Source organism: Sphingobium sufflavum, from assembly GCF_021403115.1.
Classification (GTDB): Bacteria; Pseudomonadota; Alphaproteobacteria; order Sphingomonadales; family Sphingomonadaceae; genus Sphingobium; species Sphingobium sufflavum.
Genome location: NZ_JAJSSH010000006.1, coordinates 1 through 57,013 on the forward strand (window position 1 = coordinate 1; position 57,013 = coordinate 57,013).

53 protein-coding genes and 1 tRNA gene are annotated in these 57,013 nt (G+C 64.8%); 13 read left to right on the top strand and 41 right to left on the bottom strand.

Annotation, left to right across the window (positions count from 1 at the left end; genetic code table 11):
- Positions 1–118: 118 nt before the first annotated feature.
- The 6 genes from LWE61_RS10255 to LWE61_RS10280 all read right to left on the bottom strand — a co-directional run bounded on the left by LWE61_RS10255 (position 119) and on the right by LWE61_RS10280 (position 6,619).
- Positions 119–901, bottom strand: coding sequence for a DUF817 domain-containing protein (locus LWE61_RS10255; RefSeq protein ID WP_234149969.1), 783 nt, complete (start codon positions 899–901; stop codon positions 119–121).
- Positions 894–1,736 (bottom strand): AAA family ATPase, encoded by an 843-nt coding sequence (locus LWE61_RS10260; RefSeq protein ID WP_234149970.1) that lies wholly within the window; start codon positions 1,734–1,736, stop codon positions 894–896. Before LWE61_RS10260 ends, LWE61_RS10255 begins: the two co-directional genes overlap by 8 nt.
- A gap of 176 nt (positions 1,737–1,912) precedes the next feature.
- A complete protein-coding gene (locus LWE61_RS10265) occupies positions 1,913–2,590 on the bottom strand; it encodes a DUF6975 family protein (RefSeq protein WP_234149971.1) in 678 nt (225 codons plus the stop codon).
- Between the two features lie 174 nt (positions 2,591–2,764).
- Positions 2,765–3,550, bottom strand: a complete 786-nt coding sequence (locus LWE61_RS10270) for a glycosyltransferase family 2 protein (RefSeq protein ID WP_234149972.1) — start codon at positions 3,548–3,550, stop codon at positions 2,765–2,767.
- 10 nt (positions 3,551–3,560) lie between these two features.
- Positions 3,561–4,190, bottom strand: a complete 630-nt coding sequence (locus tag LWE61_RS10275; protein WP_234149973.1) for a YceI family protein — start codon at positions 4,188–4,190, stop codon at positions 3,561–3,563.
- A gap of 152 nt (positions 4,191–4,342) precedes the next feature.
- Positions 4,343–6,619 carry a coiled-coil domain-containing protein gene (locus LWE61_RS10280; RefSeq protein WP_234149974.1) on the bottom strand — a complete coding sequence of 759 codons (2,277 nt, stop codon included), beginning with the start codon at positions 6,617–6,619 and terminating at the stop codon, positions 4,343–4,345.
- A gap of 628 nt (positions 6,620–7,247) precedes the next feature.
- On the opposite strand from LWE61_RS10280, the gene LWE61_RS10285 reads away from it, so the two are divergent.
- The 3 genes from LWE61_RS10285 (at position 7,248) to LWE61_RS10295 (ending at position 10,928) form a co-directional block, all read left to right on the top strand.
- Entirely contained in the window at positions 7,248–8,414 is a 1,167-nt protein-coding gene (locus LWE61_RS10285) for a hypothetical protein (RefSeq protein WP_234149975.1), read from the top strand.
- 61 nt (positions 8,415–8,475) lie between these two features.
- Complete coding sequence (locus tag LWE61_RS10290) at positions 8,476–9,537, top strand: hypothetical protein (protein WP_234149976.1); 1,062 nt, start codon at positions 8,476–8,478, stop codon at positions 9,535–9,537.
- Positions 9,534–10,928, top strand: coding sequence for a sensor histidine kinase (locus LWE61_RS10295; RefSeq protein ID WP_234149977.1), 1,395 nt, complete (start codon positions 9,534–9,536; stop codon positions 10,926–10,928). Before LWE61_RS10290 ends, LWE61_RS10295 begins: the two co-directional genes overlap by 4 nt.
- A 111-nt stretch (positions 10,929–11,039) precedes the next feature.
- Here LWE61_RS10295 and LWE61_RS10300 read toward each other — a convergent pair whose 3' ends face one another.
- From LWE61_RS10300 to efp, 21 genes are all read right to left on the bottom strand, one after another.
- On the bottom strand, positions 11,040–11,330 hold the full coding sequence (locus LWE61_RS10300) for a DUF1467 family protein (protein WP_234149978.1): 291 nt from the start codon (positions 11,328–11,330) through the stop codon (positions 11,040–11,042).
- 10 nt (positions 11,331–11,340) lie between these two features.
- Positions 11,341–12,981 (bottom strand): ribonuclease J, encoded by a 1,641-nt coding sequence (locus tag LWE61_RS10305; RefSeq protein ID WP_234149979.1) that lies wholly within the window; start codon positions 12,979–12,981, stop codon positions 11,341–11,343.
- Entirely contained in the window at positions 12,978–13,760 is a 783-nt protein-coding gene (locus LWE61_RS10310; protein ID WP_234150167.1) for a type III pantothenate kinase, read from the bottom strand. Before LWE61_RS10310 ends, LWE61_RS10305 begins: the two co-directional genes overlap by 4 nt.
- Positions 13,761–13,929: 169 nt before the next feature.
- On the bottom strand, positions 13,930–14,649 hold the full coding sequence (locus LWE61_RS10315) for a biotin--[acetyl-CoA-carboxylase] ligase (RefSeq protein WP_407696224.1): 720 nt from the start codon (positions 14,647–14,649) through the stop codon (positions 13,930–13,932).
- 8 nt (positions 14,650–14,657) lie between these two features.
- Positions 14,658–16,106, bottom strand: coding sequence for an NADH-quinone oxidoreductase subunit NuoN (gene nuoN, locus LWE61_RS10320; protein WP_234149981.1), 1,449 nt, complete (start codon positions 16,104–16,106; stop codon positions 14,658–14,660).
- Positions 16,106–17,701, bottom strand: coding sequence for an NADH-quinone oxidoreductase subunit M (locus LWE61_RS10325; protein ID WP_234149982.1), 1,596 nt, complete (start codon positions 17,699–17,701; stop codon positions 16,106–16,108). Before LWE61_RS10325 ends, nuoN begins: the two co-directional genes overlap by 1 nt.
- Positions 17,701–19,788, bottom strand: coding sequence for an NADH-quinone oxidoreductase subunit L (nuoL, locus tag LWE61_RS10330; protein ID WP_234149983.1), 2,088 nt, complete (start codon positions 19,786–19,788; stop codon positions 17,701–17,703). The genes LWE61_RS10325 and nuoL overlap by 1 nt, the downstream gene beginning before the upstream one ends.
- A 7-nt stretch (positions 19,789–19,795) precedes the next feature.
- The gene (gene nuoK, locus LWE61_RS10335) at positions 19,796–20,101 is read right to left on the bottom strand and encodes an NADH-quinone oxidoreductase subunit NuoK (RefSeq protein ID WP_234149984.1); all 306 of its coding nucleotides are present in this window, start codon (positions 20,099–20,101) and stop codon (positions 19,796–19,798) included.
- Positions 20,098–20,709, bottom strand: a complete 612-nt coding sequence (locus tag LWE61_RS10340) for an NADH-quinone oxidoreductase subunit J (RefSeq protein ID WP_234149985.1) — start codon at positions 20,707–20,709, stop codon at positions 20,098–20,100. The genes nuoK and LWE61_RS10340 overlap by 4 nt, the downstream gene beginning before the upstream one ends.
- Positions 20,710–20,777: 68 nt before the next feature.
- Positions 20,778–21,263 (bottom strand): NADH-quinone oxidoreductase subunit NuoI, encoded by a 486-nt coding sequence (nuoI, locus tag LWE61_RS10345; protein ID WP_234149986.1) that lies wholly within the window; start codon positions 21,261–21,263, stop codon positions 20,778–20,780.
- Positions 21,260–22,309 carry an NADH-quinone oxidoreductase subunit NuoH gene (gene nuoH, locus LWE61_RS10350; protein ID WP_234149987.1) on the bottom strand — a complete coding sequence of 350 codons (1,050 nt, stop codon included), beginning with the start codon at positions 22,307–22,309 and terminating at the stop codon, positions 21,260–21,262. The genes nuoI and nuoH overlap by 4 nt, the downstream gene beginning before the upstream one ends.
- The gene (gene nuoG / locus LWE61_RS10355; RefSeq protein WP_234149988.1) at positions 22,306–24,312 is read right to left on the bottom strand and encodes an NADH-quinone oxidoreductase subunit NuoG; all 2,007 of its coding nucleotides are present in this window, start codon (positions 24,310–24,312) and stop codon (positions 22,306–22,308) included. Before nuoG ends, nuoH begins: the two co-directional genes overlap by 4 nt.
- 1 nt (position 24,313) lies before the next feature.
- Positions 24,314–25,645 carry an NADH-quinone oxidoreductase subunit NuoF gene (gene nuoF, locus LWE61_RS10360; protein ID WP_234149989.1) on the bottom strand — a complete coding sequence of 444 codons (1,332 nt, stop codon included), beginning with the start codon at positions 25,643–25,645 and terminating at the stop codon, positions 24,314–24,316.
- Positions 25,642–26,325, bottom strand: coding sequence for a complex I 24 kDa subunit family protein (locus LWE61_RS10365; protein WP_234149990.1), 684 nt, complete (start codon positions 26,323–26,325; stop codon positions 25,642–25,644). The genes nuoF and LWE61_RS10365 overlap by 4 nt, the downstream gene beginning before the upstream one ends.
- On the bottom strand, positions 26,325–26,648 hold the full coding sequence (locus LWE61_RS10370) for a nuclear transport factor 2 family protein (protein ID WP_234150168.1): 324 nt from the start codon (positions 26,646–26,648) through the stop codon (positions 26,325–26,327). Before LWE61_RS10370 ends, LWE61_RS10365 begins: the two co-directional genes overlap by 1 nt.
- A gap of 41 nt (positions 26,649–26,689) precedes the next feature.
- On the bottom strand, positions 26,690–27,925 hold the full coding sequence (locus LWE61_RS10375) for an NADH-quinone oxidoreductase subunit D (protein WP_234149991.1): 1,236 nt from the start codon (positions 27,923–27,925) through the stop codon (positions 26,690–26,692).
- The gene (locus LWE61_RS10380; RefSeq protein WP_234149992.1) at positions 27,925–28,698 is read right to left on the bottom strand and encodes an NADH-quinone oxidoreductase subunit C; all 774 of its coding nucleotides are present in this window, start codon (positions 28,696–28,698) and stop codon (positions 27,925–27,927) included. The genes LWE61_RS10375 and LWE61_RS10380 overlap by 1 nt, the downstream gene beginning before the upstream one ends.
- On the bottom strand, positions 28,695–29,249 hold the full coding sequence (locus tag LWE61_RS10385) for a NuoB/complex I 20 kDa subunit family protein (RefSeq protein ID WP_326490631.1): 555 nt from the start codon (positions 29,247–29,249) through the stop codon (positions 28,695–28,697). Before LWE61_RS10385 ends, LWE61_RS10380 begins: the two co-directional genes overlap by 4 nt.
- On the bottom strand, positions 29,240–29,614 hold the full coding sequence (ndhC, locus tag LWE61_RS10390; RefSeq protein WP_234149993.1) for an NADH-quinone oxidoreductase subunit A: 375 nt from the start codon (positions 29,612–29,614) through the stop codon (positions 29,240–29,242). Before ndhC ends, LWE61_RS10385 begins: the two co-directional genes overlap by 10 nt.
- Positions 29,615–29,975: 361 nt before the next feature.
- Complete coding sequence (locus tag LWE61_RS10395) at positions 29,976–30,794, bottom strand: inositol monophosphatase family protein (protein ID WP_234149994.1); 819 nt, start codon at positions 30,792–30,794, stop codon at positions 29,976–29,978.
- Between the two features lie 138 nt (positions 30,795–30,932).
- Positions 30,933–31,496 carry an elongation factor P gene (gene efp, locus LWE61_RS10400; RefSeq protein ID WP_234149995.1) on the bottom strand — a complete coding sequence of 188 codons (564 nt, stop codon included), beginning with the start codon at positions 31,494–31,496 and terminating at the stop codon, positions 30,933–30,935.
- Positions 31,497–31,621: 125 nt separating this feature from the next.
- Between efp and LWE61_RS10405 the strand changes: the two genes are divergently transcribed.
- Positions 31,622–32,458, top strand: coding sequence for a L,D-transpeptidase family protein (locus LWE61_RS10405; protein ID WP_234149996.1), 837 nt, complete (start codon positions 31,622–31,624; stop codon positions 32,456–32,458).
- Positions 32,459–32,461: 3 nt separating this feature from the next.
- Here LWE61_RS10405 and thiE read toward each other — a convergent pair whose 3' ends face one another.
- Positions 32,462–33,166, bottom strand: coding sequence for a thiamine phosphate synthase (gene thiE / locus LWE61_RS10410; protein WP_234149997.1), 705 nt, complete (start codon positions 33,164–33,166; stop codon positions 32,462–32,464).
- Between the two features lie 82 nt (positions 33,167–33,248).
- Positions 33,249–33,791 carry a glutathione peroxidase gene (locus LWE61_RS10415; protein WP_234149998.1) on the bottom strand — a complete coding sequence of 181 codons (543 nt, stop codon included), beginning with the start codon at positions 33,789–33,791 and terminating at the stop codon, positions 33,249–33,251.
- 132 nt (positions 33,792–33,923) lie between these two features.
- Here LWE61_RS10415 and LWE61_RS10420 point away from each other — a divergent pair, with 132 nt between their 5' ends.
- Positions 33,924–34,316, top strand: a complete 393-nt coding sequence (locus LWE61_RS10420) for a hypothetical protein (protein ID WP_234149999.1) — start codon at positions 33,924–33,926, stop codon at positions 34,314–34,316.
- A gap of 85 nt (positions 34,317–34,401) precedes the next feature.
- Here LWE61_RS10420 and LWE61_RS10425 read toward each other — a convergent pair whose 3' ends face one another.
- The 4 genes from LWE61_RS10425 to tkt form a co-directional block, all read right to left on the bottom strand.
- Entirely contained in the window at positions 34,402–35,307 is a 906-nt protein-coding gene (locus LWE61_RS10425) for a fructose bisphosphate aldolase (RefSeq protein WP_234150000.1), read from the bottom strand.
- A gap of 226 nt (positions 35,308–35,533) precedes the next feature.
- Positions 35,534–36,736, bottom strand: coding sequence for a phosphoglycerate kinase (locus tag LWE61_RS10430; RefSeq protein ID WP_234150001.1), 1,203 nt, complete (start codon positions 36,734–36,736; stop codon positions 35,534–35,536).
- Between the two features lie 89 nt (positions 36,737–36,825).
- Complete coding sequence (gene gap, locus LWE61_RS10435) at positions 36,826–37,836, bottom strand: type I glyceraldehyde-3-phosphate dehydrogenase (protein WP_234150002.1); 1,011 nt, start codon at positions 37,834–37,836, stop codon at positions 36,826–36,828.
- Between the two features lie 14 nt (positions 37,837–37,850).
- Complete coding sequence (gene tkt / locus LWE61_RS10440; protein WP_234150003.1) at positions 37,851–39,818, bottom strand: transketolase; 1,968 nt, start codon at positions 39,816–39,818, stop codon at positions 37,851–37,853.
- 447 nt (positions 39,819–40,265) lie between these two features.
- Here tkt and LWE61_RS10445 point away from each other — a divergent pair, with 447 nt between their 5' ends.
- The 5 genes from LWE61_RS10445 to thyA all read left to right on the top strand — a co-directional run bounded on the left by LWE61_RS10445 (position 40,266) and on the right by thyA (position 43,400).
- The gene (locus tag LWE61_RS10445; protein WP_234150004.1) at positions 40,266–40,622 is read left to right on the top strand and encodes a hypothetical protein; all 357 of its coding nucleotides are present in this window, start codon (positions 40,266–40,268) and stop codon (positions 40,620–40,622) included.
- The gene (locus tag LWE61_RS10450) at positions 40,615–40,953 is read left to right on the top strand and encodes a cell division protein ZapA (protein WP_234150005.1); all 339 of its coding nucleotides are present in this window, start codon (positions 40,615–40,617) and stop codon (positions 40,951–40,953) included. The genes LWE61_RS10445 and LWE61_RS10450 overlap by 8 nt, the downstream gene beginning before the upstream one ends.
- Before the next feature lie 583 nt (positions 40,954–41,536).
- The gene (locus LWE61_RS10455) at positions 41,537–42,154 is read left to right on the top strand and encodes a 5-formyltetrahydrofolate cyclo-ligase (protein ID WP_234150006.1); all 618 of its coding nucleotides are present in this window, start codon (positions 41,537–41,539) and stop codon (positions 42,152–42,154) included.
- A complete protein-coding gene (locus LWE61_RS10460; protein WP_234150007.1) occupies positions 42,151–42,366 on the top strand; it encodes a DUF2842 domain-containing protein in 216 nt (71 codons plus the stop codon). Before LWE61_RS10455 ends, LWE61_RS10460 begins: the two co-directional genes overlap by 4 nt.
- Positions 42,367–42,467: 101 nt before the next feature.
- Entirely contained in the window at positions 42,468–43,400 is a 933-nt protein-coding gene (gene thyA / locus LWE61_RS10465; protein WP_234150008.1) for a thymidylate synthase, read from the top strand.
- Between the two features lie 18 nt (positions 43,401–43,418).
- On the opposite strand, the gene LWE61_RS10470 is transcribed toward thyA, so the two are convergent.
- Positions 43,419–43,952, bottom strand: a complete 534-nt coding sequence (locus tag LWE61_RS10470; protein ID WP_234150009.1) for a hypothetical protein — start codon at positions 43,950–43,952, stop codon at positions 43,419–43,421.
- A gap of 85 nt (positions 43,953–44,037) precedes the next feature.
- Here LWE61_RS10470 and LWE61_RS10475 point away from each other — a divergent pair, with 85 nt between their 5' ends.
- On the top strand, positions 44,038–45,252 hold the full coding sequence (locus LWE61_RS10475) for an AI-2E family transporter (RefSeq protein WP_234150010.1): 1,215 nt from the start codon (positions 44,038–44,040) through the stop codon (positions 45,250–45,252).
- Between the two features lie 41 nt (positions 45,253–45,293).
- Positions 45,294–45,370 (top strand) — tRNA-Asp (locus LWE61_RS10480).
- A 448-nt stretch (positions 45,371–45,818) separates the two neighbouring features.
- Here the strand turns inward: LWE61_RS10480 and LWE61_RS10485 are convergent.
- From LWE61_RS10485 to phaR, 3 genes are all read right to left on the bottom strand, one after another.
- Entirely contained in the window at positions 45,819–47,921 is a 2,103-nt protein-coding gene (locus LWE61_RS10485; RefSeq protein WP_234150011.1) for a malate synthase G, read from the bottom strand.
- Between the two features lie 138 nt (positions 47,922–48,059).
- Entirely contained in the window at positions 48,060–48,965 is a 906-nt protein-coding gene (locus tag LWE61_RS10490; protein ID WP_234150012.1) for a DMT family transporter, read from the bottom strand.
- Between the two features lie 479 nt (positions 48,966–49,444).
- Complete coding sequence (phaR, locus tag LWE61_RS10495) at positions 49,445–50,044, bottom strand: polyhydroxyalkanoate synthesis repressor PhaR (protein ID WP_234150013.1); 600 nt, start codon at positions 50,042–50,044, stop codon at positions 49,445–49,447.
- A 91-nt stretch (positions 50,045–50,135) separates the two neighbouring features.
- Here phaR and LWE61_RS10500 point away from each other — a divergent pair, with 91 nt between their 5' ends.
- Positions 50,136–51,143, top strand: coding sequence for an alpha/beta fold hydrolase (locus LWE61_RS10500; RefSeq protein WP_234150170.1), 1,008 nt, complete (start codon positions 50,136–50,138; stop codon positions 51,141–51,143).
- A 113-nt stretch (positions 51,144–51,256) separates the two neighbouring features.
- On the opposite strand, the gene alr is transcribed toward LWE61_RS10500, so the two are convergent.
- From alr to LWE61_RS10520, 4 genes are all read right to left on the bottom strand, one after another.
- Positions 51,257–52,315 (bottom strand): alanine racemase, encoded by a 1,059-nt coding sequence (gene alr, locus LWE61_RS10505; RefSeq protein WP_234150014.1) that lies wholly within the window; start codon positions 52,313–52,315, stop codon positions 51,257–51,259.
- 12 nt (positions 52,316–52,327) lie between these two features.
- Positions 52,328–53,986, bottom strand: a complete 1,659-nt coding sequence (locus tag LWE61_RS10510) for an MFS transporter (RefSeq protein WP_234150015.1) — start codon at positions 53,984–53,986, stop codon at positions 52,328–52,330.
- A 277-nt stretch (positions 53,987–54,263) separates the two neighbouring features.
- A complete protein-coding gene (locus LWE61_RS10515; protein ID WP_234150016.1) occupies positions 54,264–54,635 on the bottom strand; it encodes a tRNA-binding protein in 372 nt (123 codons plus the stop codon).
- Between the two features lie 164 nt (positions 54,636–54,799).
- On the bottom strand, positions 54,800–56,788 hold the full coding sequence (locus LWE61_RS10520) for an acetyl-CoA carboxylase biotin carboxylase subunit (RefSeq protein ID WP_234150017.1): 1,989 nt from the start codon (positions 56,786–56,788) through the stop codon (positions 54,800–54,802).
- Between the last annotated feature and the right edge of the window lie 225 nt (positions 56,789–57,013).

A 57,013-nucleotide genomic window follows, 5' to 3' on the forward strand; every position in this document is an offset into this window, starting at 1 on the left:
CGCTTGGGGGGCGCGCAGCGCCGGCCGTGGGTCCCTCCTATGGACTACCGGGACAACCGCCTGGCAACCCGAAAAGGGGGTCCCTATTGCACGCCGATATGGGGTCCCGGTTCGACGCCTATTTACACAGCTTGGCGGGCGATACCAGGGTCCATCCCTCCTTCTGGCTGGGATAGAGCCATGCATTGGAGAAAGTCGCCAGATTTTCCGCAAACCAGATAAACAACGCAACCAGCAGCCAGCCGATCACCAGCGGCATACAGCGATCCTCCCGCCACACGCGAAACCATATCCGCGTACGCCAGAACAACAAGCCGCCAACGCAGAACAGGAAAATGCGCAGGTCAGGCAGCCAATGATGAGCGAAAAAATTCACATAGATTGCAATGGCTAGCAACACTGTCCAGCCACGGCGTGGATAATGGCTGAAGCGGAAATCGAAAATGCGCCAGATGCGCGCGATATAGCTGCCGACAGCGGCATACATGAAGCCGGAAAAAAGCGGCACTCCGCCAATCCGCAGGAAGGCCGCCTCCGGATAGATCCAGGAACCATGGGCCGTCTTGAACAATTCCATGACCGTGCCCACAACATGGAAGGCGATGATAACCTTCGCCTCGTCCACCGTTTCGAGACGGGCAACCAGCATGGCGATCTGGATCGCGCAAGCCGCCAGGGTCAGGAAATCATAGCGGGCGAGCATCGCATTATCGGGATAGAAAAGATGGGTGCCAAGCAACAGCACCAGCAACAAGCCACCAAACAGGCACGCCCAGGCTTGCTTGAAGCCGAACAGTAGAAATTCATACAGCCAACGACGCGGCCGGGTGCGTGGCTCATACGCTTCCAGCCACCCCCGAACCGCACCAAATCGTGTCGCTGTCGCTCGTCCCTCAGCCACCCCGGCGCGACATGAACGCCAGCCGTTCGAACAGCATGATGTCCTGCTCATTCTTCAACAACGCACCATGCAGGGGTGGGATCGCCTTCGTCGCGTCCTTGGACTGGAGCACTTCCAGCGGCATATCCTCAGATAACAGCAACTTCAGCCAGTCGAGCAGTTCAGACGTGGACGGCTTCTTCTTGAGGCCGGGCACTTCGCGCACCTCATAGAAAATCTCCAGCGCGCGACTGACCAGGATTTTCTGGATTCCGGGGAAATGCACGTCGATGATCGCGCGCATCGTGTCCGCGTCGGGGAACTTGATATAATGGAAGAAGCAACGGCGTAGGAAAGCGTCGGGCAACTCCTTCTCGTTGTTCGAGGTGATCACCACGATGGGCCGCTCGACCGCAGCAACCGTCTCCCCCGTCTCATAGACGTGGAACGCCATCTTATCGAGTTCTTGCAACAGGTCGTTGGGGAATTCGATGTCGGCTTTGTCGATCTCGTCGATCAGCAGTACGGGCAGCCGTTCGGAGGTGAATGCCTCCCACAGCTTGCCCTTGCGGATGTAATTGGCGATGTCGTGGACGCGCTCTTCGCCCAACTGACCATCGCGCAGGCGCGCGACCGCATCATACTCATACAGGCCCTGCTGCGCCTTGGTCGTGGACTTGACATTCCATTCGATCAGCGGCGCGTTCAGCGCCTTGCTGATCTCCTGCGCCAGCACGGTCTTGCCTGTACCCGGCTCGCCCTTGATGAGCAGCGGACGGCGCAGCAGCACGGCCGCGTTCACCGCGACCTTGAGGTCGTCCGTCGCGACATAATTATCTGTACCTTGAAAGCGCATGCCCGGCCGTCTCCGATGGATGTTCCCACCGGATTAGAAAGGCTGACCTTGTTGTGCAAGTGCGAGCGCGCCCCCGCGCGCCGACTTGAACCTGACAGGGAATATGCGCGCCCGTCGCCAGTGTCGACGCTCAGCACGTCACATAGGGTCGCCTGCCATGGCTTCGACGTCGTGGCTTATTCCGCCGACACCGCCCGCACCTGCGACCGGGCCTGAAGCAGATCCCAGACACCACGATGCTGGCCCAGCAACTGGCTGGCACCAAATTGCACCGCGCGGCCGATGGGATGATCCTGTTCCAATATATCGAGCACGGCATAGGTTTCCTGCGCCGACGGCAACTGCGACTCGCGTGGCTCGATACCCAGACGCGCCGCCCCGATATTCAGGATCGCCCGGATCGCCTCCCAGTCGAGAACCAGCGCCATGGCCGCACCGATGGCACAGCCGCGCCGGTCCGACTGGGCCAGCATGTCGAGCGCGCGGCACTGCTGCGCCACGATGGTCGTCACCTGATCCTGCCCGGACGTGCTGGGCAGTGGTCCCGCCGCCACGACGATGGCGTTGAGATAGAGCCGTTCCCGGCTGAACCCGTCCACCGCGCGCACGACCCAGTCACGGGCGGCATTGTCGGCGATCCGCGTTGCGGCATGGTCGATCACGCCCGGCACATGGCCGTGCAGCAGGCTGAGATGATGAACGGCATCGGCAAAATCCACCGCTTTGCGGGCAAAGCTGTCCGCCTCACGGGCGATGGCGCCAGCGCAATAGCCATGGCCCGCGGTGCCTTCGCGGGCGACCAGATTCTCGACCAGCTCCGCCGTGGTGTTCACCATCCGGAATGGGGAGTGCATGTCCATCGCAAACCTCTTGTATGCCGGTGTCGCCTGTCCGCAATCACCAGCTCGTCCCCGCACTTGGTATAGCGGCGGCAGCGTAAACGAGGGGTTTATGATAGTGTCCGATTATAGGACGTAAGTCGTAGAAAATGCATAAAAAATATTCGGTTCACCCGATTTTACCGGGTTTTACCAATCCCGCACGCGCAGATTTTCCTGCATCATCCGACGCCTGTCGAACCGGCCCGCCAGAAAGCGGTAGAAGAACCAGTCCTTCGTCGCGAATGGCGTGAGATGATAGAGTATCCGCTCCCACAGCGACCAGCGGACATGCGCGTTCGCACCCCGTCGGGGCGACGGTAGGCACCACAGGTCGGTCGACCCCGTTGCGCGACCTTGATGAAAGATGCGCTGCATCAGTTCATGGTCATACAGGACATAGGGCCAGCGAGCGCTCATAGGGCCACCGGCGGCGCGCAGGGCATCGGTGCGGAAACATTGGCCGTAGGAACCGACATGCCCTTGCCGCGACAGCAGCAACTGCGTCGCCTTCATGCGGATGCGGCGCAGTCGGCCCTCACGCGATTCCGGGGCGCAATAAACGTCGATGGCCTGTGCGGCGACATGATGGCCATCGGCCAGCAATCGCTCGGCCTCGGCCAGATAATGAAGCGGGTAGACGGTGTCGGCATCCCAGAAACAGACGTAGGGCGTCGTGACCGCCGAAAAGCCCTTGTCCAGCGCGAACAGATGGCCGGGGCGATCTTCCCGCAAATAGACGACCTCAACATGGGGAGCGCCCGACAGGATGCGGCGACACAATGCTTCCGTGCCGTCGCTGGACTTGTTGTCGACCAGGATGAGGCGGAAGCGCGTGCCGGTCTGGGCGATCGCTGACTCGATGGTCCCCTGAATGAAGTCGATTTCATTATAATAGGGGACGATGACCGACCAGGCCGGCTGCGCTTCCGTCATGATGGGTGGATCAGCCCTGCTTTTCGAAGGCGACGGTCAGGTCGATCAGCACGGGATCGGGCACCAGCGGCAGGCCATAGGCGATGCCATAATCACCGCGATTGACCTTGCCCGTGGCGTGGAAACCAACAGTTTCCCGGCCGCCGGCCTGCGGAAAGCCCTTGCCCGCGCCAACGAAGCTGGCATCCAGCGTCACCGGCTTGGTGATCCCCTTGATGGTCAGGTTGCCCACGATCACCGCCTTGGTGCCCGTAACATTGACCGAGGTCGAAACGAATCGCGCTTCGGGATATTTTGCAGCGTCGAAGAAGTCCGCGCCGGACAGATGCTTGGTCAGGGCAGCACTGGCCGTGGAGAGCGAGGCGATGGGGATGGTAACGTCCAGCTTGGCATTGGCGGGCTTGGCAGGATCGAGGACCAGCGATCCCTTGACGTCACCGAACTGCCCGAAATAATCGTTGAAGCCCATATGGTTGACGCGCCAACCAACCAGCGTGTGCGACGGGTCGGTGGCATATGTCCCGGCGGTGACGCGCTTGGGATCGGGCTTGCCGGGCGCTTCGGTGGGCATCTGTGCGACGATCGGTGCAGCGGCGGCCGCCAGAATGGCCAGAGCAATCAAGCTTTTGGTCTTCTTCATCATAATCTCCCTAGCCCCCCGGCGCGAACCATCTAGGGCGCTTGGCGGGATTAGGGAAGTAGGCAGGTCGATGTGCCTGCCATTAGCGGCGGGGGCATACGCTCACTCCGCTGCCAGAACGAGCAATGATCTGCTAAGGAAGCCCCCCTCCCCTATGCCACCCGCAGCCGCTCGATAGCCTGCGCCAGCGCCACATAGAGCTTGCCGAGGTCCGACGACAGCAGCGCGATAGCCAGGCTATGACCACGGCGCGCCTCCAGCACATCGGCCAGCATCTGCTCGAACTCCTCGACATAGCGGTTCACATGCTCGCGGAAGGCCGGGTCGATCTCATAACGGGCATGGACCTGCTTGAGGTCGCCACCGCTCAGCAGACGCACCGCGCGGCGGGAGAAGAGGCTCTTGTCACCGCTGAGGTAGGACGCCCATTCCTTCTGCCCGATGTCCTGATTGAGCCATTTGGTCACGTCGATGGCGCTGTCGTTCAGCGCGGCAATGATCTGCGCCGACCGTTCGGCGATATGGTCGCGGCCGCGCGCATCCTCTATCTGGCGGGCCTGCGCCATACGGCTTTCCAGGTCGGTGGCGGTATCGGTGATCGCCATCATCTCGCGCATCAGATGGTCGGTCGCGCGATGTGCGGATTTCACCGCATTGTCCGCAATCTCGGCAATCTGCGCGATCTGCGAGTTAACCTTCTTGCTGATGGCGTTGTCCAGCGCCGCACCGCTGCCCCGTGCGAGCGCGTCGGTGGTCCGCGCAACGATGGTGTTGATGGCATCCTCGGCATGGCGGGCGGACTGCTCCGCTTCTTCCCGCACCCGCGCCATGGTGGCGACCAGTTGCGGCGCCCTTGTCTCGACGATCTGCGCCATCGCAGCGGCGCTTTCGTCCAGAGCGGCGCGCATGATCGCGATTTCCGCCGTCTGGCGCGCCACGCTGCTGTCGCCCGCGCGGATGCTGGCCTCGACGGCCTGACTCTGCGCGATCAGCGTGTCGCTGGCTTGTTCCAGATGACGCGCTGCGGCGTCGGCGGTGCCCGCCATGCCCTCCGCCAGCGCGGCGGCTTCGCCCAGTTTCGCCTCCGTCGCGGACAGGCGCAGGTCGAAACGGCCCAGCGCCGCGGGCAGGCTCTCGTCAATCTCGCGAATATTGGAATCGAGGGCGAGGAGCAGCGTCTCGACCCGCTCGATCAGATGCGCCGCGCCCTGATTGCTCGTCTGCAAGGCACCACCAACCCGCTCCGCCTGCGCGCTGAGCGCCGAGAGATGGCTGGCGATGCGCGCCTGCCCGCCGTCCGAATCCTGTTCCAGCGCGCCGATGCGCCGGGCGACGCCATCCACGGCCTCAGCCAGCAGCTGCACATGGGCGGTGCTGCGGTCTCCCTGCTCGCCCAGTGCGGTCAGCGCCGCCATATGCTGCTGCAACCCGTCACGCGCCGTCGTCATCGCGCCCCGCGCATGCTCCAGGATCAGTTCGACCCGCGCCGACGCCAGGTCGGCCATGGCGTTGAGTTCGTCGCTGGTCGCGCGGGTCGCCTCCTGCAAAGATCCCAGCCGGTCGACGGTGGCGTCGTGCGACTGGGTGATCTGGAGCCGCGCCTCCTCCGCCACGATGGCCGCATTGCGGAGTTGCTCCTCCAGCACCCCGCCCTGCCGCGCCAGTTCCGCGCTGCTCTGCCCCAAGGTGCGGGATAGGCCGGTCAGGCGGCTCTCCAGCCCCGGTACGCTCTGGTCGATGGCATTGACCAGCGCCAGCGCCTCCGACGCAGCATCCCCGGACGAGCGCAGCGCCTTCTCCGCGCTGTTCGACTGCGCCTCGATGCGCCGGGCAGCGGCCAGCAATGTCTCCGCACTGCCTTCCGACAACAGGCTACTGTTGAGCGATTGCTGGTCGAGCGCGCTATAAGCCTGATGGAGGCGCGCTTCCGCTGCCGCCAGATATTCCAGCGATCGGTCGGCGCGTTCCGCCACCCCTTGCGTATAGTCGGTCCAGCGCATCACCGGATCGGCGCTCCGCCGCGCCACTATGGCCCACAGGATAAATAGCAACAGCAGGGGGGTAGCGACGGCGGCAACGGTCAACAGCGATGACGCAGCGGCCACGGGAGCAAGACCTGGGATCAACGCCCATGCCGCGCCCGCCGCCCACAACAAGCCCACCATCAGGATCGCGATGCCCGTGAACAACCGACCGCGCGCCTGCGTCGCCGCGCGCTCCTCCATTTCCAACGGGTCATGGGACGGGATCGGCGCTTCAACCGCATGGGATGCAAAATGCGAATCGTCGACCGAACGCACCGATCCATCCGTTGCGGCACGGTCGAGCGGATCGGACTCGCGCATGGCGTTCACCAGATCGGCCCATTTTGCGCTGATGGACTCTTCGCCGGGCAATTTGTCATCGCCCGGCAATCTCGGCTTGTTCATAATCCGCCCCACAGTCCCTTTACGCGTCCATGCGTCGGATCGGGTCCACGCACAGACCTATCATATTTTGACGCCGCCTGAGAACAGATGGCCCGGCGCCCATAGTCATCCCTGTCGCCGCTGTCCCGCCACCATGGCACCGTCCCATCGCTTCGTTGCGATTGTCGGCGACGCCCGGTGAGGGTCACGGATTGTGCTGGGCCTGCAACGGCATAGGCGCACCCCGACGGGGACCGCGCCATGTCCCTGAATGGCACAGGGCGATGGGATGCTTCAAGGGACTTTGATCGGTCTGCGCGGGTTCGCGGCAGGGTATCTGGCGAGGCGGGCGGAGGATACGACCAGCGGGTGATTCAGCATGCGCCCATGAACGTCGACATCCCATCGAAAAACACCAAAACCGCCGCAATGCTTCATGTGAAAACGCAACGATTGGCCAGGACCGGCATAACAAAAAGCCAGCGCCTCATACTATAGTGGGGCATATCAGACAGGCACCGGGGCCATCGCCGTGCATCAACCATCCTTGCAATCGCACGGCTGGTCGGTAAACAGAATGCGAACCTCACGATTTCAGGGCGGAAATATCCCGGATATGGCCCTTGTCGCCTTACTCAGCGCACGCAGCATGACCGAAGCTGGACAGGGTGGCATTGCCCTGCGGCGGCGTGGCGAACTGACCTTCGCCGGACAGAGCATCGTGGAATATCAGGCGCGGCAGGCCCATGCCGCAGGCGCGGGCCACGCCCTCATCCTGGTGGACGACATCAGCCCGGTGCTGACCGCGACCGTGGATAGGCTGGCGGCGGACGGCATCCATGCCACACTGATCCGCGACATGCCCACGCTCAGCCGGATGATCGGCGCAACTGACCAATTGCTGCTGATCGGCGACGGCCACATCGTGCCGGAGAGTCATATCGAACTGCTGGCCCATAATGACCATGCCGCGTTGCTGGCGATCCCGGCCGGCCCGGCCACCCGCTCCTTCGAACGGATCGACGCGGAACAGATGTGGGGCGGCGCGCTCCTGGCACCCGCCGCCATGTTGCTGCGGATCATGGACATGCTGGGCGATTGGGATGTGCCACTCACCCTGTTGCGGACCGCCGTGCAGGACGGCAGCGCCCGCATGCAGTGCGAAATGGCCGACGTATTCGACGGGCGGATCACCGTCGCCACGACACAGGCGGCGGCCGACGCCGCGACGGATGCACTGGCCCGCACGCCCCAGCGCGGCACCGAGAATGGCGGCGACATCGACGACTGGCCGGTCGGCGCCCCCGCTGCGCGGATTGTGCCCTTCGCCATCCGCCACGGCATCGCCTCCACCATGGTCCGCAACATCGCTATCGGGCTGGGTCTGCTGGGCCTCGTCGCGATTCTGGGCGGGCTGGTGATGCTGGGCTGCCTGCTCGCCTTTTTCGGGCTGGTGGCGGATCGGGTGGCCGGGCAGCTCGACCGGCTGTTGCGCCTCGCCATGGGCACGCGCCCGCTCGACCATGCGATGGGGGTGATCGCGCTGCTCGTGCTACTGGCGACGGGGATCATCCATGGCGATGGCGGGCCATTGGGCGCGGCTGGGGCAACCCTGTGCGTCGGCCTGATCGCGCTCAACATCCTTATCCGGCGCAGGGGGATCGGCGGCGACGTGCCGGAAGTGCTGAAGTTCGCCCCCGGCACCGCCCTGCTGCTGCTGGCGCTGGGCGGCCTGTTGAACGCGACAGGCACAATGTTCGCCATCTGCGCGCTCCTCGCCTTCGCCAGTCATGCGAACCAGCTGCTGCGCGCCTGATCCACCTGAAATTAATGCGGTTTAGGGCGTTTTAACCTCATCCCCGTAGGATGGGCTGGTCATGACACCTCCCCTCCATCCGCCGGGCACGGGGCCGGACGCCCCTCTGCGCGATGCCATCGCGGGATCGCTGCGCCACGCCAGCGACCTGGGCCAGCTCCTGATGGGGAGTCAACGGCGCTGGACCGACGCGCTGCTGAGTGAGACGCGCGCCCATCTCTCCGGCTGTCTCAACGCCATCGAACTGACCATCGGCGTGCAGATGGGCGACAATTGGCTGGCTCGCCCGATTGAGGCACTCGGTCCCCATTATTGCCGCTCCGCCATTGAACGTCATCCGGCGGCGCTCGCCCCCCTGCTGGTCGATCATCTGCGCCAGCGCGCGGCGGCGGCGCTTGCCCTGCGCATGACGTTGATGCCGCCCGCCTTGCTGGGGGAGGACATAGCGTCAGCCCCCTCTCCCACGCTGCCACCCGCCCTCTCCGACGCCGTCGTCGCGCTGCGCCTCTCGGTCGATCCCTGGCATGTGCCTCATCCGCTCGACCGACCGATGCGCGCCGATCTGGCCGCCGAACCCTTTTGCGATCTGGTCTGGACCGCCACCGCCCTGCTGGTCGAGGGGCTGGCCGCGCGCATGGGCGTCGATGGCGCCCTCGCCGCGCCGGTGCTGGCGCAGGCCGCACAAACCATCATCGCACGCCATGACGAGCAGGCAGGCCCCTTCGCCCGCGCCGCCTATGTCGCGACACTGGCGCAGGGCGATGGGGACGCACGCGCACTGGCGGAGGAAGCCGCCCTGCGCCACGACCTGCTGCTGCTGGCGGGACTGGGCGCGGCCCGGACCGGCATGGCGCTGGAACAGGCGCTGACCCTGCTGATCGACGGCGATGCGGAGGATCGTGCCGCCCTCGCCCGCACAGTCGCACTAGACGACATCGGCCATATGGCGCTGCTCGATGCCCTCGCCCCGATTCGGGATCAGGATGAGGATGCAGTGTTGCCCGACCTTATCGCACGCTATCGCCAGTTGACGCCCGTTCAGGCGGCGGAGCATCTCGCCCGCTGGCGGGGTCCGGCCCCGCTGGTCGACAAGCTGGCGCGCATGGGCTGGGGCGGCGTATGAGCGGCGACAGCATCATTCGTGGCCGTGTCACCCCGGACGGACGGCTCGTCACCGCCGACGCGCCGCTGGCCGCGTTACAGGCGGAGGCGGGCGGCATCGTCGGCGGCCCGCTGGTCGTGCCCGCCCTCGCTCACCTCACCCGCACCGCCCTGCGGCTGGGCGTCACCATCGCCCGCCCTGTTTCCATCGTGTCCGGCGCCTCCGATATTGCGCTATGGGCACGGATGAAACCGGATGCGGACGGTGTGGACCTGACCCTGATCGAATGGGAGGAGCGGCCGCGCGCGCCCGATCCGGTCGATGCGGTGGCGCTGGGCACCCATGCCGAACTGGCGCGCGACGGCTGGATCTGGCATGTCGATGCCAGCCTGCAATTTCGCATCGTCGACGCCAATGAGGCGGCGACGGGCCACGCGCCTCCCCGCGCGGGTGAACCGCTGTCCGCCTATTTCCGCCTGCTGGAGGCAGAGGGGATCGACACCGATCCGTCCGAACGCCTGCCCCTGCTGGCGGCGGTGGCGGCACGGCGGCCCTTTTCGCGTCAGCCCGCGTTGCTGCGCGCCGATCCCACGATCCGCTACAGCCTCGCCGCGCTGCCGACCTTCGACGCGCTGGGCCGCCTCACCGGCTATCGGGGCAAGGCGATACCAGAGGCCGCGGAGGATGCCGCGCCCGCCCGCCCGGCGACGCAAGACGAATCGACCTATTCGCCCTTGTTCAGCCGCAGGCTCGACAATGCCCTGCGCCAACCATTGGGCCGCATCATCGCAAACGCCAACACCATCAGCCATCAGTTGGAGGGGCCGCTGCGCGCAGACTATGCCTCCTATGCGGCGGATATTGCGGAGGCGGGCCGCCATCTGGTCGAACTGGTCGACGACCTGTCCGACCTTCAAGCCATCGAGCGCCCGGACTTCGCGGTAGCGCATGAGGAGGTGGACGTCGCCGACCTCGGCCGCCGGGCCGCAGGCCTTCTCAAAATGCGCGCCGCCGAGCGCCAGATATTGATCGAGGCCCCGCAAGCGGACGAGACAATGCTGGCCACCGCCGAATATCGTCGGGTGCTCCAGATATTGGTCAATCTCATCGGCAATGCGGTCCGCTATTCGCCCGACGGCAGCCATATCTGGGTACGGATGGACGATGATCCCGCGACGGACCGCGTCCGCGTGATCGTGGCCGATCAGGGGCGCGGCATCGACCCTGCGGATCAGGAACGGATATTCGAACGCTTCGAGCGCCTGACCCCGCAGGACAATGCGGGCAGCGGCCTCGGCCTCTATATCTCGCGCCGTCTCGCCCGCGCCATGGGCGGGGACATCAGGGTGGAGAGCGCACTGGGTCAGGGATCGCGCTTCATGCTCAGCCTGCCGCGATGGACCGGCGGCTAGAGCATTTTCGAAGCAGGTGGCAACGGCTGTACGGCTTCTCAAAGGGCAGAGCGAACGGGGATTAACGCCCGGCGCTGAAGGCCATCCTGCACAGGCGACTTGTCCTCACTATCAGTTCGGCAGTTGCGGGGCGCCCAGCCACACCATCACCCCGTCGAACAGGTCGCGGGTGATCCATCCCTGATAATAGTTCAACAGGAACAACCCCGTCGGGATCGCCGCGATCAGTCCGGTCTTGAGCGCCGTGCGGCCCACGCTGAAATGCGCGGGCGCGCTGTCCGCCTGCCCCTTGATCTTCTCCACCCCCGCCTCGTCTGCAGTACGCACCCCAAAGGGCAGCACCACGAACAGGCACAGGAAGAAGAACAGGAAATAGATGGCGAACATGGACGCTATCGGCATGGCGACGAACCTACAGGGCTATGACAGTGACATCGACGAGCGGCTTCTTGCCCGTCCAGTTGGTGGCCACGCGGCGGACCGCCAGGCGCACGGCTTCGCGTACCTTGTCCACGTCGGTCGATCGCGCCTTGGTCACGGCGGAGCTTGCGGCGTCGCACGCTTCCTCGATGAAGGCGGCCTTGTCCTCCTCCACCGGCAGGCCCATCACACGCACGTCCGGCTCACCGGCAATGCCGCCATTGCGGTCGACCGCCACGCCGACGCTGACATGGCCATACAGGCCCAGCTTGCGCCGTTCGTTGATCGTGCCACCATCCGCGGGCAGGATGACATCGCCGTCGAGGACAAGACGACCCGTCGCCTCCTCGCCCAGCTTGACCGGGCCATTGGGCGCCAGACGGATCACGTCGCCGTTGGTCTGCACGATCGCCTTGGGAATACCCGTGGCCAGGCCCAGCCGCGCCTGCTCCGCCATATGGCGGATCTCGCCATGGACCGGCAGCAGGATTTCAGGCCTGATCCAGCGATACATCGCCTCCAGTTCAGGCCGACCGGGGTGGCCGGATACATGCACCATCGACTCCCGGTCCGTGACCATCGTCACGCCCTTGGCTGCCAACTGGTTCTGAATCTTGCCGATGGCCAGTTCGTTGCCGGGAATCTGCTTGGAAGAAAAGACGACCATGTCGCCACGGTCCAGCTTGATCGGGTGCCCGTCACCGGCGATGCGGGCCAGCGCGGCGCGCGCCTCCCCCTGCCCGCCCGTCGCGATAATCATCGCCTTGTCACGCGGCACATTCATGATGCCGTCGAAGTCCACCACGGGCGGAAAGTCGGTGAGATAGCCACACGCCTTGGCCGTGCCGATGATACGGTCCAGCGAGCGCCCGGCGACGCACAGCGTCCGCCCCGTGGCCCGCGCCACCTCGCCCAATGTCTTCACCCGCGCCGCGTTGGACGCAAAGGTGGTGACAAGCACGCGGCCCTTGGCGCTCGACACCGCCTCGATCAGACCGGCGCGCACGCTGCCTTCCGAACCGCTGGGCTTGGGGTTGAAGACATTGGTGCTGTCGCACACCAGCGCCAGTACGCCTTCGTCACCGATGGCGGTCAATTCGTCCGGGGTGGCGGGGACGCCAATCTGCGGATCTTCGTCCAGCTTCCAGTCGCCGGTGTGGAAGATGCGGCCATAGGGCGTCTCGATCACCAGCGCATTGCCCTCCGGGATCGAGTGGGCCAGCGGCACATAGCGGAAACTGAACGGCTTGAGCGTGACCGGCTTCTCGTCCTTGACGATATGCACCTTGACCTTGTCGGTCAGACCTTCCTCGACCAGCTTGGCATGGATCAGGCCCGCGGTGAACGGCGTCGCGTACAGCGGCACGCCCAGGTCGGCGGCGAGATAAGGAATCGCGCCGATATGATCCTCATGACCATGGGTCAGCACGATGCCGAGCAGATCCTTGCGCCGTTCCTCGATGAAACGGGTGTCGGGCAGGATCAGGTCGATCCCCGGATAGGTCGGGTCGCCGAACGTCAGGCCCAGATCGACCATAAGCCATTTGCCCTCACACCCATAGAGGTTGAGGTTCATCCCGATTTCACCAGACCCGCCAAGCGCGAGAAATAGCAGTTCTTTGGCAGGCGTCATGCGCGTGCGGTACTCCGTTCGTATAATATGGAAAGACCCCGGATGGTCAGATCAGGCTCGATAGCGTCGAACACGTCGCTGTGCGCGTCGAATAGCACGGAAAGACCACCCGTGGCGATGACCTTGACGGGACGCCCGATTTCCGCGCGCAGGCGGGTCACCAGCCCCTCCATCATGGCGACATAGCCCCAGAAGACTCCGATGTGCATCTGGTCCTCCGTCGTGCGTCCGATGACCGATCGGTCCGTCGGCGCTTCGATGGCGATGCGGGGCAGCTTGGCGGCCGCGCTGACCAGTGCGTCGAGCGACAGGTTGATCCCGGCCGCAATGATTCCGCCCTTGTACGCCCCGTTATAGTCGATAACGTCGAATGTCGTTGCGGTTCCGAAATCGACCACGATCAGGTCGGTCTTGTGCCGGGCATGGGCGGCGATGGCGTTGACCACCCGGTCCGCGCCGACCGTCTGCGGCTCCGGCACGTCCAGCACGATGCCCCAGGGAGCGGCGTCGCTGCCTGCGACCAGCGGCTCCACCTTGAAATATTTGGTCGACAGGACGGTCAGGTTATGGAGCGCCCGCGGCACCACCGTCGCGATGATGACGGCGTTCACATCCGCCATGGAATAGCCTTCCAGGCCGAGCAACTGGTTCAGCCAGACGGCATATTCATCCGCCGTGCGCCGTGCGTCTGTCGCGATGCGCCAGCGCGCCACGATCTCCCGCTTCGCGACCAGTGCAAACACGACGTTGGTATTGCCAGCATCGACAGCGAGCAGCATCGAACCATCCTTTTCCATCTCGGCCCTCATCACGGCCCATCAAGTCAGCCGGAGCCATTCCACCGCGTCAGGCAGGTCAGGCTTCGCCTTCCCCTATGCACCAGCGCGCTAACCCGCCAGATTTTTCCACTAGAACGGGTCATCGCATGATCCATCCGATAGGAAGGCTTTAGAGCGCAAACACGTCCCCGGCATGGATGACGACCTGCCGACCATCCCTGCCCATCAGCAGCAGCGCACCGTCCGCCGCCAATCCGGCAAACCCACCCTCGGCCTGGGTACCGTCGGGCAGCAGGACGCGCAGCGAAGTCCCGACAGGATGCGCCGCTTTCAGCCAGGCCTGCCTGATCCTGTCCAGCCCTTCCCGCCGCCAGCAATCCAGCCATCGGGCGAACTGCTCCGCCAGCACTTCGGCCGTACGGGCCGCATCGCTATCGGCCCGTGCACCGCAGGAGGCAAGGCTAGTCGTGGTACGCTCCTCGATTTCGGGCGCATGCGTGACATTCATACCGAACCCGACGATCACGGCGTCGCCTCGCGCTTCCAACAACATCCCGCACAGCTTGGCGGAACCGGACGCCGGTTGCTCAACCATCAGGTCGTTGGGCCATTTGATCGTCACCGCTATAGCAGGTGCCAGTTCCGCGACCGCCGCATGGGCCGCGACGGCGGCGACCAGCGCCAGCGTATGGGAGGCCGGGTCGCCCGGCTGGCGCTTTACCAGAGTCGAGATATGGAGGTTGCCGGACTGGCTCGACCAAACCCGGCCCGCCCGCCCCTTGCCGCCCGTCTGCCGTTCGGCGCGCAGCCAAAGCCCCTCGCTGGCCCCGCTCCCGGCCAGCGCGGCCATGTCGTCATTGGTCGATCCGGTCTCCGCGACGACGATGATCCGGCTGGTCAGAAGAGTGACGCCGCCGCCGCCGCGCTCGCCCGGTCGAGCAGCGGGTTGAAGAAATAGCCGACCACGATGATCGCCGCCGTCACGCTCATCAACGCATATTCGACTCGGCCGCTGCGCGCCTCATAGGCTTCGGCGGGCTGGTCGAAATAGATCGTCTTGATGATCTTGAGATAATAGAAAGCACCGATGACCGATGCCGCGATACCGATCGCCGCCAGCGCGGTGAAGCCCGCCGCGACCGCCGCATCAAACACCAGGAACTTCGCCCAGAAACCGAACAGGGGCGGAATACCCGCAAGGCTGAACATGAAGATGGCGAACGCCGCCGCAAGGCCGGGCCGCGTCTGGGACAGGCCGGACAGGCTCGCGATGCTCTCCACCGGATTGCCCGCCTGATCGCGCATCTGGAGCACGCACATGAACGTCCCGACTGTCATCACGATATAGATGGCGAGGTAGCTGAGGACCGCCGCCACGCCTTCCTGCGTCCCGGCCGCAAGGCCGATCAGCGCGAAGCCGACATTGTTGATCGAGCTATAGGCCAGCAGGCGCTTGATGTTCGTCTGGCCGATGGCCGCGACCGCACCCAGCAGGATGGACGCCAGTGCGATGAAGATTATGACCTGCTGCCACGCCAGTCCTGCCGGACCCAGCGCCTCGATGGCGACGCGCACGGTCAGGCCCAGCGCCGCGACCTTCGGCGCGCTGGCGAAAAAGGCAGTGACGGGCGTCGGCGCCCCTTCATAGACGTCCGGCGTCCACATGTGGAACGGCACCGCGCTCATCTTGAAGGACAGGCCCGCGAGGACGAAGACAAGGCCGAACAGTTCGCCCTTGTCGAGACCATCGGCCACGGCGGCCGAAACCCCATCGAATCCCGTGCTGCCCGCGAAACCGTACAGCAGGGAGATACCATAGAGCAGGATGCCGCTGGCCAGCGCGCCCAGCACGAAATATTTCAAGCCCGCTTCCGCCGAACGCTCGTCCTGCCGCATGAAGCTGGCAAGGACATAGGCGGCAAGGCTGTTGAGTTCGAGGCCGACATAGAGCGTCAGGAAATCACCCGCCGACACCATGATCGACATGCCGACGCAGGCCAGCAGGATCAGGATGGGATATTCAGCCCGTGCGCCCAGTCCGTTCTGGCCGCCCCGGTTGAAGAAGCGCGGCGCGATCAGGATGCTGGCCGCTGCCGCGACAAAGATCAGAACCTTGGCATAGGCACCAAAGGCATCGGCGCGGAACAGACCGCCCATGACACTTCCAGCCAGCACGCCCGGACAGGCCAGCGATGCTCCCGCAGCGGCCAGCGCCACCACGGACAACCAACTGATCGCCATCGTCGCCCGGTCACCGACATAGGCAGCGCCCATCAACAGAGCGAGCGCCGATCCGATCAACACCAGTTCGGGGAGGATAGCCAGCATGGAAAAACTCTCGGTCATCAATGTGCCTCCCCCGGCACGGCATGTTCGGCAGCAGGTTCGGCGCCATGGCCGGCGGGCGCGCCATGACCGTCATGGCCATGCGCCGCTTTCGCCACGGGCTTGCCAGCGGTCAGCCTGGCATCGCCTTCCGGCTTTGCGCGGTCGATGCGGGCGACAAGGCTCGCGACGTCCGCACGCATCGGCGCGATGAAGCTTTCAGGATAGACGCCCATCCACAGCACGGCGGCGGCAATGGGTGCGACCAGCAATATCTCCCGCGCGGATAGGTCGGGCATAGCCGCCACGTCTTCCTTGTCGAGCGGACCATAGGCAACCCGGCGATAGAGATAGAGCATATAGGCCGCGCCGAGAATGATGCCGGTGGTCGACACAATCGCGACAAGGCTCGACACCTGATATACGCCCATCAGGGCCAGCAGTTCTCCCACGAAGTTGCTCGTGCCCGGCAGACCGACCGACGCCATGGTGAACAGCAGGAAGAACAGCGCATATTTCGGCATATTCTCCGCCAGACCGCCATAACGGGCAATCTCGCGGGTATGCAGCCGGTCATAGATGATGCCGACGCACAGGAAGAGCGCGGCGGCGACCAGACCATGGCCCAGCATCACCATCATCGCGCCCTCAAGCCCCTGCTGGTTGAAGGCGAACAGGCCGACCATCACGATCGCCATATGGGCGACGGACGAATAGGCGATCAGCTTCTTCATGTCCGACTGCACCAGCGCGATCAGGCTGGTATAAACGACAGCCACCATCGACAGACCGAAGACCAGCCATGCCAGTTGCGCCGACGCCTCCGGGAACATGGGCAGCGAGAAGCGGATGAAGCCATAGCCGCCCATTTTCAGCAGCACGCCCGCCAGGATCACCGAACCTGCGGTCGGCGCCTGGACGTGTGCGTCGGGCAACCATGTGTGGACCGGCCACATCGGCATCTTGACCGCGAAGCTCGCGAAGAAGGCTAGGAACAGCCATGTCTGCGCATGCGGATCGAAATCATAATTCATCAGCACCGGGATGCTGGTCGAACCGGCCTCATGCACCATCCACAGCATCGCGATCAGCATCAGCACCGATCCGAACAGCGTGTAGAGGAAGAATTTATAGGAGGCGTAGATGCGGTCCACCCCACCCCAGATCCCGATGATGAGATACATCGGGATCAGGCCGGCTTCGAACATGATGTAGAAGAGGAAGATGTCCTGCGCCGTGAAGACGCCGATCATCAGCACCTCCATGAACAGGAAGGCGGCCATATATTCGCCGACCCGCTTCTCGATCGCCTCCCAGCTCGCCCCGATGCAGATCGGCATCAGGAAGACGGTCAGCACGATCAGCATCAACGCGATGCCGTCGATGCCCAGCGCCCATGCGAAACGGCCGAAAATCGGCGCATATTCCGTAAACTGCCATTGCGGCGCGCTCGTTGACTGGTCGAACTGCGTCCACAGGACGATGCCCAGCACCAGATTGGCCAGCGTTGCCGCCAGCGCAATCCAGCGAGCGGTATTCGCCCCGGAAAACAGACAGGCGATGGCACCGGCCATGGGCACGGCGAGCATCAGCGAAAGGATGGGAAAGCCGGTCATCAGCGCGCAATGGCCCAGGTTGTCGCAGCGGCGAGGCCGATCAGCATCACCAGCGCATAGGAATAGAGATAGCCGGTCTGGAGCCGACGGGTGACTTTACCGCCCTGCACGACCAGCGCCGCCAGACCATTGGGTCCGAAGCGGTCGATCGTGCCCTGGTCGCCGCCCTTCCAGAAGATGCGACCGAGGAAGAAGGCGGGCTTGACGAAGAGATGGTTGTACAGCTCGTCGAAATACCATTTGTTGAGCAGGAAGTCGTACAGAACGCTCCACTGCGCCGTGAACCGCGCGGGCCAGTCGGTGTGCTTGATATAGCTCAGCCATGCGAGAACCAGGCCGGTCAGCATCACCGCGAACGGCGTCCACTTGACCCACGTCGGCACTTCATGCGCGGCGTGCATCAGATGTGCGTCGAAGAACAGCGACCCGCGCCAGAACCCTGCCCCCTCTTCCGCACCGACAAAGGCATGGTGGAAGGCAAGGCCGCCGAACACCGCGCCGACCGTCAGGACGATGAGCGGGACGAGCATGGGCAGCGGGCTTTCATGCGGGTGATAGCCGCCCGAACCCGTCGTATCAACGAAATGGGCATCGGTCACGCCATGGGCGTCATGCGCATGATTGTCTGCATGGGCATGGGCATGGTCGTCATGTTCGTCCGCCGGATGATCGTGATGATCGCCGTGCAGCGCATGTTGGATATGCTCGCTCTCCGCCCAGCGCGGCCTGCCGAAGAAGGTCAGGAAGATCAGCCGCCAGCTGTAGAAGCTGGTCAGCAGAGCCGCAAGCGCGCCGACGAAGAACGCCCCCGTGCCATGACCGCCTGCCGCATAGGCGCTCTCCAGGATCGCATCCTTGGAGAAGAAGCCCGCAAAGCCCAGCGAGGTGCCGGGGATGCCGACGCCCGTGATGGCCAGCGTGCCAAGCAGCATCGCCCAATAGGTCAGCGGGATGCTTTTGCGCAGGCCGCCATAGTAACGCATGTCCTGCTCATGGTGCATCGCATGGATGACCGAACCGGCGCACAGGAACAACAGCGCCTTGAAGAAGGCATGGGTCAGCAGGTGGAACATCGCCGCGCCATAGGCGCCAACGCCCGCCGCAAAGAACATATAGCCGAGCTGCGAACAGGTCGAATAGGCGATCACCCGCTTGATGTCGTTCTGCACCGTGCCGATGGTGGCGGCAAAGATGCAGGTCGCTGCACCGACGATGGTCACGACCGAGGTCGCGACTTCGCTCGTCTCGAACAGGGGTGACAGGCGGCACACCATGAAGACGCCAGCGGTCACCATGGTCGCGGCGTGGATCAGCGCCGACACCGGGGTCGGGCCTTCCATCGCGTCCGGCAGCCAGGTGTGCAGGCCGAGCTGCGCCGACTTGCCCATCGCGCCGAGGAACAGCAGCAGGCAGAGCACCGTCATCGTGTCGAAACGGCCACCCAGGAAACCAATGGTTGAACCGGCCATCGACGGCGCGGCTTCGAGGATATCGGGGATCGAGATGGTGCCGAACACCAGATAGACGCCGAAGATACCCATCATGAAGCCAAGGTCGCCGACGCGGTTGACCACGAACGCCTTGATCGCGGCGGCGCTGGCGCTGGGTTTCTTGAACCAGAAGCCGATCAGCAAGTAGGACGCAAGACCCACCCCTTCCCAGCCAAAGAACATCTGGAGCAGGTTGTTAGCCGTCACCAGCATCAGCATGGCGAAGGTGAACAGCGACAGATAGGCGAAGAAGCGCGGCTGGTCCGGGTCTTCCGCCATATAGCTCCAGCTATACAGGTGGACGAGCGCGGAAACGCTGGTGATGACGATCAGCATCGTCGCGGTCAGCGTATCGACGCGCAGCGCCCAGGCGACGTCGAACGTGCCCGAACGGATCCAGGTGAAAGCGGGAGCAACGATGGCCTCGCTATCCCCCAGCCAGAAGCCGAGGAAGATGCTCCAGCTCAGCGCGCAGGCGATGAACAGTGCGCCCGTCGTCACGGTCTTGGCGACGGTGTTACCGATGATGCGGTTGCCCAGCCCCGCGAACAGGGCCGCCAGCAACGGCAGCAGGACGATGAAATAGATTGCCGACACCGCCCGCTTACCCCTTCATTCGGTTGACGTCGTCAACGGCAATGGTGCCGCGAGCGCGGAAATAGATGACAAGGATGGCAAGACCGATGGCCGCCTCACCCGCCGCGACGGTCAGCACGAACATGCTGAACACCTGCCCCACCAGATCGCCCAGAAAGGCGCTGAAGGCGACAAGGTTGATGTTCACGCTCAGCAGGATCAACTCAATCGACATCAGGATGATGATGATGTTCTTGCGGTTGATGAAGATGCCCAGCACGCCCAGCATGAACAGGGTGGCGCTGACGATCAGATAATGGACGAGACCAATCACAGCTCGACCCCCTGCCCTGTGGGCTGATTGATGTTGCGGACGGCATCCTGCGGACGACGACGGTTCTGCTTGTCGATATTCTGACCGCGCACGCCGCCACGGGTGCGGTGCGTCAGCACGATCGCGCCGATCAGCGCGACGAGCAGGACAAGGCCTGCCGCCTCGAACAAGAAGATGTAGCGCGTGTACAGCAGCGTGCCGATCTGCTCGATATTGGGGGCCTCATGGCCGATCGGCGCGGCGCGGTTCGCAAGCTGCAACGGCCCGGCCTTCCACGCGGCGGCGCCGAACACGATCTCTGCCAGCAGGATCAGGCCGATCAGCACGCCGAACGGCAGATATTCCACGAAACCGGCGCGCAGTTCGGCAAAGTCGATGTCCAGCATCATGACCACGAAAAGGAACAGCACCGCGACCGCGCCCACATAGACGATGACCAGCAGCATGGCGATGAACTCCGCGCCCAGCATCAGCATCAGGCCCGCCGCATTGAAGAAGGCGAGGATCAGCCACAGCACGCTATGGACCGGGTTGCGCGCGAAAATCGTCAGCGCACCGCTCGCCACCACGAAGGCGGCAAAGAGGTAAAAGGCTAGAACGTGAATCACTGGACGGTCATCCCCCTGGCGGGTTCCCTGAAAAGCATGCTGGCCCGATAAACCATGCGGCTCGCGCCTTAACGGTAGGGCGCATCGGCGGCAAGATTTGCCGCGATCGCCCGCTCCCACTTGTCGCCATTGGCGAGCAGTTTCGACTTGTCATAGATGAGTTCTTCGCGGGTTTCCGTGGCGAACTCGAAATTCGGACCCTCGACGATGGCGTCCACCGGGCAGGCTTCCTGACAGAAGCCGCAATAGATGCACTTGGTCATGTCGATGTCGTAGCGCGTCGTGCGGCGGCTACCATCGGCACGCGGTTGCGCCTCGATGGTGATCGCCTGCGCCGGGCAGATCGCCTCGCACAGCTTGCACGCGATGCAGCGTTCCTCGCCATTGGCGTAGCGGCGCAGTGCATGCTCGCCGCGAAAGCGGGGCGAGATCGGGTTCTTCTCGAACGGATAGTTGATCGTCGCCTTGGGCTTGAAGAAATATTTCAAGGTCAGCCAATGCGCCTTCACAAACTCCCAGAGCGTGAAGGACTTGATGATATGGGCGACGCTCATGCACCGGCTCCGTAACGAGTAAGCATCAGGAACCCGCTGACGATCACCACGAACGCCAGCGACAGCGGCAGGAAGATTTTCCAGCCCAGACGCATCAGCTGGTCATAGCGATAGCGGGGAACGGTCGCCTTCACCCAGGAGAAGACGAAGAAGAAGAACAGGATCTTGGCGAACAGCCAGATGATGCCCGGCACCCAATAGAGCGGCGCCCAGTCGAACGGCGGCAGATAGCCACCCCAGAACAGGATCGCGTTCAGCGCGCACATCAGGATGACGTTGGCATATTCGCCCAGCCAGTAGAGCGCGAAGGCCATCGACGAATATTCGGTCTGATAGCCCGCGACCAGCTCCGATTCCGCCTCGGTCAGATCGAACGGCGCACGCGCGGTTTCGGCCATGGAGGAAATCAGGAAGACGATCGACATCGGGAACAGCAGCGGGTTGAAGCCATTGCCGTTCAGAAAGCCATAATAGCCCTTCTGGCTCGCCACGATCTCGCTGAGGTTGAAGCTGCCCGCCCACAGGACGACGGAGATCAGCACGAAGCCGATGGAAACTTCATAGGAGATCATCTGCGCCGACGCGCGGATCGCGGAGAAGAAAGGGTATTTGGAGTTGGACGCCCAACCCGCGAGGATGACGCCATAGACGCCCAGCGAACTGATCGCGAGGATGTAGAGCAGGCCGACATTGATGTCCGCCAGCACCACACCGACCTGAAACGGGATCACCGCCCACGCCATCAGCGCCACCGTGAAGGTGATGATCGGCGCGATCAGGAACAGCACCCGGTTCGACGCCGACGGGATGATGGTTTCCTGAAGGAAGACCTTGAGACCGTCCGCGAACGACTGGAGCAGGCCGAAGGGACCGACTACGTTGGGGCCACGACGCAGCGCCATCGCCGCCCAGATCTTGCGATCCGCATAGATGATCATCGCGACCGCCAGCATCAGCGGCAGGGCGATGACAAGGATACCGATGATCGTCGACAGCAGCCATGCGCCTTCGAACGGCAGGCCCAGGGACTGGAAGAAACTGGTCATTCCGCGGCCTCCGCAAAATCCTGGCCATGGACAAGTTCGGACGAGCAACGCTGCATCGTCGGGCTGGCCCGGCAGATGGCGTTGGTCAGGTAGAAGTCCTTGATCGGGTGGCCGAACTCCCCGGCGCCGCCAGTCGGCAGCGACGGAACGCTCCAGCCATAGTCCGCCAGCCCTTCCACGCCCAGCGCAGGCACAGCGGCGACCATAGCGGCGCGCAAAGCCTCGAAGCTGTCGAACGGCAGCGTCTTGCCCAGCACGTCGGACAGGGCGCGCAGGATCGTCCAGTCCTCGCGCGCATCGCCGGGCGCGAACACGGCCTTGTCGCCGCGCTGCACACGCCCTTCGAGGTTCACATAGGTGCCGGGCTTCTCCGCATAGCTCGCGCCGGGCAGGATGACGTCGGCGGCATGCGCGCCCTTGTCGCCATGATGGCCGACATAGACCTTGAAGCTGCCTTCGAAGGCCGAATAATCGACCTCGTCTGCTCCCAGCGAGAACAGCAGCTTGGGCGCGGACGCCGCAATCGCCTTGATCCCGCCAGCCGTCGCATAGCCCAGCATCAGGCCGCCCATGCGAGCCGCCGCCATGTGCAGGACATTATAACCGTTCCAGCCGTCCTTCACGAGGCCCAGCGTCTCGACCAGCGCCAGCGTATCGCCATGCGCGCCATCCTTGGCCAGCACTCCGCCACCGACGATGATCGCCGGGCGCTCTGCCTTAGCGAACGCATCCAGCACCACCTGCGGCAGAGCCGCCAGCAGACCCGCGTCATTGCCCAGCCATTCGACCTTGTAGGTCAGGTCCGTTTCCGGCCCGACGCCAAAAACCTTCGCGCCCTTCTTGATCGCCTTGCGGATGCGCGTGTTGACCAGCGGCGCCTCCCAGCGGAGGTTCGTGCCGATCAGCAGAACTGCATCCGCCGTCTCGATCCCGGCCAGCGTCGAATTGAAATTCACCGCCGACAGGCTGGACACGTCATATTGGAGGCCGGTCTGACGGCCTTCCAACTGCGTCCCGCCCAGCGCATGCACCAGTTCGCGCGCGGCGAACATCGTCTCGGCGTCGAGCAGGTCGCCCGCCACCGCCGCGACCGAACCGCCATGCTGGACGGCTGCAATGGCCGCAAAAGCCTCGTCCCATGTTACAGGCACCAGCTTGCCATCCTTGCGGACGAACGGCCGGTCGAGCCGCTTGCGGACCAGACCGTCGACGACATGCCGCGTCTTGTCGCTCGCCCATTCCTCGTTCACGTCATCGTTGACGCGCGGCAGCGAACGCAGCACCTGACGGCCCCGGCTGTCGAGCCGGATGTTGGTGCCGACCGCGTCCATCACGTCGATGGCCAGCGTCTTCTTCAGTTCCCACGGACGCGCCTCGAACGCATAGGGACGGCTGGTCAGCGCGCCGACCGGGCACAGATCGACCACATTACCGGACAGTTCGCTCTGCGCGGCCTTCTCCAGATAGGTGGTGATCTGCATGCCCTCGCCGCGCCCGATCGCGCCGATTTCCGGCACGCCCGCGACTTCCTCGGCAAAGCGCACGCAGCGGGTGCACTGGATGCAGCGGGTCATGACGGTCTTCACCACCGGACCCATATATTTCTCGGTCACGGCCCGCTTATGCTCATGATAGCGGCTCTTGCCCTTGCCATAGGCAACGGACTGGTCCTGCAAATCACATTCGCCGCCCTGATCGCAGATTGGGCAGTCAAGCGGGTGGTTGATGAGGAGAAACTCCATCACCCCTTCGCGGGCCTTCTTCACCATCGGCGTGTTGGTGAAGATTTCCTGATTCTCGGCGGCGGGCAGCGCACACGATGCCTGCGGCTTGGGCGGCCCCGGCTTCACTTCGACCAGGCACATGCGGCAATTGCCCGCGATGGACAGGCGCTCATGATAGCAGAAGCGCGGGATTTCCTTGCCCGCGATCTCGCACGCCTGAAGGACAGTGGCGCCTGCGGGAACTTCCAGCTCTACGCCGTCGACTTTGACTTTAGGCATATTATTCCGCTGCCTCCACCAAGGGGCCACGCTTGTCAGCGATACGCTGCTCGATTTCCGGGCGGAAATGCTTGATCAGGCCCTGGATCGGCCATGCCGCCGCGTCGCCCAGCGCGCAGATGGTATGGCCCTCGACCTGCTTGGTCACGTCATAGAGCATGTCGATTTCCGACACGTCCGCCTCGCCGGTGCGAAGCCGCTCCATCACGCGCCACATCCAGCCGGTGCCTTCGCGGCACGGCGTGCACTGACCGCAGCTCTCATGCTTGTAGAAATAGGACAGCCGGCTGATCGCGCGGACAATGTCGGTCGACTTGTCCATCACGATGACGGCGGCGGTGCCAAGACCGGAACCCAGCGCTTTCAACCCGTCGAAATCCATCGGCGCGTCGCGGATTTGCCGCGCGGGCACCAGCGGCACCGACGAGCCACCGGGGATCACCGCGAGGAGGTTGTCCCAACCGCCGCGGATACCGCCGCAATGCTTCTCGATCAGCTCCTCAAAGCTGATGCCCATGGACTCTTCGACGACGCAGGGCTTGTTCACATGGCCGCTGATCTGGAACAGCTTGGTGCCCTTGTTCCCCTCGCGGCCAAAGCTGTTGAACCACTCCGGCCCGCGCCGCAGGATCGTCGGCGACACCGCGATGCTCTCGACATTGTTCACCGTCGTCGGGCAGCCATAGAGGCCCGCGCCCGCCGGGAACGGCGGCTTCAGGCGAGGCTGGCCCTTCTTGCCCTCGATGCTCTCGATCTGCGCGGTTTCCTCGCCGCAGATATAGGCGCCCGCGCCGCGATGCACGAACACGTCGAAATCATAGCCCGAACCACAGGCATTCTTGCCGAGGAAGCCCCGGTCATAGGCCTGCTGCACTGCGGCGAAGAGCACCTTCGCCTCATAGATGAACTCGCCGCGGATGTAGATATAGGCCGCGCGCGCGCGCATCGCGAAACCGGCGATCAGCGCGCCCTCGATCAGCTTGTGCGGATCGTGGCGGATGATTTCGCGGTCCTTGCACGAACCCGGCTCGGACTCGTCGGCGTTGATGACCAGGAAGCTGGGACGGCCATCCTTGCTTTCCTTGGGCATGAAGCTCCACTTCATGCCGGTCGGGAAGCCCGCGCCGCCACGGCCGCGCAGGTTGGACGCCTTGATCCTGTCGATGATCGCGTCCTGGCCGATCTCCATCAGCGCCTTGGTATTGTCCCAGTCGCCGCGCTTCATTGCGGCGTCGATGCCCCAGTCCTGAAAGCCATGGACGTTGGTGAAGATGCGGTCCTTGTCGGACAGCGGGCCGACAAAGGGTGCGGGGGCTGGTGCTGCATCGCTCATGCGCGCGCTCCTTCGTTCCACTGGCCACGATAATCGTGGTTCTCGGACACCATTTCCTTGAGGGTGGTCGGGCCACCTTCCGGCGCGCTCGTCTGCCGGTCGATCTGGGGACCGATCTTCGGCTGGCCACCGGCGGCAAGCGTTTCCAGCACCGCCGTCATCGTCTCATAGGTCAGGTCTTCGTAATTATCGTCGTTGATCTGAACCATCGGTGCGTTGGCGCAGGCGCCCAGACACTCGACCTCGTTCAGCGTGAACAGGCCGTCCGGCGTCGTGCCGCCCTTGATCAGGCCCTTGTTCTTGCACGCGGCCAGCACGTCGTCTGACCCGCGCAGCATGCACGGCGTCGTGCCGCACACCTGCACATGGAAACGGCCGACCGGCGCGAGGTTGTACATGGTGTAAAAGGTCGCGACCTCATACACCCGCATATAGGGCATATCGAGTTGGTCGCCGATATATTCCATCACCGGCACGGGCAGCCAGCCCTGCGTCTGCGTCTCCGCCCCCACCTGCCGCTGGGCGAGGTCGAGCAGCGGCATTACCGCCGACTGCTGCCGTCCGTCGGGATAGCGCGCGATGACGACCTTGGCCTGCTCTGCATTCTCCGCCGTCCAGGCAAAGCTGCCCCAGCGTGCGCGAACCTCCGCCTCGTCGGGAATCTGGGGTGCGTCGGCCATTAGCGGATGAACTCCACGCGCGACACCTTGTCGCCTTCGAAGGAATAGACGGCGATCACCTCAAACGGCTCGACCAGCGCCGACCCGTCGGAAGCCGGTCCGCGCGTCACATATTCGCGGAACAGCACATAGTCGCCGATGGCCTGCTTCTCGCGGATTTCGGCCTTGTTCTGCGGCCACACCTTGAACGCTGCGGCGAGGCCGGAGCGTGTACCCTCTCGGCCCTCGCGGATCACCGCGCCGCGATAGGTCGCCTCGGACGCTTCTTCGGTCATAAAACCGACATAGGCGTCCACATCCTGTGCGTTATAGGCCGCGATCATGGCCTCCGCGATGGCAACGCGGTCAATGACGTCTGCCGTACTCAACGGTCGCACTCCCCGAAAACAATATCCATCGCGCCCAGAACGGCGGTGGTGTCGGCCAGCATGTGGCCCTTCAACATGAAATCCATCGCCTGCAAATGGCTGAAGGCCGTCGGCCTGATCTTGCAGCGATAGGGTTTGTTCGACCCGTCGCTGACCAGATACACACCGAACTCACCCTTGGGGCTTTCGGTCGCGACATAGACCTCGCCGGCGGGCACATGGAAGCCCTCGGTGTACAGCTTGAAGTGATGGATCAGCGCCTCCATCGACTGCTTCATCTCCCCGCGCTTGGGCGGGGATACCTTGCGGTCGAAACTGGCGATGGGGCCTTCTGGCATGTCGTTCAGGCACTGCTTCATGATGCGCGCGGACTGGCGCACTTCCTCGACGCGGACCATGAACCGGTCGTAACAGTCGAACTGCGTACCCACCGGCACGTCGAACTCGACCCGGTCATAGGCGTCATAGGGCTGCGACTTGCGAATATCCCAGGGGATGCCGCTGCCGCGGATCATCGGGCCGGAGAAGCCCCACTTCAGCGCGTCTTCCTTGCTCACCACGGCGATGTCGACGTTGCGCTGCTTGAAGATGCGGTTATCCGCCACCAGCGAAATCGCATCCTCGAACAGGCGCGGCAGGCGGTCGTCCAGCCAGTCGCCAATGTCAGTCAGCAGCTTGAGCGGCACGTCCTGATGCACGCCACCGGGCCGGAAATAGGCGCTGTGCATGCGCGCGCCCGATGCCCGCTCGAAGAAATTGAGGCAATCCTCGCGGATTTCGAACAGCCACAGGTTCGGCGTCATCGCGCCCACGTCCATCACATGCGACCCAAGGTTGAGCATGTGATTGCAGATGCGCGTCAGCTCCGCGAAGAACACGCGCAGATATTGCGCGCGCAGCGGCACTTCCAGGTTCAGCAGCTTCTCGATCGCCAGCACATAGCTATGCTCCATGCCCAGCGGCGAGCAATAGTCGAGCCGGTCGAAATAGGGCAGCGCCTGCAAATAGGTCTTATACTCGATCAGCTTCTCGGTGCCGCGATGGAGCAGGCCGACATGCGGGTCGCACCGCTCCACGATCTCGCCGTCCAGTTCCATGACGAGGCGGAGCACGCCATGCGCGGCGGGATGCTGCGGACCGAAGTTGATCGTGTAGTTCTGGATTTCCGTGTCGCCGACCGTCGGATCGTCCGCGTTCAGCACATGGTCCAGCTTTTCGACATAGTCGGACATTATTTGCTCTCCCCCGGCTTGGCGGGCGGGGTGTCATCGGCCTTGGCAGCAGACGTCTCGGCGGCCTTCGTGTTCGCAGGCTCACCGGCGCCGGTAACGGCCTTCGTCTCGGTGGTCTTGGGCGTCGCTGGCGGAGGCGCGGGAGGCGGCGTCGGCGCGGCGGCCTTCTCGTCACCCGGCAGGATATATTCCGCACCTTCCCATGGCGACATGAAGTCGAAGCTGCGGAAGTCCTGCGCCAGCTTTACCGGCTCATAGACGACGCGCTTCTGGTCTTCCGAATAGCGCAGTTCGACATAGCCGGTCAGCGGAAAGTCCTTGCGCTGCGGATGCCCCTTGAAACCATAGTCGGTCAGGATGCGGCGCAGGTCGGTGTTGCCGGAGAAGAGCACACCATACATGTCGAACACCTCACGCTCCAGCCAGCCCGCGACGGGCCAGATGTGCGTGACGGTTGGTACCGGCTGATTCTCGTCAGTCGAGACCTTCACCCGCAGGCGATGGTTCTTGGTGATACTGAGCAGGTGATAGACGACCTCGAAACGCTCGGCGCGCTCCGGGTAATCGACGCCCGCAATCTCCATCAGTTGCTGATAGGCGAACTGGTCGCGCAGGACGATCATGGTGTCCGCCACCGCGTCGCGCGCCACGGTCAGCGAAACCTCGAAATGCTCGTCGACCACATCCAGCACGACCGCGCCCAGCGCCGCACGCAGGGCGTCGGCCAGACCGTCGATGGGCTGAACGCGAGGGGCAGAATGCACGCTGCTCATCTCTCGATGGTTCCTATCCGGCGGATCTTCCGCTGAAGCTGCATGACGCCATAGAGCAGCGCCTCGGCGGTCGGCGGGCAACCGGGGACATAGATGTCCACGGGCACGATCCGGTCGCAACCGCGCACGACGCTGTAGCTGTAATGATAATAGCCGCCGCCATTGGCGCACGACCCCATGGAGATGACGTATTTCGGCTCCGACATCTGGTCATAGACCTTGCGGAGCGCCGGGGCCATCTTGTTGCAGAGGGTGCCCGCGACGATCATCACGTCCGACTGGCGCGGCGATGCGCGCGGGGCGGCCCCGAACCGCTCCATGTCGTAACGCGGCATGTTGACGTGGATCATCTCCACCGCACAGCACGCCAGGCCAAAGGTCATCCACCACAGCGAGCCGGTACGCGCCCACTGGAACAGGTCTTCCGTCGACGTGACGAGGAAGCCCTTGTCGTTGACCTCTCCGGTCAGCGCGTTGAAGAAATCGGCGTCCGGCTGGGTCCCAACCGGCGGCGCGCCAAGCGTGCCAGGCCGTTCAAGCTCTACTCCCAATCGAGTGCTCCCTTCTTCCACGCATAGATGAGGCCGAGGACGAGTTCAAAGATGAAGCCCATCATGGTGAGCCACCCCGCCCAGCCAATCTCTTTCAGGCTGACCGCCCAGGGAAAGAGGAAAGCAGCCTCAAGATCGAAAATGATGAACAGGATCGCGACCAGATAGAAACGCACGTCGAACTGGCTGCGCGGGTCCTCGAACGCGGGAAAGCCGCATTCATATTCGCTGAGCTTCGCCGGGTCCGGCTTGTGCGCGCCGGTCAGCCGCCCCACCACCATGGGCAGGAACACGAAGGCGCTGGACAGCAAAAGCGCGATGGCCAGAAACAGAAGAATCGGCAGATATTGCGATAAATCCGGCAAAGCGGGTCCCCGAAGCGATCTCGTATGTGGCGCGCTTTAGGACTGCTGCATCTGCGAAGCAAGGGGGCGGGCCACTGAGAATCGCTCGCAAAACTGGGAAATGTCGGGCATTTTTGACGGGCGGACATAAGGAGCCATCCCGTCACCATTTAATGCAATTGACTCGCATTATTGTTATGCGCCAAAGAAAGTCCTGAACCCCAAACCCCACCCCTCAAATCGGGCGAGTGGTGGGCATCATGCGCAAAAAACCCGCTCGCGACAATGTCGCCAGCGGGCCTTGTTACGGGATCGACGTCGGGAGTTACCCCGCACACTCCGCCTGATTATGGGGACGGCCAATCGCCACCCTGGAACCCGATTACCGCAGGGCGGTGGCCACCAGCTTGTGCAGCTTGCTGTGGATGGCGTCATTGGCGGCCAGAATCTCGGCGCGCTCCATCGGCTGATCGCCGCCACGGAAATCGGTCACGAAGCCGCCCGCCTCGCGGATGAGCAGGATACCAGCCGCGACGTCCCACGGCTTCAGGCCGCTTTCCCAGAAACCGTCATAGCGACCCGCCGCGACATGGGCGAGGTCGAGCGAAGCCGCGCCAAAGCGGCGGATGCCCGCCACCGACGGGGCAACCGCGCCAAAGATGCGCCCCCATTGCGCCATGTCGCCATGGCCGTGGTAGGGGATGCCGGTCGCGATCAGCGCCTCGGTCAGGTCACGCCGGGCGGACACGCGCAGGCGGCGGTCATGCAACCAGGCGCCCCGGCTCTTTTCGGCCCAATAGCTTTCGTCGGTCAGCGGCTGGTAGATCAGACCGGTGGTGACTTCGCCCCAGCCCGAACCATCGCGCTTCGGCTCCTGAACCGCGATGGAGATGGCGAAATGCGGGATGCCGTGCAGGAAATTGCTGGTGCCGTCGAGCGGGTCGATGATCCAGCGCGGTTTCGTCGGGTCGCCCTCAATCGTGCCACCTTCCTCCAGCAGGAAGCCCCAGTCGGGCCGCGCCTTGCGCAGTTCCTCGACCAGCGTATCCTCGGCCCGCTTGTCCGCCAGGCTGACGAAGTCGGCAGGCCCCTTGCGGCTGACCTGCAAATGCTCGACCTCACCGAAATCGCGGCGCAGGCGCGGCGCGGTCTTGCGCGCGGCACGCTCGATGACGGTGAGAAGACCGGAATGGGCTACCATATTTTATCTCCCCCCTCCCGCGTGCGGGAGGGGCTGGGGGTGGGCAAGCGATCTTGCCACTGAAAATCCGGGGCGGATGCCCGCCATGCGCGCAAAGCCCCTGCCCCTCCCCGATTGGGGGGAGAGGCACGACGGCGATCAGTCCGCCCGCTTCACATATTCGCGCTCATACACATCGACGACGATGCGCGTGCCGCTGACGATGTGCGGGGGAACCATGACGCGCACGCCATTGTCGAGGATCGCGGGCTTGTAGGAGGCGGAGGCGGTCTGCCCCTTCACCACCGCGTCGGCCTCGACCACGGTCGCCTCGACCGTTTCTGGCAGCGCGACGGAGATCGGACGCTCTTCATACAGTTCCAGCTGCACCATCATGCCGTCCTGGAGGAAGGCCGACGCCTCGCCCACCAGGTCTTGCGGCAGGTTGATCTGGTCATAGGTTTCCGTGTCCATGAAGACGAGCATGTCGCCCTCGGCATAAAGATACTGGAAATCCTTGGTGTCGAGGCGGATGCGCTCGACCGATTCCGCCGAACGGAAACGGACGTTGTTCTTGCGGCCGTCGATCAGGTTCTTCAGCTCCACCTGCATATAGGCGCCGCCCTTGCCGGGCTGGGTGTGCTGAATCTTGACGGCGCGCCACAGGCCGCCCTCATATTCGATATTATTGCCGGGACGGATGTCCACGCCGCTGATCTTCATCGCGCGCTGCCTCAAGTTGAATCTGGAAAAGAGCCGGTGGCGGCACTTAGCGGCTGTGCGTCCCGGAGGCAAGTGCTGGCCAGTTACGGGACAGGCGGAGGGTTCCGGCCCAAGCTGGGCCATTGATGCGCCGCACGCGCCGTGGAATGGTGCCCGCCATCATGTATTGCCAGACACGGTTCGCTCGCCCCCTCCTCGCCCCGCTCTTCCTCCTCGCCGCCATGGCGGGCGCACCCGCCGCTGCGCAGACGCTCAGCGAGGCGCGGGCGCTCAAGGTCGGGCAATATCTGTGGGACGAGGCCGGCGTCACCACGTCCGGCACGCTGTCCATGACCGTCAACATCGCGGAGCAGCGCCTCTATGTCTATCGGGACGGCCGGCTGATCGGCATGAGCACGGCGTCCACGGGGGCGAAGGGCCACGCCACCCCGCTGGGGGATTTCACCATCCTCCAGAAGAATATGTGGCACCGCTCCAACCTCTATTCCAACGCGCCCATGCCCTATATGCAGCGGCTGACTTGGACCGGCATCGCCATCCATGCGGGGCATCTGCCCGGCTATCCGGCGTCGCATGGCTGCATCCGCCTGCCCACCGCCTTTGCCCGGCGGTTGTTCGGCATCACCACCCTGGGCGTGCCCGTCACCATCATCGGCGCCAACCGCCGCCCGCTGGTGAAATTGCAGTTCGCCGACATCGAATGGCTGGCAGGGGACGAGGATGTGGTCGCGACCGCCCGTCCCCAAAATCTCCTCGAACCGCTCGACCGCCCGGCGATACGGCGCGATGCCGATCTGGCCAATCGCTATCGGCCCGATGATTACCTGATTGACGAGCGTGTCCTGCCGCCCCGCACCGGTCCCGTCACCGGCACGCCCCATTGGGTGGACCCGGCGGAGATGGCCGCGATGCGCGCAGGACGCTGGCAGCCCCGGCTCCCGTTCGAGCCGGTGCCGCAATAGGGGTTACTGATCGCGCAGCAGTGCGTCGAACGCCGCGACACCCGCGCCCGGTCCGCCCGGATGGCTCCACACCGCACCGCTGACCGCGATGAAGTCCGCGCCCGCCGCGATCAAGGAACCGGCGTTGTCCGCCGTAATCCCGCCGATGGCGACGCAGGGCAGTTCGAACACCGTCGACCACCAGGACAGGATCGACGGATCGGGGCGATGCGTCGTCTCTTTGGTGGTCGTGGGATAAAAGGCGCCAAAGGCGACATAGTCCGCGCCCGCATCCCCCGCTTCCATGGCCAGGTGGCGGCTGTCGTGGCAGGTCACCCCGATCTGCGCATCCTTGCCCAGCAGCTTGCGCGCTTCCTTCGGATCGCCATCGCCCTGTCCCAGATGGACGCCGTCGGCGCCGAGCCGCTGCGCCAGCGCGATGCTGTCGTTGACGATGAACGCCACGTCCCGCTCCGCGCACAGCTTTTGCAGCGGCTCGGCGGCGGCGGCGATGGCGTCATCCTCCCACCCCTTGAGGCGGAGCTGGAACGCCGCGACCGTCCCGCCATCCAGCGCCGCGCGCAGCCGGTCGGGGAAATCCGCGCCGATGGACGGCGGGGAGATCAGGTACAGCTGGCACGGGAGGGGCAGGCGTCGCCCCTCCTGCTCGAACCGATCGGCAAAGCCGGGATCGAGCGGCCCCAGTTCGTCATCACCATCCTCGATCATGCCGCCTCTCCGTGGAGAAACGCCATGCCGGTCATGCTGTCAGGGACGGTCCATGCCATGCTACAGGTCATCGGGCGGGGTTTCAGCCCAGCGCCTTGTCGATGGCGGCGACCAGCGCCGGATCGTCCGGCGTCACCTGTGGCGAGAAGCGGCCAACGACATTGCCGTCGCGATCCACCAGGAACTTCTCGAAGTTCCACAGCACTTCGGGATCTTCCGTCGCGTCGATGCCATAGCCCTTGAGCCGGTCGCGCCATACCTGCGCGTCGCCATATTTCTCCGGCACCGCCTTCGTCAGTTCGGCGTACAGCGGGTGCTTGTCCGGGCCGGTCGCCACCAGCTTTTCGAACAGCGGGAAATCGACGCCATAATTGGTGGTGCAGAAGGTCGCGATCTCATCGTTCGTGCCCGGCTCCTGCTCCTTGAAGTCGTTGGCGGGGAAGCCCAGCACGACCAGGCCCTTGTCCTGATACTCCTTGTAGAGCTTCTCCAGCCCTTCATATTGCGGGGTCAGGCCGCATTTGGAGGCGACGTTGACGACCAACAGCACCTTGCCGGCATAATCGCCGAGCGTGGCGTCGGCACCCTTGATGGTCTTGAGCGGAATGTCCTGAATCGCGGTCATCGGAAAAGCTCTCCCGTGGATTGATGTGCGGGTCATAGCCGCCGCTTTTCCAAAACAAAAGGGATCGTAGGATCTCCGGCGACCGCGCATCGGTTCAGCCTGGTGTCAGGCGTCATCCGGCAGGACGGCGCAATGACACAGCCCCCGCCCCTCACCCTTTTCTCCGCCGCCGCCATCCTTGCCTTGACGGGCTGCGTCCATGGCCCCGGCACGCCCTTGCGCGAAGGCCCCGCACGGCTGGGCGAGACGGTATCGGTCGGCGGTCCCTCCGTACGCCCCGTTCGCCTTGTCGAGGACAGCCGCTGCCCGGACAATGCCCGCTGTATCTGGGCGGGCCGGGTCGTTGTGCGCGCGCTGGTGTCGGGCGGCCGCTGGTCGCGCACGATGGACCTCACCCTCGGCCAGCCCGCGCCGGTCGCGGACGGCGCGCTGACGCTGGTGGCCGTGACGCCGGGCAAGTCCACCACCCGACCCGTCAGGCCGCGCGACTATCGCTTCACCTTCGACTTTCAGGGCGGCCTGTGATGAACATGACAGCACAGCGCGCATAAAAAAGGGGCCGGAGGATATCCCCCGGCCCCTTTTACCCCTTCCACTCAGGCGGAGAGGGTCATGCCTTGACGGTCGACGCCGCGTGGATCTCGTCGATCGCGCCGCCCAGCGAAGCGTCGAACTCATCGTCCGACATCTGGTGGCGCAGATCGTTGAGCAGCGCGCGACTGAAGCTCGCGATGATGCCACGGTTCTTGGCCAGTTCGGCGCAGGCTTCGGTACGGCTGAACCCGCCCGACAGCGCGACGACGCGCAGCACGCGGGGGTGATCGACCAGCGGGTCGAACAGGCCGGCCTTGGTCGGCAGGCTCAGCTTCAGCATCACCTTGGCGTCGCCGGTCAGGGCGTCGAGCGCTTTCACCAGCTCCTCCAGCAGGATCTGGTCCGCCTCGGCGCGCTCGGCGCTCTTGATGTTCACTTCCGGCTCGATGATCGGCATCAGGCCATGGGCCAGCACTTCCAGGCCGACCTCGAACTGCTGCTTCACCACGGCGGCGATGCCCTCGCGGTTGGCGAGGTTGATGACCGAACGCTCCTTGGTGCCATAGACGCCCAGGCTCTTCGCGCGGGTCAGCAATGTGCTGAGCGTCGGATTGGGCTTCATCACCTGAACGCCGTTCGCCTCGTCCTCCAGACCCTTGTCGATCTTGATGAAGGGCACCACGCCGCGCTCGGCCAGCACGGCCGGGACGGACCTGCCGTCGATCTCGCCGTCCATCGTGCGCTCGAACAGGATCGCGCCCAGCACCTTGTCGCCGTTGAAGCAGGGCGAGGTGATGATGCGCGAGCGCATCTGGTGGATCAGGCCGAACATTTCCTCATCGTCGGACCATGCGCCCTCTTCGATGCCATAGCCCTTCAGCGCCTTGGGCGTGGAACCGCCGCTCTGGTCCAGCGCCGCGATAAAGCCTTCGCCGGTGGCGATCTTGTTGTCAAAATCGATGCTCGTCTCGGTGCTGCTCATCTGTTTTCTCCCATCATGCCATCTGGCACATCATCACCATGGCCCGATCGGGCCGTTGCGATGGCCGGTGCCGCAAGGCCCCGGCGCATCCGCGTCTCTTCCCGGCACGCCGCAAGCGGGTCGTGCCGTATAATGTCGTCCCGCGCCTATCCCGTTCCCGACGCACTCTCAACCGCCGGTAAGGATAGTCGGGGCGCCGCTCGTCCCGTTCAGGCGAGCAGGCCCTTCAGACGAGCAGGGCCTTCACGCCCGGCAGTTCCTTGCCCTCCATCCATTCCAGGAAGGCGCCGCCCGCCGTCGAAATGAAGGAGAAATCGCCCGAAACGCCCGCCTGATTCAGCGCCGCCACCGTATCGCCACCCCCGGCGACGGAGACGAGCGCGCCTTCCTTCGTCAGGGCGGCCGCGGTGCGCGCCAGCGCGACCGTCGCGGCGTCGAACGGTTCGATCTCGAACGCGCCCAACGGCCCGTTCCACACCAGCGTCTTGCAGGTCTTGAGCGCATCGCCAAAGGCTTCCGCCGCCGCCGGTCCCGCATCGAGGATCATCTCGTCATCCGCGACCTCATGCACATTCACCGTACGCAAGCTGGCGGGATTGGCCGCAAATTCCTTCGACACCACGACATCATAGGGCAGGTGGATGATGCACCCCGCCTTGTCCGCCGTGTCCAGGATCGCGCGCGCCGTATCGGCCAGGTCATGCTCGCACAGCGACTTGCCCACCGACACGCCGCGCGCCGCCAGGAAAGTGTTGGCCATGCCGCCGCCGATGATGAGGTGGTCGACCAGCGTGACGAGGTGGTTCAGCACGTCCAGCTTGGAGGAAACCTTCGCCCCACCCACGACCGCCGCGACCGGCTTGACCGGATTGCCCAGCGCGACTTCCAGCGCGTCCAGTTCCCGCTCCATGCTCCGTCCGGCAAAGGCGGGCAGCTTGTGCGCCAGTCCTTCGGTGGAGACATGGGCGCGGTGCGCGGCGGAGAAGGCATCGTTGACATACAGCTCACCGATCGCCGCCATCGCGTCGATCAGGGCCGGATCATTCTTTTCCTCGCCCGCGTGGAAGCGGGTGTTCTCCAATATCGCAATATCCCCGGCGCGCATCACCGCAACGCCATCGACCGCGGCCTGTCCGGCGCAATCGGGGATGAACTGCACCTGCCGACCCAGCACACGGGCCAGCGCCTGGCTGACGAGGCTCAGCGACAGGTCGGGCGACTTCTGCCCCTTCGGACGGCCGAAATGGGCGAGGACGCACACTTTCGCGCCCCGGTCCGCCAGTTCGAGGATGGTCGGGGCCGCCGCGCGCAACCGCGTGTCGTCGCTCACCGATCCGCCCTGCATCGGCACGTTCAGATCCTCGCGCACCAGCACCACCTTGCCCGTGATGTCTCCCATGTCGTCGAGTGTCTTGAACGGCTTGGCCATGATCGCTCCCTGTCTCGCGGTAATATTAGGCGTAATTTTTGTATGAGTATTGAAAAACCCCGCCGGTGGGTCCGGCGGGGTCTGTCAGGTCAGAGGAACTTTGCGACGATACCCGTGGTATCGATCATGCGGTTCGAAAAGCCCCATTCATTGTCGTACCAGCTCAGCACGCGCACCAGCTTGCCGTCGATGACCGCCGTTTCCAGGCTGTCGACGGTGGAGCTGCGCGGGTCGCCATTATAGTCGATGGAGACCAGCGGCTCGTCCGAATAGCCCAGCACGCCCTTGAGCGGGCCGTTCTCGGCGGCTGCCTTCAGCAGGCCGTTGACCTCGGCCACGTCCGTCGCGCGCTTGGCGATGAACTTCAGGTCGACGACCGAGACGTTCGGGGTCGGCACGCGGACCGACGAACCGTCCAGCTTGCCCTTCAGCTCCGGCAGAACCTCACCCACCGCACGGGCGGCGCCCGTGGTGGTCGGGATCATCGACAGGGCAGCGGCGCGGGCGCGGCGCATGTCCTTGTGGATCTGGTCCAGCGTGTTCTGGTCGTTGGTGTAGCTGTGGATCGTGGTCATGAAACCGCTCTCGATGCCGACCGCGTCGTTCAGCACCTTCGCCAGCGGGGCGAGGCAGTTGGTCGTGCAGCTCGCGTTGGAGATCACGATATCGTCGGCGGTCAGCGTCTCATGGTTCACGCCGAACACGACCGTCTTGTCGACGCCCGTGGCGGGGGCGGAGATGACGACGCGCTTGGCGCCGGCGGTCAGGTGGGCGCTGGCCTTGGCCTTGTCCGCGAAGATGCCGGTGCACTCCAGCGCGATGACGACGCCCAGTTCCTTGTGCGGCAGGTTCGCGGGGTCACGCTCCGCCGTCACCTTGATGCGCTTGCCGTCGACGACCAGGAAATCGCCGTCGACCGACACGTCGCCGGAGAAGTTGCCGTGCACGCTGTCACGCTTGAACAGCAGGGCGTTCGACTGGGTATCGCCCAGATCGTTGATCGCGACCAGTTCCAGATCATGATCGGTGCGCGACAGGATGGCGCGTGCGACCAGACGACCGATGCGACCGAAACCGTTGATGGCTACCTTGACTGCCATGGACCTGTTCTCCCTTACTGTTGAGCCAGCGCCGCACGAATTTGCGGCGCGATCTTAGCGGCCGTCAGGCCGAAATGGTCGTAGAGCACTTCTGCGGGTGCAGAGGCGCCGAAGCTGTCGATGCCGAAGCGCAGGCCGTCGAGACCCGTGATCGCTTCCCATCCGAATGTCACGCCCGCCTCGATCGACACGCGCAGCACATCGGCCGGCAGGACGTCGTTGCGATAGCCCGCGTCCTGCGCGGTGAAGCGCGACATGGACGGCATGGACACGACATCGACGCCGATACCGTCCGCTTCCAGCAAGTCACGCACATTTACCGCGATTTCGACTTCGGAACCGGTCGCGACGATCACCACCTTGCGCGCGGCGGTTGCGGCACGCAGCGTGTAGGCGCCCTTCGCCGACAACATGCCCGCTTCCTGGCGAAGCTGCGGCAGGTTCTGGCGGGTCAGCGCCAGCACCGACGGCTTGTCGCTGTTTTCGAGGGCGAGTTGCCAGCATTCTGCCGTCTCGATGATGTCGGCGGGGCGGAAGACCTCCAGATTGGGGATCATTCGCATCGACATGACATGCTCGATGGGCTGGTGGGTCGGGCCGTCCTCGCCCAGGCCGATGCTGTCATGCGTCAGCACATAGATGGCGCGCGCATGCTGGAGCGCCGACATGCGGATCGCGTTACGCATATAATCGGAAAAGACGAGGAAGGTGCCGCCATAGGGGATCACGCCGCCGTGCAGCGCCATGCCGTTCATCGCGGCGGCCATGCCGAACTCGCGAATGCCATAATAGACATAACGACCGGAATAATCGTCCTTCGACAAAGGCCCGGTGGATTTCGTCTTGGTGTTGTTGGACCCGGTGAGGTCGGCGGAACCGCCCACCATCGCCAGCACATTCTCGGTCAGCGGGCCGAGCGCCATCTCGCTCGCCTTGCGGGTCGCGACCTTCTGCGGCGCGGCCAGCAGCCCGTCGATGAAGGCGTCGATACCCGTGTCGGCGGGCAGTTCACCGGCCATACGCGCGGTGAACTCGGCACCGCGCGCGCTGGCGGCCATACGCGCTTCCCACTCGCCGCGCGCCTTCGCGCCACGCTGGCCAAAGCTGCGCCATTCGGACAGCACGTCCTCCGGCAGTTCGAACGGGGCGTGGGTCCAGCCCAGGCCTTCGCGCGTCGCGGCGATTTCGTCCGCGCCCAGCGGCGATCCATGGACATTATGGCCGCCCTGCTTGTTGGGCGCGCCCTTGCCGATGATGGTGCGGCACGCGACCAGCGACGGGCGGTCGTCGGCGGCGGCCTCATCCAGCGCGCGGCGGATGTCGGCGAAGTCATGGCCGTCGCAGGCCGTGACATGCCAGCCGGTCGCGGCATAGCGGGCCAGAATATCTTCGCTGGTCGAGAGCGAGGCGTCGCCGTCGATGGTGATGCGGTTATCGTCCCACAGCACGTTCATGCGGCCCAGGCCCAGATGGCCCGCGAGGCCGATGGCCTCATGGTTGATGCCTTCCATCAGGCAGCCGTCGCCCGCGATCACCCAGGTGCGATGATCGACCAGATCATGGCCATAGGTCGCATTGAGGTGCCGTTCGGCCAGCGCCATGCCGACCGCCATGGCCAGACCCTGACCCAGCGGGCCGGTCGTGACCTCCACGCCCGCCAGTTCGAAATTCTCCGGGTGTCCGGCGCAGGGGCTGCCGAGCTGGCGGAAGTTGCGGATGTCCTCCATCGTCGGACGCGCATAGCCGGTCAGGTGCAGCAGCGAGTAGATGAGCATCGACCCATGGCCCGCCGACAGCACGAAACGGTCGCGGTCGGCCCAGTCCGGTCGCGATGCGTCATATTTCAGCACGTCGCGGAACAGGACGGTCGCCACGTCGGCCATGCCCATCGGCATGCCGGGGTGGCCGCTATTGGCGGCCTGCACAGCGTCCATCGACAAGACCCGGATGGCCGAGGACAAGGCAGTATCGGAAATGCTCATAATAGATAGTGGCCCTATCGACGCCGGACGAAGATCCAGACTTGTGGAGGGGGTGGTGATTCGCGCGCGCCCCGTTTGTCGTCAGAAGGCCGAATCGTCAACCGCAAGGGGACCGCGCAGGCGATGACATATACTCAGACAGATCGACATTGGGACGTTGCGAACACATTGGTTCGCACTTGTTTCCGCCACCCTGAATCCCGTCGGCAACCATTTGGCGCCACCTCCCGATTGTGGGAAAAGGGGCGCTGGTTTCATCGGCATGACGCGATTTTCAAGGCGTCGCCGCGACGCCGGCTGCCAATCGCCCCTTATTGTGTACGCAAGACAGGGTAGAGACTGGACGGGCTGCTATATATAGTCGGCCTGCCGAAGCATGTGGCGGACCTCGCATAGCTTTTGCGCATGGCTTTTGCATTGTCCGAACGCCGTGATAAGGGTCGCTCCATGACCAGCGACCGCATGATGCAGGCCATTGGCCGGATTGAAAGGGCCATCGCCCGGCTGGAAACAGCCACGGGCCGGGGCCGCGACCAATCCGCCCGGCAGAGCGACGAGATTGGACGGCTCCGCGCCGCGTTACAGCAGGCGGAGGCGCGCAATGATGCGCTCACGCAGGAACTGGAGCAGCAGCAGGAACTGGTCGGGAGCGGTCCGCAGGCCGCCTTCGCCCATGCCGACCCCGATGGGCAGGCGCCGGACCCGCACGCGATGAACCCCTTTTCTCATGACAAGGCGCTGGCGGCCCTCCGGTCGCTCGATTCGCTGATCGACGATCTTCAGAAGGCGCGGCGGGATGGCTGAAGTCAAAGTGACCATCGCCGGGCGCTCCTACGCCCTGCACTGCCGCGACGGCGACGAACCGCGCCTCCACCAGCTCTCCCGCATGATCGCGGACCGGGTGGACAAGGTAAAGGCGTCCAGCCCCGGCCTGACCGAGGTGCGGCAATTCCTGTTCGCCGCGCTGCTGCTGGCCGACGACCTGTCGGACGCGCAGGCGGAGGCCAAGCGCGCCCGCGACGAAGCCCCCGCCCCCTCCGTGGAGGATATAGCGACGGTGCAGGCGCTCGAAACGCTGGCCGAACGGCTGGAGAGCATCGGACAGGCCCTTGCGGCGGACACGCCTGCCCCCTAAGTAGGGCGGGACGGGTACTGCCCGGTGCGCGCATTAGCGAACATCCCTGAGGCGATAATCACATCCTAGGGGGCTGTCTCTGGTCGGATTTCGGTCCGTGCTACATGGTCCCCACCTGACGTTGAGGCGTCAGAGGATATTCCGGCAAACGGCCATGGCGGTCCCGTCACCTTCCCCAGCAAGCCTGTCTGCCCAGAAGCCTGCCCCATGCCGACAGCGCGACCGATTATGGCCCCGCCTTCCCGCCCCGGCGGCATCCTCGCTTCCCCCTCAACCTGCCGCGCAACCCTGTCAGACAGTTAGAGCGTGATGACTTTCCCTTGAATCGTCCCCTTGTATCCTCATTGCGAGCGCAGCGAAGCAATCCATGAGCGCCGCAGTGGATTGGTTGCGCTTTCCCCGCCTTCGGCTCACTCCGTTCGCAATGAGACGGTAGGCCAATCTAATGTCACCCCACTCTGACCGCTTCGACAGTTGCCCCCTTCGACGGAACGCGCTTCGGTGATAGGAGGCGCGTCTCGGTTCCCCGGCCCCGCCCGGACCGGCCTGAGCTGTGGCCAGAATTTTCGTGGAGTGACAATGCATGACGCCGGTGGATGACCAGACGCCGACACGGGACGAACAGGCCGCCGCCAAGGCCGCGCTGCGCACCACCCTGCGCGATCGCCGCGCCCGCTATGTGGCCGCGCTGCCGCCGTCCGTGCGCGGCATCGCCTTTCGCGTCCTGCCCTCGCCCCTGATCCGCCGCCTGACGCCGGGGAGCATCATATCCCTCTATCATGCCACCAGGGACGAAGCGCCGACCGCCAACATCGCCGCGCAACTGGACGAGCTGGGCTTTCGCCTCGCCCTGCCGCGCATCGACCGGGAGACGGGGGCCATGGCCTTTGCCCGTTGGGATCTGGAGCGTATATTGGTCCCCGGCCCGTTCCGCACCCTGCAACCCGGCGCAGAGGCGGCGGAGGTCACGCCCGACGTCATCATCGCGCCGCTGGTCGGCTTCGACGGCGCGCTCAACCGGCTGGGACAGGGCGGTGGCTATTTTGACCGCGCCTTTGCCGCGCATCCGCAGGCGCTGCGCATCGGCCTCGGCTGGTCGGCGCAACAGGTGGACCATGTGCCCGTCGATGCCCATGACCGCCCGCTCGACATCGTCGTGACCGAAACCGCGATACTGGAAAAAGAAGAGGCCGCGCAATGAACGACCAACCAAGCTGGCGCAAACCTGCGGGAATGGCGCTGATCCTCCTCATCATCACCGTCTGGGCGGTGCTGATCGCCAGCCTGTCCCACTGGATCGGCGAACTGCCCGTGCTGGTGCAGGCGGTCATCTACACCATTGCCGGAATCGTCTGGATACTGCCGCTGCGGCCGCTGCTGATCTGGATGGAGACGGGACGCTGGCGGGCCTGAACGCCGCCTTCCCGATCGCTTCCCGTTCCGACCTGTTCGCCGCCGCAGGATGATCCCTCTGGGGGCTTCTGCGGCGCGCGGCGATGCGGTAAAGCCCCGCCATGACCCATTATGAACAGCAATATCTCGACCTGATGCGCCATGTCTGGACGCAGGGGCATGAGCGGGTGGACCGCACCGGCGTCGGCACCCGGTCTGTTCTGGGCGCGACCCTGCGCTTCTCCCTCGCGGACGACGCGGTGCCGCTGCTCACCACCAAGCGCGTTTTCTGGAAGGCCGCCGCGCGCGAGATGCTGTGGTTTCTCAGCGGCGAGACGAACATTCGCCCGCTGGTGGAACAGGGCGTGCATATCTGGACCGACTGGCCGCTCGACCGCTATCGTCGCGAAACCGGCGACGCCGCCCTCTCCATGGACAATTTCGAGGCGCGCATCCTGTCGGAGCCGGGCTTTGCGGAGACATGGGGCGACCTTGGCCCCGTTTATGGCCGCCAATGGGTCAACTGGCCCCGCTATGAGGCTGTGGAGGGGCAGGACGGCCTATTCCGGCGATCCGCGCAGGGGCATAACCAGATCGCCGATCTGGTGCGCGGCATCCGGGAGACGCCGGGATCGCGCCGCCTGCTGTTCACCGCCTGGAATGTGGACGAGCTGGCGGGCATGGCCCTGCCGCCCTGCCACATGACCTATCAGTTCCATGTCGCGGGCAACCGGCTCAACGGCCTGTTGTTTCAGCGTAGCTGCGACCTGGGGCTGGGCTTTCCGTTCAACATCTTCGGCCTCGCGCTCATCACGCGAATGCTGGCGCAACAATGCGATCTGGAGCCGGGGGAGATCGTCTGGAACGGCGGCGACGCCCATCTCTACCTCAACCATGCCGATCTGGTGGAGACGCAGCTTTCGCGCACCCCGCATGGCGCGCCCCGCCTGCGCCTGCTGCGGCGGCCGGACAGCATCTTCGACTATAGGATAGAGGATTTCGCGGTGGAGGATTACGCCCCGCAGGCGTCTATTTCCGCTCCCGTCGCGGTGTAAAGCCCGCGACGGGAGCAACTACAGCAACAATCCCCGATAGGCGACCGTCCCCGCCTCTCCCGGCGCGATGCGGCGGTCGAGGCGCAAGCGGACATGCGTCAGCCGCAACGCATCGGCACTGCGCAGGCGGCCCTGCGCGTCCGGCCTGAGCGGCGAATCCGGTCGCGACCAGTTGCGCCCGCCATCCACCGACACCCGCACCATATCGCCCCTGTCGGGCAGGATACGCACCCCGTGCGGCACCGGCGCGACAAAATCATAGCCCGGCAGCACGGCCTCGCCCCGGTTGCGATAGCGGATCAGGAAGATCAGGCGGTCGCCCGACCGCACCTCTGCCGCCGCTCGCACGGTACGGCGGTCGCCCTCTGCGGCTGGATCGACCGCTTCGACCAGCAACTGCCCGTCCAGCGCCATGACCGCCTCCGCCGCTCCGCCGGGGGCCGCCGCGCCCGATGCGATCAGGTCCGGCGCCATCAGACCCGCCGCGAACAGCCCCGTGACCAACAGGACCGTCACCGACAGGACAGGGGGAAGGCATATCCGAAAGCGCATGGCTTCGACGCAATAAGGCCATGGCCTGACGATAGGGTTAATGTCCGGGTTTGACCCCTGTCATGCCGGGGTGCAGGATGGCCGCATGTCCGATATATCGCGTTTCGAACCCGCCGATCCCGCCGATCCCGCCTTTGCCGAAGCACCGGCGAGCGAGGTCGCGCAACTCCATGCGGAGCGTAACCGCCTGCTGTCGGGCCTCGTCCTGACGGCGGCGGGCGGATTCGTGCTGGCGGTGCCCTTCGCGCTTCAGGCGGGGGCGCAATTCTTCCTGCCGCTGACAGCCGCGATCATCATCGCGATCACGCTGGTGCCCTTCCTGGAGTGGCTGGAGCGGCATCATGTCCCCTCCCCGCTGGCCGCCTTCGCCGCGCTGACCAGCTTCCTCGTCATCGCCAACAGCGCCGTCGTCCTCATCATCGTGCCCGCCAGCGACTGGGTGCGGCTGCTGCCGGAGCGGATGAGCCTCATCAAGGCCAATCTCGCCCCCATCATCGACGCCTATGCCCAGTTGCAGCATTTCGTGGACGACATGGTGCGGATGATCGTCACCGGACCGGCGGCGGTCGCGGCGCAGTCCGTCGCGTTCGACCCGCCCCGCTCGCTCATTCAGTTCGCCGCGACCGCCGCGCCCGCCGTGCTGGTGCAGACGCTGTTTGCGATTCTCGTCATCTATTTCTTCCTCAGCGGCTGGACCAGCCTGCGTCGCCAGACGATTCGCAGCCGGGAAAGCTTTGCAGGCGCCATGGCGATCGCGCGGGTGATCCAGAATGTGGTCGATGCGACATCCCGCTATGTGCTGACCATCGCGACCATCAACCTGTGCCTGGGCGGGGCGGTGGCGCTGGTGCTGACCATATTGGGCATGCCCTCGCCGCTCATGTGGGGCGGCATCGTCGCGCTGCTCAACTTCATCCCCTATTTCGGTCCCATCGTGGCGGCGATGCTGCTGGGGCTGGGCGGCCTCATGTCCTTTCACGAAATGGGGGTGGCGTTAATGCCAGCGGTGATTCTCGTCACCCTCCACCTGATCGAGGCGAATGTGCTGACGCCCGTCGTGCTGGGCGGGCGGTTGCGGCTCAACCCCCTGCTGATTCTCGTCTCGCTCAGCTTCTGGGGCTGGATATGGGGCACGCTGGGCGCGTTGCTGGCCGTGCCGATCCTCATCATCCTGCGCACCGTGCTGGCGGCGGCGGGCAAGCCGGATATCGCCGGTTTCCTGTTCGAAGCGGGCACGCTGGCGGGGCATCCGCGGCACTTTCGTCAAGATAATGTCACAGAGCGCAAAAAGGACGATTGACAGGTCGGAGTCCCTCGCCTAGTTCGCCCCCACACCAGAACGCGGGTGTAGCTCAGTTGGTTAGAGTGCCGGCCTGTCACGCCGGAGGTCGCGGGTTCGAGCCCCGTCACTCGCGCCATTTTCCACGGAAAATGGCTTCTGCGTTCACCGTTCCAACAGGGAACGGGGTGTGTCCACGGGATGGATGGGAAGATGAAAACAGCGTGTCGCCAGACCGCTGCATCGCTCCCCCATCGCCGTTGGATGCGGCCTTTGCCGCCTTTCCCTATATCGCCTCAAAGCCCAATCAGACCCAGCCGTTCGACGCATGTTTCGTCAGGCGTGATTCTTCCGTCAGCCGATGATTCGCACCTGACGCGGATGACCCCATCACGCCGGGCAAACCTCTCACGCCGGCCAACTCTCCACGCCAACAAAAAGGGCGGCCCATCTTCCGATGACCCGCCCCCAATCTCGTCATTGCGAGCGTAGCGAAGCAATCCATCACAACGCTAGTGGATTACGTCACAACGATCGCAATGATGCACCTCCCGGCTGTCAGGACAAGCCTGCCCCCATCGCCGCCGTCAGCCCGCCGCCTTCGCCTTCTGGCGATAGGCATGGAGCAGCGGCTCGGTATAGCCATTGGGCTGCTCGACCCCCTGGAACACCAGCGCACGGGCCGCCTCATAGGCGAGGCTCGTCGCCGCATTGCCCGCCAGCGGCCGGTAGAGCGGGTCGCCCCCATTCTGGGCATCCACCTTCACCGCCATCCGCTCGAACGCCGCATCGACCTGCGCCGGGGTGCAGACGCCATGCAACAGCCAGTTGGCGATATGCTGCGAGGAAATGCGCAACGTCGCGCGATCCTCCATCAGGCCGACGTCATGAATGTCCGGAACCTTGGAACAGCCGATGCCCTGATCGATCCAGCGCACCACATAGCCCAGGATGCCCTGCGCATTATTGTCCAGCTCCGCCGCAATCTCCGCCTCGGACCAGTTCTGGCCATGCGCCAGCGGGATGGTCAGCAGCGCGTCGAGCGAGGCCACCGGCTCCGCCTTGCGCTCCGCCTGCCGGGCATAGACGTCCACCTGATGATAATGGGTGGCGTGCAGCGTCGCGGCGGTGGGGGACGGCACCCATGCCGTCGTCGCGCCGGATTTGGGATGGCCGATCTTCTGCTCCAGCATGTCCTGCATCCGGTCGGGCGCGGCCCACATGCCCTTGCCGATCTGCGCCTTGCCGGACAGGCCTGCAGCGAGGCCGATCTGGACGTTGCGATCCTCATAGGCGGCAATCCAGCTCGACGCCTTCATCTCCCCCTTGCGGATCACCGCGCCCGCCCGCATCGACGTGTGCATCTCGTCGCCCGTGCGGTCGAGGAAGCCGGTGTTGATGAACACGATGCGCCCCTGCACCGCCTGGATGCACGCGGCGAGGTTGGCGGACGTGCGCCGCTCCTCATCCATCACCCCGACCTTGACCGTGTGCCGCGCCACGCCCAGAAGATCCTCCACCGCGTCGAACAGGTCGTTGGTAAAGGCCGCCTCGGCCGGGCCGTGCATCTTGGGCTTCACGATATAGACCGAACCCTTGCGGCTGTTGCTGTGGCTGCCCAGGCCTTTCAGGTCATGCAGCGCGATCAGGCTGGTGACGATGCCATCCAGGATGCCCTCCGGCGCCTCCCCGCCATCGGGCAGCAGGACGGCGGGCGTGGTCATCAGATGGCCGACATTGCGCACGAACAACAGGCTGCGGCCCGGCAGGACGAGGGGATTGCCGTCGAGCGCAGTATAGCCCCGGTCGGCATGGAGCCGCCGCGTGACCGTCTGCCCGCCCTTCTCGAAACTATCCTCCAGCGTGCCCTGCATCAGGCCCAGCCAGTTGGCATAGGCGACGATCTTGTCCTCCGCATCCACGGCGGCGACCGAATCCTCCAGGTCGACGATGGTGGTCAGCGCGGATTCCAGCAACACGTCGGCGATACCCGCCGGGTCGTCGCTGCCGATCGCGCTGCTGCGGTCGATCACCACCTCGATATGCAGGCCGTTGTTCTTGAACAGCAGGTTGTCGCCATTGCGGCCCACCAGCTTGGCCGGGTCGGCCAGCACCGGCTCGCCGCCGGTCCACTCGGCCCAGCGCCCCGACGACAACGGCACCGCCCCGTCGAGGAACGCCTTGGCCCAGCCGATCACCGTCGCGCCGCGCGCCTTGTCATAACCGCCACCCGCCGGCAGCGATCCCAGCGCATCGGTGCCATAGAGCGCGTCATACAGGCTCCCCCAGCGCGCATTGGCCGCGTTCAGCACGAAACGGGCGTTGAGGATGGGCACGACCAGCTGCGGCCCCGCGCTCGTCGCAATCTCGTCATCGACATTGGTGGTGCCGACCGTGAAGGGCGCAGGCTCCGGCACCAGATAGCCGATCTCGCGCAGGAAGGCCTGATAGGCCGCGCCATCGACGGGCTGCCCGGCGCGCTCGTCATGCCAGGCGTCGATCCGGGCCTGGAGCGCGTCACGCTGGGCCAGCAGTTCGCGGTTGCGGGGCACGAAGCGTTCGAAGATCGACGCTGCCCCCTGCCAGAAAGCGGCGGCCTCCAGTCCGGTGCCGGGCAGCGCCCGCTCTTCCAGAAACTGCGCAAGGCCCGCGTCCACGCGCAAACCGGCCTTGTCGAGATAGGTCGTCATCACTTGCTCCCCCTGAGAATCGCGGCTGCTTTAGCCAATTATGCGCGCTAACGGTAGGGGGCGACCCGCCGGGCGGGACGGAACACCGCCCGCCTTGCGACGGCCCTGTGTCCGCGCTGGTGCTATGCCCGGCTGACGCTATGCCCGCGACGGGACGGCCGCGACGATGATCCCGGCCAGTATCACCGCCATGCCCCACAGATGATAGGCGTGCAGCACCTCGCCCAGCAAGGCCACCGCCAGCAGGCTGCCGAACAGCGGCATCAGGGAGATCATCTGCCCCGCCCGCCCCGCGCCAATGTCCCGCACCGCGCCATTATAGAGGAGATAGGCGACCACCGACGGCAACACCGCGACATAGGCGAAGGCGCCGATCACCGGTCCGGTCAGCCGCATCGCCGCAATCTGGGCGCTTTCCGTCGCGGCCAGCGGCGCCATCGCCACCATCCCGATCAGGAAGGTCGCAACCAGAAAGGACAGCGGGTGACAATCGGGCCGCAGCCGCAGCAGGCTGGTATAGGCCGCCCAGCACAGCACCGCGCCCAGGATCATCACGTCGCCCCGGTTGAAATCGACTGACACGATGGCCAGCGGCGCACCCTGCGCCACGATCAGCAGGACGCCCGCCGTGGACAGCAGGACACCGCCCACCTGCGCCCATCCGGCGCGGGTGCGAAAGAACAGCCAGTTGAGCAGCAGCACCATCGCCGGGATCGCCGCCTGCACCAGCAGGCCGTTGGTCGCCGTGGTGAAACGCAGCCCCGAATAGAGCAGCGCGTTGAACGCTCCCACCCCGGTCAGCCCCAGCAGCAGCAGCCACCGCCAGCCCGCGATCAGCCTTGGCCAATCCGCCACCACATGCCGCCAGGCAAAGGGCAGGACGACCAGCACCGCACCCGTCCAGCGCACCAGCGCCAGCGTGAAGGGCGGAATGTCGCCCCGCACCGCCCGCGCGACGATGCTGTTACCGGCCCACAGCAGCATGACGATGACCAGCATCGCATAGGGGTGCCACGCAGGCCGCTTTCCGGTCGATTCGGCCATGGCCTTCCTTCCCCCGTCTCCGGCAAACCCGGCTGTCCGCAATTCGACTATTGGCAAATCGACTATCGGTAAATCCAGTGCTGGCGGTAAATCCAGTGCTGGCCAACCGGCCTGCCGGCCACTCCGCTCCCGGCCAATTCCGCCGCCTCCAGCCAATCCGCTCTCCGGCGGGGCCTGCCAGCGGTCGAACCACCGCGCACCCCCGATGCCCGCCCAAAGCCCGCCCAAAGCCCGCCATGCCGACCCCAGCGCAACCGGCACAGGACACAGGACAGAAACCCGCCCAAAGCAGCAAGCCCCTGCGAACCCACTCGTCCCGCGCGCTCATCCACGGGGCAAAGCACCCTCCGCCCTGACGCGCGCGCCATCGGCGACACAACCACCACGAACGACGCCGCCGGCAAAAGGATCAGCGCGGCAACCGGCTCACCGCCCGCGCCGCGACCCATCCCCGGTCGCGCCTATCCCCGGTCGCGCCCTTATTGGGTGAGCTTGTCGATCTTGCTGTTCAGCGCGGCCAGTTGCGCCTTCAGGTCGGCCACTTCCTGCGCGGTCTGCGTTTCGCCCCGCGCGCTTTCCTCCGGGGCGGCGGCGGCGGGCGTGGCCCCCACCCCGCCCAGCGGAACGCCCACGCCCTTGAAGGCGACGGCGGCGGCGTTGAACATCTCCATGTTGCGCTTGGCGATTTCGGCGAAGGGGCCGCCGGCAAAGGCGCCCTCCATGGCCTGCTGGAACTGCATCTGGTTCTTGCGGAACGCATCCATGCTGGCTTCCAGATATTGCGGCACCAGCGACTGCATCGAATTGCCGTAGAGCGAGATCAGCTGGCGCAGGAAGCTGACGGGCAGCATATTCTCGCCCTTCTGCTCTTCCTCCATGATGATCTGGGTCAGGACATTATGGGTGATGTCCTCGCCGGTCTTCGCATCGACCACCACGAAATCGCGGCCTTCGCGAGTCATCTGGGACAACAGGTCCAATGTGATGTAACTCGACGTTTCCGTATCGTAGAGTCGGCGGTTCGCGTACTTCTTGATGACGACGGTATTCCCGCCCTCACTATCTTTAGACCTTGCCATGACAGACCCTCTGACCCCGTTACAGCGCACCCTACCATTGTCCCATGCCGCGCCGCAACACGGACCGCGTCCGCTTCCGTTGTTTTTGAGCATTTTATGGCGGGAAACCGAAGGCGACGCCGACTTCCGCACCCGCGCATTCGCCGGTTTGCGCCGATTCCAGGGTGCAGCACGACCGCAGCATGAAAGGCCGGTCGCCATCGCCGCCAGCGTGGGGCGCGTCCGTCTGCTTCATTATGAACCACTTTCGGCAGCCGACGCGCAAAAGCCGCCCGTGCTGTTCGTCCCCTCGCTCATCAACGCGCCCGATGTTCTGGACATGTCGCCGGACAACAGCCTGCTGCGATTCCTCTGCGCGCAGGGGCATGACGTGTATCAGGTCGATTGGGGCAATCCGGCGGAGGGGGACCGGGATCAGGACATCGGCCGCTATGTCACCGACCTGCTCTTGCCGCTGATCGCCGCCCTGCCCCGCCCGCCGATCATGGTCGGCTATTGCCTGGGTGGGACGATCGCGATCGCGGCGGCGGCGCTGGCCCCCTGCGCCGCGCTGGCGACCATCGCCGCGCCCTGGTGTTTCGACGCCTATCCACAGGGTTTCCGCGACCAGACCCATCAGGCCTGGGCGCTTGCGGAACCCGCCTGCCGGCAGTTGGGCGTGATGCCGATGGAGGTGTTGCAGGCCGGCTTCTGGTCGCTCGACCCGCGCCGCACGATCGAGAAATATGCGATCTTCGCGGACATGGCGCAGGACGATCCCGGCCATGACAGCTTCCTGCTGCTGGAGGATTGGGTGAATGAGGGCGCGCCGCTGACCTATGCGGCGGGGCATGAACTGATCGAACGCTTCTACGCCGCCGATATTCCGGGCAGCGGCCAGTGGATCGTGGGTGGCCAGACCATCGACCCGGCGGCCCTGCCCTGCCCCACGCTGGCCATATCCTCGACCCGCGACCGCATCGTGCCGCACGACGCCCGCCCACCCGCGACCGAGAGGATCTCGCTCGACCTCGGCCATGTCGGCATGGTCGTCGGCCGCTCCGCGCGGCAGAAACTGTGGGAACCGCTCTCGGCCTGGCTCTCCGCACAGGGCGGCTGAAGACACCAAAGCAATCGGCGGCAATGCCCCTACCGGACATTGCCGCCGCTATGCCATCACGCTCTGGTCCACCCATGCCGACGCCATCGGCATGGCCCATCCGATGACCGTGCTCAGATCCACTCCCGGTCGAAACGACCGCCCAGACTGGTCAGCAATTCATATTGCGACAGGCCCGACACGATGGTCGCCTGCGACAGGTCGAACGCGATCTCCACCCAGTCGCCCTCGCCCAGGCTGGGCCGGTCGCTGACATCGACGACCAGCAGGTCCATCGACACCCGGCCCATCACCGGCAGCGCGGTGCCGTCGTCCGCCAGCGCATAGCCGCTGTTGGAGAAACCGCGCATATAACCGTCGGCGTAACCGATGTTCAGCACCGCGGCCTCCCGCGTGCGGTCGGCGGAATAGCTCGCGCCATAGCCTACCGCCTCGCCGCCCCGGATTGTCCGGCGCTGAAGGATCTGCGCGCGCGGGCGCACGACCTGATGGATATAGCCTTCCGATTCCAGCCGCGGCGATCCGCCATAGATGGACAGGCCGGGCCGGGTCAGGTTGTAATGGAATTTCTCGCCCAGCAGGATGCCCGCGCTGTTCGCCAGGCTCAACCGCTTGCCCTTGGCCTTGCGCGCCAGCGAGCCAAAGATCATCGCCTGCACGCCGTTCAGCGGATGCTCCTCGTCGGCGCAGGCCAGATGGCTCATCACCGTGTCGATCTCCAGCCCCTCGAACAGTCCCGCCGAAATGCCGTTGGGGTCGATGCCCAGCCGGTTCATGCCGGTGTCGATCATCACGTCGCACGGACCGCCGCCCGCATCGCGCCACCGCTGGATTTCCGCCGGGGTGTTCAGCACGGGGCGCACGCCGGGCAATGCCTTGGCCGCCGCCATGTCCGCTTCCCGCACGCCATGCAGCACGGCGAGGCCTGCATCGCCGACATGCTCGCGCACCTCGATCGCCTCCGCCCATGTCGCGACGAAGAAATCGCGGCAGCCCACTTTCTTGAGTTGCTGCACCACCTCTACCGCGCCCAGCCCATAGCCGTCCGCCTTGACCGCCGCACCGCAACTGGCCGCACCGCTTTGCTGCGCGAGCCATCGCCAGTTATTGCGGAGCGCGACGGCGTCGAGCGCGAGTTTGAGCGGCGCAGGCGGAGGCGAAGGCAGCGTCATAGCGTTCTTTTCTCAGGAGAAAGTGGCAGGATGGGTGGCGGTGTCGCGGTCATCCCGCAAGCCCCAGAGAGCGACGACCAGCGCGACCGCCACGACGACGATCGTGTACCAGAGGCCCGCATAGGGATCACCCGTGCGCGCCACGATGTAGCTGGAAATGAGCGGCAGGAAGCCGCCGAAATAGCCGGTGCCGATATGATAGGGGATCGACAGGCTGCTGTAGCGGATGGTCGGCGGGAACATCTCCGCCAGCAGCGCCGCGACCGGGCCATAGGTGAAACCGGACAGCGCCGACAGCGCCAGCAGACAGCCGACGATCACCGCGATATTCGCGACGGGCGGTATCTGCTTGTCGAAAGCATAGCCTCGCGCTTCGAGCAGCGGCCGGATATCGGCCGCATCCCGCACGACGACCGGAGTGCCGCCAATCGCCATTTCCAGTCCATCCGCGATGGGCTGGCCAACAGCGTTGCCGGGAGCCGCCACCCTCCCCACCGACGCGACGACGGTGTAGTGCACACCCAGCTTGCTCAGTTCGCCCAGCGCCCGGCCGCACACGCTGGCCTGCTTGTCCGCGAACGGATCGAAGGCGCAGCCCTTGGCCACCACCGTCACCGGCGCGCGCTTCGCGGCCTCCGCCTGCCCCGGATTGGCGGCCGCACCCAATATCCAGAAGATCGGGAAGAGCAGCAGCAGCGTCAGCGCATAGCCGATCACCACCGGCGTCTTGCGCCCGACCTTGTCGGAAATATGCCCCGCCAGGATGAAGAACCCCATGCCCAGCAAGGCCGACACGCCGACGATGATCTCCGCCGCCGTATCCTCCACCCGCATCGGTCCCTTCAGGAAGGACAGGCCGGTGAACATGGCGGTGTACCAGATGACGGTCAGCCCCGCCGCCACGCCGAACAAAGCGACGAGGATGCGCTTCTTGTTGCCCGGATAGGTGAAGCTGTCGCGGATCGGATTGCCGCTGATCTCACCCGCTTCCTTCATCGCCTGGAACACCGGGCTTTCGTTCAGCTTCAACCGCATCCACAGCGAAATGGCGAGCAGCCCCAGCGACAGGATGAACGGGACGCGCCACGCCCATCCGCCCCATGCTTCCGCGCTGAACCCCGCCTTGCAGCTCAGCACCACGATCAGGCTGAGCACGAAGCCGCCGACGACGCTGGCCTGGATATAGCTGGAGAAATAGCCCGCACGCTTGGCGGGCGCATGTTCGACCACATAGATGGCCGCGCCGCCATATTCACCGCCCAGCGCCAGCCCCTGCAGCACGCGCAGCAGGATGACCAATATGGGCGCGGCGATGCCGATACTCTCGGCGGACGGGATCAGGCCGACACCGGCGGTCGCGATTCCCATCAGGATCACCGTCGCCAGAAACGTATATTTGCGGCCCAGCCGGTCACCCAGATAGCCGAACAGCACCGCACCCAGCGGGCGAAAGCCAAAGCCGACCGCGAACCCGGCCCAGACCAGCAATATCTGCAACGTGGGATTGTCGGCGGGAAAGAAGGTCTTGCCGATGATACCGGCCAGCGTGCCGTAGATGAAGAAATCATACCATTCGAAAATGGTGCCTGCGGACGATGCGGCGATGACCAGCCGCATATCGCTGGGCTTTACCTCTCCCCGGTCAGCGGATGCCGCCACGTTGCCTGCCATTAACCCTGTTCCCCACGAACCCGAAAATCGGCTGTGCCTCTACAGTCGCATCAACGCAAGGGCTTTAGGGACCATGCGAGACGAGGTGCATAGCGCGATAAGGTTAACGATGCCCCACCAGAAAGCGCGGAAATCCGTGGGCGACCCAGAGACGTACCGAAATGCGCGAAGAGCCTGTGCCTGTTGCCGCATCGCCCCTTATCCACAGCCGACCTCCCACAGAGTATGGGACGCCGGGTAACGTAAAGGCACGAAAGGCGCGTTTCCAGACAAGCCCTCAGAACAGGCGCGATCCGTCCGGCACCCGCCTGTCCGGCGCGAACAGCATCACCGCGCCCGCATCGTCGGCAAAGCCCAGCGTCAGCACTTCGGACATATATTTGCCGATCTGGCGGGGCGGGAAATTCACCACCGCCGCGACCTGCCGCCCCGGCAGGCTCTCGATGGGGTGGTTTTCGGTGATCTGCGCGCTGCTCTTGCAGATGCCGATCCCCGCGCCAAAGTCGATGAGCAGCTTGATCGCGGGCTTGCGCGCCTCCGGGAAAGGCTCCGCCGTCAGGATGGTGCCGACCCGAATATCGACCTTGAGAAAATCGTCGAAAGCGATTTCGGCGGCGGGCGGCGCGGCGGGATCATGGGAGAGATGCATGGCGCAACAATAGCAGATGGCGCGCCTTTGGGGAGGGGGTGGACGACCGCAAGGTCGCTGTTGCCCTGACGGGTAACACACCCCACCTCTGTCCGTCACCCCGCACAAAAAAGGGCCGGGGAAGGCTTCCCCTCCCCGGCCCGCATCCTCCCCAATCCCTCAAATCATTCCAGTTCGAGGATGATCGCGTCCACGGCCAGGCTCTCGCCCGCCTTGGCGTTCACGGCCTTGACCGTGCCGGTCTTCTCGGCGCGCAGGATATTCTCCATCTTCATCGCCTCGATCACGGCCAGCGGCTGGCCCGCCTCCACCTTGTCACCCTCGGCCACGTTCAGCGACACGAGCAGGCCTGGCATCGGGCAGATCAGGAAGCGCGACAGGTCCGGCGGGATCTTCTCGATCATGTGCGCGGCCAGCGGCGCGACATGCGCGGGCAGGACGCGGATGTTGTGGATCGCCCCGCGCGTGGTCAGCTTCCATCCGCCCCGGATCGGCGCGACGCGCACCGCCAGAACTTCATCGGCAAAGCGCGCCTCGACCGTCCGGTCGCCGGGGATATAGTCGATCTCGATTTCGACCGGCTTGCCGTCCACCGTCACGCCGTCGTCGGACACGATGACGTCATGCACTTCGCTGCCGACCTTCGTCTGCCAGCCCGTGGGCGCGGACAGGGGCGTGCTGCCCAGCTGGCCGTCGATGTGCCGGGCGCGCTCGGCCTGGCTCTTCGCGATGAACGCCGCGACCGCCGCCAGCTTGACGGTCAGTCCCTCGGCCAGCGCCGCGCCGTGGAAGCCCTCCGGGAACTCCTCCGCGATGAAGCCGGTGGTGATGTTGCCACTGCGGAAACGCGGATGCTGCATCAACGCCGACAGGAAGTCGATGTTGTGGCCCAGTCCCTCCAGCTCGAACTTGTCGAGCGCGGCGACCTGCTTGTCGATCGCTTCCTCGCGGGTCGGCGCCCAGGTGATGAGCTTGGCGATCATCGGGTCATAGAACATCGACACTTCGCCGCCCTCGACCACGCCGTCGTCCACCCGCACGCCATCGACCGCTTCGGGCGGATTATAGCGCACGAGGCGACCCGTCGACGGCAGGAAGCCGCGATAGGGGTCTTCGGCATAAACGCGGTTCTCGACCGACCAGCCGTTCAGCTTCACGTCCTCCTGCTTGAACGCCAGCGCCTCGCCATTGGCGACGCGGATCATCTGCTCGACTAGGTCGAGGCCGGTGATCTCCTCCGTCACGGGATGCTCGACCTGAAGGCGGGTGTTCATCTCCAGGAAGTAGAAACCGTCGCCGGTTTTGTCCGCGCCGGAGACGATCAGCTCGACCGTGCCCGCGCTGAAGTAACCGACGGCACGCGCCAGCGCGACGCACTGCTCGCCCATCTTCTTGCGCATTTCGGGCGAGACGAAGGGCGAAGGCGCCTCCTCCACCACCTTCTGGTGGCGACGCTGGATCGAACATTCCCGCTCGTTGAGGTATAGGATATTGCCATGCTGGTCGCCCAGCACCTGAATCTCGATATGGCGCGGGCTTTCGATGAACTTCTCGATGAACACGCGGTCGTCGCCGAACGAGGCCAGGCCCTCGCGCTTCGTGGCCTCAAAGCCCTCGCGCACGTCCTGCTCGCTATAGGCCAGGCGCATGCCCTTGCCGCCGCCGCCGGCCGACGCCTTCATCATCACCGGATAGCCGATCTCGTTGGAGATCTTCACCGCATGTTCGGTATCGTCGATCACGCCGACGAAGCCGGGGACGACGTTCACGCCCGCTTCCAGCGCCAGCTTCTTGGACTCGATCTTGTCGCCCATCGCGGCAATCGCATTGGCGGGGGGACCGACAAAGATGATGCCCTCGGCGTCCAGCGCCTTGCGGAAGCTCTCCCGCTCCGACAGGAAACCATAGCCGGGGTGGACCGCATTCGCGCCGGTCTTCTTGGCCGCCTCGATGATCTTGTCGGCGATCAGATAGGATTGGGCGGCGGGCGACGGGCCGATATGCACGGCCTCATCGGCCAGCAGCACATGCGGCGCGCGGCTGTCCGCGTCCGAATAGACCGCAACGGTCGCGATGCCCATTTTCCGCGCCGTGCGGATAACGCGGCAGGCGATCTCGCCGCGGTTTGCGATCAGGAGCTTGGTGATTGCCATTGTTATCCCTGTCTTCCCATTCCTGTCAGCCATTCGGCTGAGCGTGTCCTGTCAGCCGTTCAGGCTGAGCGTGTCGAAACCCCGTTCTGCCCCTCGAAGAAGAAGGGCAGCCCTTCGACAAGCTCAGGGCGAACGGGGTAATTTCAGTCACCGTGCAGACACTGCCGGTTTCAACCATCACGTAAAAATCAGGCGGTCGGCATAAGGGCGTCCGCCGTCATCAAC

What these genes read in the sequence shown, in the direction of transcription:
- LWE61_RS10515 (WP_234150016.1), bottom strand. Translation starts at nt 54,635, where the DNA reads ATGCATCTCTCCCATGATCCCGCCGCGCCGCCCGCCGCCGAAATCGCT.
- LWE61_RS10265 (WP_234149971.1), bottom strand. Translation starts at nt 2,590, where the DNA reads ATGCACTCCCCATTCCGGATGGTGAACACCACGGCGGAGCTGGTCGAG.
- alr (WP_234150014.1), bottom strand. Translation starts at nt 52,315, where the DNA reads ATGACGCTGCCTTCGCCTCCGCCTGCGCCGCTCAAACTCGCGCTCGAC.
- LWE61_RS10510 (WP_234150015.1), bottom strand. Translation starts at nt 53,986, where the DNA reads ATGGCAGGCAACGTGGCGGCATCCGCTGACCGGGGAGAGGTAAAGCCC.
- LWE61_RS10395 (WP_234149994.1), bottom strand. Translation starts at nt 30,794, where the DNA reads ATGGTAGCCCATTCCGGTCTTCTCACCGTCATCGAGCGTGCCGCGCGC.
- LWE61_RS10430 (WP_234150001.1), bottom strand. Translation starts at nt 36,736, where the DNA reads ATGGCCAAGCCGTTCAAGACACTCGACGACATGGGAGACATCACGGGC.
- nuoF (WP_234149989.1), bottom strand. Translation starts at nt 25,645, where the DNA reads ATGAGCGATGCAGCACCAGCCCCCGCACCCTTTGTCGGCCCGCTGTCC.
- nuoG (WP_234149988.1), bottom strand. Translation starts at nt 24,312, where the DNA reads ATGCCTAAAGTCAAAGTCGACGGCGTAGAGCTGGAAGTTCCCGCAGGC.
- LWE61_RS10415 (WP_234149998.1), bottom strand. Translation starts at nt 33,791, where the DNA reads ATGACCGCGATTCAGGACATTCCGCTCAAGACCATCAAGGGTGCCGAC.
- LWE61_RS10380 (WP_234149992.1), bottom strand. Translation starts at nt 28,698, where the DNA reads ATGAGCAGCGTGCATTCTGCCCCTCGCGTTCAGCCCATCGACGGTCTG.
- LWE61_RS10455 (WP_234150006.1), top strand. Translation starts at nt 41,537, where the DNA reads ATGACGCCGGTGGATGACCAGACGCCGACACGGGACGAACAGGCCGCC.
- LWE61_RS10485 (WP_234150011.1), bottom strand. Translation starts at nt 47,921, where the DNA reads ATGACGACCTATCTCGACAAGGCCGGTTTGCGCGTGGACGCGGGCCTT.
- phaR (WP_234150013.1), bottom strand. Translation starts at nt 50,044, where the DNA reads ATGGCAAGGTCTAAAGATAGTGAGGGCGGGAATACCGTCGTCATCAAG.
- LWE61_RS10475 (WP_234150010.1), top strand. Translation starts at nt 44,038, where the DNA reads ATGTCCGATATATCGCGTTTCGAACCCGCCGATCCCGCCGATCCCGCC.
- LWE61_RS10445 (WP_234150004.1), top strand. Translation starts at nt 40,266, where the DNA reads ATGACCAGCGACCGCATGATGCAGGCCATTGGCCGGATTGAAAGGGCC.
- LWE61_RS10260 (WP_234149970.1), bottom strand. Translation starts at nt 1,736, where the DNA reads ATGCGCTTTCAAGGTACAGATAATTATGTCGCGACGGACGACCTCAAG.
- LWE61_RS10425 (WP_234150000.1), bottom strand. Translation starts at nt 35,307, where the DNA reads ATGAGCAGCACCGAGACGAGCATCGATTTTGACAACAAGATCGCCACC.
- LWE61_RS10300 (WP_234149978.1), bottom strand. Translation starts at nt 11,330, where the DNA reads ATGCCGATAGCGTCCATGTTCGCCATCTATTTCCTGTTCTTCTTCCTG.
- LWE61_RS10365 (WP_234149990.1), bottom strand. Translation starts at nt 26,325, where the DNA reads ATGGCCGACGCACCCCAGATTCCCGACGAGGCGGAGGTTCGCGCACGC.
- LWE61_RS10310 (WP_234150167.1), bottom strand. Translation starts at nt 13,760, where the DNA reads ATGCTGCTCGCTGTCGATGCTGGCAATACCAACGTCGTGTTTGCACTG.
- LWE61_RS10280 (WP_234149974.1), bottom strand. Translation starts at nt 6,619, where the DNA reads ATGAACAAGCCGAGATTGCCGGGCGATGACAAATTGCCCGGCGAAGAG.
- LWE61_RS10375 (WP_234149991.1), bottom strand. Translation starts at nt 27,925, where the DNA reads ATGTCCGACTATGTCGAAAAGCTGGACCATGTGCTGAACGCGGACGAT.
- LWE61_RS10520 (WP_234150017.1), bottom strand. Translation starts at nt 56,788, where the DNA reads ATGGCAATCACCAAGCTCCTGATCGCAAACCGCGGCGAGATCGCCTGC.
- nuoI (WP_234149986.1), bottom strand. Translation starts at nt 21,263, where the DNA reads ATGAGCGTCGCCCATATCATCAAGTCCTTCACGCTCTGGGAGTTTGTG.
- efp (WP_234149995.1), bottom strand. Translation starts at nt 31,496, where the DNA reads ATGAAGATCAGCGGCGTGGACATCCGTCCCGGCAATAATATCGAATAT.
- thiE (WP_234149997.1), bottom strand. Translation starts at nt 33,166, where the DNA reads ATGATCGAGGATGGTGATGACGAACTGGGGCCGCTCGATCCCGGCTTT.
- gap (WP_234150002.1), bottom strand. Translation starts at nt 37,836, where the DNA reads ATGGCAGTCAAGGTAGCCATCAACGGTTTCGGTCGCATCGGTCGTCTG.
- LWE61_RS10290 (WP_234149976.1), top strand. Translation starts at nt 8,476, where the DNA reads ATGACACCTCCCCTCCATCCGCCGGGCACGGGGCCGGACGCCCCTCTG.
- LWE61_RS10305 (WP_234149979.1), bottom strand. Translation starts at nt 12,981, where the DNA reads ATGACGCCTGCCAAAGAACTGCTATTTCTCGCGCTTGGCGGGTCTGGT.
- LWE61_RS10275 (WP_234149973.1), bottom strand. Translation starts at nt 4,190, where the DNA reads ATGAAGAAGACCAAAAGCTTGATTGCTCTGGCCATTCTGGCGGCCGCC.
- LWE61_RS10325 (WP_234149982.1), bottom strand. Translation starts at nt 17,701, where the DNA reads ATGACCGGCTTTCCCATCCTTTCGCTGATGCTCGCCGTGCCCATGGCC.
- nuoH (WP_234149987.1), bottom strand. Translation starts at nt 22,309, where the DNA reads ATGACCAGTTTCTTCCAGTCCCTGGGCCTGCCGTTCGAAGGCGCATGG.
- LWE61_RS10285 (WP_234149975.1), top strand. Translation starts at nt 7,248, where the DNA reads ATGACCGAAGCTGGACAGGGTGGCATTGCCCTGCGGCGGCGTGGCGAA.
- LWE61_RS10450 (WP_234150005.1), top strand. Translation starts at nt 40,615, where the DNA reads ATGGCTGAAGTCAAAGTGACCATCGCCGGGCGCTCCTACGCCCTGCAC.
- thyA (WP_234150008.1), top strand. Translation starts at nt 42,468, where the DNA reads ATGACCCATTATGAACAGCAATATCTCGACCTGATGCGCCATGTCTGG.
- tkt (WP_234150003.1), bottom strand. Translation starts at nt 39,818, where the DNA reads ATGAGCATTTCCGATACTGCCTTGTCCTCGGCCATCCGGGTCTTGTCG.
- LWE61_RS10470 (WP_234150009.1), bottom strand. Translation starts at nt 43,952, where the DNA reads ATGCGCTTTCGGATATGCCTTCCCCCTGTCCTGTCGGTGACGGTCCTG.
- LWE61_RS10370 (WP_234150168.1), bottom strand. Translation starts at nt 26,648, where the DNA reads ATGATCGCGGCCTATAACGCACAGGATGTGGACGCCTATGTCGGTTTT.
- LWE61_RS10460 (WP_234150007.1), top strand. Translation starts at nt 42,151, where the DNA reads ATGAACGACCAACCAAGCTGGCGCAAACCTGCGGGAATGGCGCTGATC.
- LWE61_RS10295 (WP_234149977.1), top strand. Translation starts at nt 9,534, where the DNA reads ATGAGCGGCGACAGCATCATTCGTGGCCGTGTCACCCCGGACGGACGG.
- LWE61_RS10405 (WP_234149996.1), top strand. Translation starts at nt 31,622, where the DNA reads ATGCGCCGCACGCGCCGTGGAATGGTGCCCGCCATCATGTATTGCCAG.
- LWE61_RS10420 (WP_234149999.1), top strand. Translation starts at nt 33,924, where the DNA reads ATGACACAGCCCCCGCCCCTCACCCTTTTCTCCGCCGCCGCCATCCTT.
- LWE61_RS10490 (WP_234150012.1), bottom strand. Translation starts at nt 48,965, where the DNA reads ATGGCCGAATCGACCGGAAAGCGGCCTGCGTGGCACCCCTATGCGATG.
- nuoN (WP_234149981.1), bottom strand. Translation starts at nt 16,106, where the DNA reads ATGACCGAGAGTTTTTCCATGCTGGCTATCCTCCCCGAACTGGTGTTG.
- LWE61_RS10270 (WP_234149972.1), bottom strand. Translation starts at nt 3,550, where the DNA reads ATGACGGAAGCGCAGCCGGCCTGGTCGGTCATCGTCCCCTATTATAAT.